Annotated in this window: 61 protein-coding genes, 2 pseudogenes and 1 riboswitch (1 of these 64 cut by a window edge); of the genes and pseudogenes, 34 read left to right on the forward strand and 29 right to left on the reverse strand. The window is 71.4% G+C overall.

The window, feature by feature from the left end; translation table 11 throughout:
* Positions 1-24: 24 nt before the first annotated feature.
* Positions 25-1,251, reverse strand: coding sequence for an acyl-CoA dehydrogenase family protein (locus tag JKV81_RS03605; RefSeq protein ID WP_099172051.1), 1,227 nt, complete (start codon positions 1,249-1,251; stop codon positions 25-27).
* A gap of 173 nt (positions 1,252-1,424) precedes the next feature.
* On the opposite strand from JKV81_RS03605, the gene JKV81_RS03610 reads away from it, so the two are divergent.
* Entirely contained in the window at positions 1,425-2,075 is a 651-nt protein-coding gene (locus JKV81_RS03610; protein ID WP_099172052.1) for a TetR/AcrR family transcriptional regulator, read from the forward strand.
* A 39-nt stretch (positions 2,076-2,114) separates the two neighbouring features.
* On the opposite strand, the gene def is transcribed toward JKV81_RS03610, so the two are convergent.
* Positions 2,115-2,669 (reverse strand): peptide deformylase, encoded by a 555-nt coding sequence (gene def, locus JKV81_RS03615; protein ID WP_124278330.1) that lies wholly within the window; start codon positions 2,667-2,669, stop codon positions 2,115-2,117.
* Positions 2,670-2,783: 114 nt separating this feature from the next.
* Between def and JKV81_RS03620 the strand changes: the two genes are divergently transcribed.
* The 5 genes from JKV81_RS03620 (at position 2,784) to JKV81_RS03640 (ending at position 7,288) form a co-directional block, all read left to right on the forward strand.
* The gene (locus JKV81_RS03620; protein ID WP_099172054.1) at positions 2,784-4,022 is read left to right on the forward strand and encodes a Mur ligase family protein; all 1,239 of its coding nucleotides are present in this window, start codon (positions 2,784-2,786) and stop codon (positions 4,020-4,022) included.
* Positions 4,023-4,056: 34 nt separating this feature from the next.
* Positions 4,057-4,785, forward strand: coding sequence for a type 1 glutamine amidotransferase (locus tag JKV81_RS03625; RefSeq protein WP_099172055.1), 729 nt, complete (start codon positions 4,057-4,059; stop codon positions 4,783-4,785).
* A gap of 189 nt (positions 4,786-4,974) precedes the next feature.
* On the forward strand, positions 4,975-6,000 hold the full coding sequence (locus JKV81_RS03630) for a 6-phosphofructokinase (RefSeq protein WP_124278329.1): 1,026 nt from the start codon (positions 4,975-4,977) through the stop codon (positions 5,998-6,000).
* Between the two features lie 111 nt (positions 6,001-6,111).
* Positions 6,112-7,062, forward strand: a complete 951-nt coding sequence (locus tag JKV81_RS03635; RefSeq protein ID WP_129260967.1) for a cytochrome c oxidase assembly protein — start codon at positions 6,112-6,114, stop codon at positions 7,060-7,062.
* Between the two features lie 67 nt (positions 7,063-7,129).
* Entirely contained in the window at positions 7,130-7,288 is a 159-nt protein-coding gene (locus JKV81_RS03640; RefSeq protein ID WP_164992661.1) for a hypothetical protein, read from the forward strand.
* A gap of 97 nt (positions 7,289-7,385) precedes the next feature.
* Here the strand turns inward: JKV81_RS03640 and JKV81_RS03645 are convergent, their stop codons facing one another.
* Together JKV81_RS03645 and JKV81_RS03650 are read right to left on the reverse strand one after the other, a co-directional pair.
* Positions 7,386-8,396, reverse strand: coding sequence for a MerR family transcriptional regulator (locus tag JKV81_RS03645; protein ID WP_202074893.1), 1,011 nt, complete (start codon positions 8,394-8,396; stop codon positions 7,386-7,388).
* A 3-nt stretch (positions 8,397-8,399) separates the two neighbouring features.
* Entirely contained in the window at positions 8,400-9,089 is a 690-nt protein-coding gene (locus tag JKV81_RS03650) for a HEAT repeat domain-containing protein (RefSeq protein ID WP_129260971.1), read from the reverse strand.
* A gap of 140 nt (positions 9,090-9,229) precedes the next feature.
* On the opposite strand from JKV81_RS03650, the gene JKV81_RS03655 reads away from it, so the two are divergent.
* The gene (locus JKV81_RS03655) at positions 9,230-9,574 is read left to right on the forward strand and encodes a hypothetical protein (RefSeq protein ID WP_124278325.1); all 345 of its coding nucleotides are present in this window, start codon (positions 9,230-9,232) and stop codon (positions 9,572-9,574) included.
* A gap of 63 nt (positions 9,575-9,637) precedes the next feature.
* Here the strand turns inward: JKV81_RS03655 and JKV81_RS03660 are convergent, their stop codons facing one another.
* From JKV81_RS03660 to JKV81_RS03670, 3 genes are all read right to left on the reverse strand, one after another.
* Positions 9,638-10,315 (reverse strand): Lsr2 family DNA-binding protein, encoded by a 678-nt coding sequence (locus JKV81_RS03660; protein WP_236055173.1) that lies wholly within the window; start codon positions 10,313-10,315, stop codon positions 9,638-9,640.
* 115 nt (positions 10,316-10,430) lie between these two features.
* Complete coding sequence (locus tag JKV81_RS03665) at positions 10,431-11,381, reverse strand: DUF4862 family protein (protein ID WP_202074894.1); 951 nt, start codon at positions 11,379-11,381, stop codon at positions 10,431-10,433.
* A 17-nt stretch (positions 11,382-11,398) separates the two neighbouring features.
* Positions 11,399-12,148, reverse strand: coding sequence for a FadR/GntR family transcriptional regulator (locus tag JKV81_RS03670; RefSeq protein ID WP_129260975.1), 750 nt, complete (start codon positions 12,146-12,148; stop codon positions 11,399-11,401).
* A gap of 269 nt (positions 12,149-12,417) precedes the next feature.
* Here JKV81_RS03670 and JKV81_RS03675 point away from each other — a divergent pair, with 269 nt between their 5' ends.
* Positions 12,418-13,128: a lysophospholipid acyltransferase family protein gene (locus tag JKV81_RS03675; protein ID WP_129260977.1), complete on the forward strand. Its 711-nt coding sequence runs from the start codon at positions 12,418-12,420 to the stop codon at positions 13,126-13,128.
* A gap of 65 nt (positions 13,129-13,193) precedes the next feature.
* Positions 13,194-14,243, forward strand: coding sequence for an NAD-dependent epimerase/dehydratase family protein (locus JKV81_RS03680; RefSeq protein ID WP_202074895.1), 1,050 nt, complete (start codon positions 13,194-13,196; stop codon positions 14,241-14,243).
* A 101-nt stretch (positions 14,244-14,344) separates the two neighbouring features.
* Here JKV81_RS03680 and JKV81_RS03685 read toward each other — a convergent pair whose 3' ends face one another.
* From JKV81_RS03685 to JKV81_RS03720, 8 genes are all read right to left on the reverse strand, one after another.
* A complete protein-coding gene (locus JKV81_RS03685; protein ID WP_202074896.1) occupies positions 14,345-15,922 on the reverse strand; it encodes an alpha/beta hydrolase in 1,578 nt (525 codons plus the stop codon).
* Positions 15,923-16,075: 153 nt separating this feature from the next.
* Positions 16,076-16,861 (reverse strand): urease accessory protein UreD, encoded by a 786-nt coding sequence (locus JKV81_RS03690; RefSeq protein ID WP_202074897.1) that lies wholly within the window; start codon positions 16,859-16,861, stop codon positions 16,076-16,078.
* A complete protein-coding gene (gene ureG, locus JKV81_RS03695; RefSeq protein WP_202074898.1) occupies positions 16,858-17,535 on the reverse strand; it encodes an urease accessory protein UreG in 678 nt (225 codons plus the stop codon). Before ureG ends, JKV81_RS03690 begins: the two co-directional genes overlap by 4 nt.
* 41 nt (positions 17,536-17,576) lie before the next feature.
* Positions 17,577-18,242: an urease accessory protein UreF gene (locus JKV81_RS03700; protein WP_129260987.1), complete on the reverse strand. Its 666-nt coding sequence runs from the start codon at positions 18,240-18,242 to the stop codon at positions 17,577-17,579.
* A 17-nt stretch (positions 18,243-18,259) separates the two neighbouring features.
* On the reverse strand, positions 18,260-19,981 hold the full coding sequence (locus JKV81_RS03705) for an urease subunit alpha (protein ID WP_202074899.1): 1,722 nt from the start codon (positions 19,979-19,981) through the stop codon (positions 18,260-18,262).
* Positions 19,974-20,285 (reverse strand): urease subunit beta, encoded by a 312-nt coding sequence (locus JKV81_RS03710; RefSeq protein ID WP_129260990.1) that lies wholly within the window; start codon positions 20,283-20,285, stop codon positions 19,974-19,976. The genes JKV81_RS03705 and JKV81_RS03710 overlap by 8 nt, the downstream gene beginning before the upstream one ends.
* A gap of 14 nt (positions 20,286-20,299) precedes the next feature.
* Positions 20,300-20,602: an urease subunit gamma gene (locus tag JKV81_RS03715; protein WP_124278315.1), complete on the reverse strand. Its 303-nt coding sequence runs from the start codon at positions 20,600-20,602 to the stop codon at positions 20,300-20,302.
* A 139-nt stretch (positions 20,603-20,741) separates the two neighbouring features.
* Positions 20,742-21,362 carry a TetR/AcrR family transcriptional regulator gene (locus JKV81_RS03720; RefSeq protein WP_202074900.1) on the reverse strand — a complete coding sequence of 207 codons (621 nt, stop codon included), beginning with the start codon at positions 21,360-21,362 and terminating at the stop codon, positions 20,742-20,744.
* Positions 21,363-21,470: 108 nt separating this feature from the next.
* Here JKV81_RS03720 and JKV81_RS03725 point away from each other — a divergent pair, with 108 nt between their 5' ends.
* The gene (locus JKV81_RS03725) at positions 21,471-22,466 is read left to right on the forward strand and encodes an ABC transporter permease (protein WP_202074901.1); all 996 of its coding nucleotides are present in this window, start codon (positions 21,471-21,473) and stop codon (positions 22,464-22,466) included.
* Between the two features lie 105 nt (positions 22,467-22,571).
* Here JKV81_RS03725 and JKV81_RS03730 read toward each other — a convergent pair whose 3' ends face one another.
* Positions 22,572-22,901 (reverse strand): type II toxin-antitoxin system Phd/YefM family antitoxin, encoded by a 330-nt coding sequence (locus JKV81_RS03730; RefSeq protein ID WP_129260997.1) that lies wholly within the window; start codon positions 22,899-22,901, stop codon positions 22,572-22,574.
* 79 nt (positions 22,902-22,980) lie between these two features.
* Here JKV81_RS03730 and JKV81_RS03735 point away from each other — a divergent pair, with 79 nt between their 5' ends.
* The 3 genes from JKV81_RS03735 (at position 22,981) to JKV81_RS03745 (ending at position 24,926) form a co-directional block, all read left to right on the forward strand.
* The gene (locus JKV81_RS03735) at positions 22,981-23,604 is read left to right on the forward strand and encodes an ATP-dependent Clp protease proteolytic subunit (protein WP_202074902.1); all 624 of its coding nucleotides are present in this window, start codon (positions 22,981-22,983) and stop codon (positions 23,602-23,604) included.
* Between the two features lie 7 nt (positions 23,605-23,611).
* Complete coding sequence (locus JKV81_RS03740; protein ID WP_129261001.1) at positions 23,612-23,920, forward strand: hypothetical protein; 309 nt, start codon at positions 23,612-23,614, stop codon at positions 23,918-23,920.
* 359 nt (positions 23,921-24,279) lie between these two features.
* A riboswitch (cyclic di-AMP (ydaO/yuaA leader) is annotated at positions 24,280-24,452 on the forward strand.
* A gap of 3 nt (positions 24,453-24,455) precedes the next feature.
* On the forward strand, positions 24,456-24,926 hold the full coding sequence (locus tag JKV81_RS03745; RefSeq protein WP_129261003.1) for a C40 family peptidase: 471 nt from the start codon (positions 24,456-24,458) through the stop codon (positions 24,924-24,926).
* An 18-nt stretch (positions 24,927-24,944) separates the two neighbouring features.
* Here JKV81_RS03745 and JKV81_RS03750 read toward each other — a convergent pair whose 3' ends face one another.
* A complete protein-coding gene (locus tag JKV81_RS03750) occupies positions 24,945-25,595 on the reverse strand; it encodes a LysE family translocator (RefSeq protein ID WP_202074903.1) in 651 nt (216 codons plus the stop codon).
* 72 nt (positions 25,596-25,667) lie between these two features.
* On the opposite strand from JKV81_RS03750, the gene JKV81_RS03755 reads away from it, so the two are divergent.
* Complete coding sequence (locus JKV81_RS03755; protein WP_129261007.1) at positions 25,668-26,582, forward strand: LysR family transcriptional regulator; 915 nt, start codon at positions 25,668-25,670, stop codon at positions 26,580-26,582.
* 95 nt (positions 26,583-26,677) lie between these two features.
* Here the strand turns inward: JKV81_RS03755 and JKV81_RS03760 are convergent, their stop codons facing one another.
* On the reverse strand, positions 26,678-27,106 hold the full coding sequence (locus JKV81_RS03760; RefSeq protein WP_129261009.1) for an ATP-binding protein: 429 nt from the start codon (positions 27,104-27,106) through the stop codon (positions 26,678-26,680).
* A 230-nt stretch (positions 27,107-27,336) separates the two neighbouring features.
* Here JKV81_RS03760 and JKV81_RS03765 point away from each other — a divergent pair, with 230 nt between their 5' ends.
* The gene (locus JKV81_RS03765; protein WP_202074904.1) at positions 27,337-28,290 is read left to right on the forward strand and encodes a helix-turn-helix domain-containing protein; all 954 of its coding nucleotides are present in this window, start codon (positions 27,337-27,339) and stop codon (positions 28,288-28,290) included.
* Positions 28,227-28,433: a DUF397 domain-containing protein gene (locus tag JKV81_RS03770; protein ID WP_202074905.1), complete on the forward strand. Its 207-nt coding sequence runs from the start codon at positions 28,227-28,229 to the stop codon at positions 28,431-28,433. Before JKV81_RS03765 ends, JKV81_RS03770 begins: the two co-directional genes overlap by 64 nt.
* Here JKV81_RS03770 and JKV81_RS03775 read toward each other — a convergent pair.
* A complete protein-coding gene (locus JKV81_RS03775) occupies positions 28,426-29,574 on the reverse strand; it encodes an 8-amino-7-oxononanoate synthase (protein ID WP_202074906.1) in 1,149 nt (382 codons plus the stop codon). The genes JKV81_RS03770 and JKV81_RS03775 overlap by 8 nt on opposite strands.
* A gap of 144 nt (positions 29,575-29,718) precedes the next feature.
* Between JKV81_RS03775 and bioB the strand changes: the two genes are divergently transcribed.
* From bioB to JKV81_RS03795, 4 genes are all read left to right on the forward strand, one after another.
* Positions 29,719-30,906 carry a biotin synthase BioB gene (gene bioB / locus JKV81_RS03780; RefSeq protein ID WP_129261017.1) on the forward strand — a complete coding sequence of 396 codons (1,188 nt, stop codon included), beginning with the start codon at positions 29,719-29,721 and terminating at the stop codon, positions 30,904-30,906.
* Entirely contained in the window at positions 30,899-32,203 is a 1,305-nt protein-coding gene (locus JKV81_RS03785; RefSeq protein WP_202074907.1) for an adenosylmethionine--8-amino-7-oxononanoate transaminase, read from the forward strand. Before bioB ends, JKV81_RS03785 begins: the two co-directional genes overlap by 8 nt.
* Position 32,204: 1 nt before the next feature.
* Positions 32,205-32,894: a dethiobiotin synthase gene (gene bioD, locus JKV81_RS03790; protein ID WP_129261021.1), complete on the forward strand. Its 690-nt coding sequence runs from the start codon at positions 32,205-32,207 to the stop codon at positions 32,892-32,894.
* Positions 32,895-32,968: 74 nt separating this feature from the next.
* Positions 32,969-33,664, forward strand: a complete 696-nt coding sequence (locus tag JKV81_RS03795) for a class I SAM-dependent methyltransferase (RefSeq protein ID WP_202074908.1) — start codon at positions 32,969-32,971, stop codon at positions 33,662-33,664.
* 15 nt (positions 33,665-33,679) lie between these two features.
* On the opposite strand, the gene JKV81_RS03800 is transcribed toward JKV81_RS03795, so the two are convergent.
* Positions 33,680-34,051: a fic family toxin-antitoxin system, toxin component gene (locus tag JKV81_RS03800; protein ID WP_099172087.1), complete on the reverse strand. Its 372-nt coding sequence runs from the start codon at positions 34,049-34,051 to the stop codon at positions 33,680-33,682.
* A complete protein-coding gene (locus tag JKV81_RS03805) occupies positions 34,048-34,275 on the reverse strand; it encodes a hypothetical protein (protein ID WP_030125221.1) in 228 nt (75 codons plus the stop codon). The genes JKV81_RS03800 and JKV81_RS03805 overlap by 4 nt, the downstream gene beginning before the upstream one ends.
* Before the next feature lie 112 nt (positions 34,276-34,387).
* Here JKV81_RS03805 and JKV81_RS03810 point away from each other — a divergent pair, with 112 nt between their 5' ends.
* From JKV81_RS03810 to JKV81_RS03830, 5 genes are all read left to right on the forward strand, one after another.
* A complete protein-coding gene (locus JKV81_RS03810) occupies positions 34,388-34,807 on the forward strand; it encodes a GNAT family N-acetyltransferase (protein ID WP_202074909.1) in 420 nt (139 codons plus the stop codon).
* 208 nt (positions 34,808-35,015) lie between these two features.
* Positions 35,016-36,353 carry a hemolysin family protein gene (locus JKV81_RS03815; protein WP_099172090.1) on the forward strand — a complete coding sequence of 446 codons (1,338 nt, stop codon included), beginning with the start codon at positions 35,016-35,018 and terminating at the stop codon, positions 36,351-36,353.
* The gene (locus JKV81_RS03820) at positions 36,350-37,369 is read left to right on the forward strand and encodes a hemolysin family protein (RefSeq protein WP_099172091.1); all 1,020 of its coding nucleotides are present in this window, start codon (positions 36,350-36,352) and stop codon (positions 37,367-37,369) included. Before JKV81_RS03815 ends, JKV81_RS03820 begins: the two co-directional genes overlap by 4 nt.
* Positions 37,370-37,532: 163 nt before the next feature.
* Complete coding sequence (locus tag JKV81_RS03825) at positions 37,533-38,387, forward strand: SGNH/GDSL hydrolase family protein (RefSeq protein WP_202074910.1); 855 nt, start codon at positions 37,533-37,535, stop codon at positions 38,385-38,387.
* 217 nt (positions 38,388-38,604) lie between these two features.
* On the forward strand, positions 38,605-39,405 hold the full coding sequence (locus JKV81_RS03830; RefSeq protein ID WP_129261029.1) for an SAM-dependent methyltransferase: 801 nt from the start codon (positions 38,605-38,607) through the stop codon (positions 39,403-39,405).
* 85 nt (positions 39,406-39,490) lie between these two features.
* Here the strand turns inward: JKV81_RS03830 and JKV81_RS03835 are convergent, their stop codons facing one another.
* Complete coding sequence (locus tag JKV81_RS03835; protein WP_129261031.1) at positions 39,491-39,874, reverse strand: hypothetical protein; 384 nt, start codon at positions 39,872-39,874, stop codon at positions 39,491-39,493.
* A gap of 91 nt (positions 39,875-39,965) precedes the next feature.
* On the opposite strand from JKV81_RS03835, the gene JKV81_RS03840 reads away from it, so the two are divergent.
* The 3 genes from JKV81_RS03840 to mug all read left to right on the forward strand — a co-directional run bounded on the left by JKV81_RS03840 (position 39,966) and on the right by mug (position 42,764).
* Positions 39,966-40,523, forward strand: coding sequence for a TetR/AcrR family transcriptional regulator (locus JKV81_RS03840; protein ID WP_202074911.1), 558 nt, complete (start codon positions 39,966-39,968; stop codon positions 40,521-40,523).
* Positions 40,524-40,741: 218 nt separating this feature from the next.
* The gene (purB, locus tag JKV81_RS03845; protein ID WP_107489908.1) at positions 40,742-42,184 is read left to right on the forward strand and encodes an adenylosuccinate lyase; all 1,443 of its coding nucleotides are present in this window, start codon (positions 40,742-40,744) and stop codon (positions 42,182-42,184) included.
* Between the two features lie 19 nt (positions 42,185-42,203).
* The gene (mug, locus tag JKV81_RS03850) at positions 42,204-42,764 is read left to right on the forward strand and encodes a G/U mismatch-specific DNA glycosylase (RefSeq protein ID WP_129261033.1); all 561 of its coding nucleotides are present in this window, start codon (positions 42,204-42,206) and stop codon (positions 42,762-42,764) included.
* A gap of 247 nt (positions 42,765-43,011) precedes the next feature.
* On the opposite strand, the gene JKV81_RS03855 is transcribed toward mug, so the two are convergent.
* From JKV81_RS03855 to JKV81_RS03865, 3 genes are all read right to left on the reverse strand, one after another.
* Positions 43,012-43,455, reverse strand: coding sequence for a hypothetical protein (locus JKV81_RS03855; RefSeq protein ID WP_129261035.1), 444 nt, complete (start codon positions 43,453-43,455; stop codon positions 43,012-43,014).
* 62 nt (positions 43,456-43,517) lie between these two features.
* A complete protein-coding gene (locus JKV81_RS03860) occupies positions 43,518-44,261 on the reverse strand; it encodes an ABC transporter permease (RefSeq protein WP_129261037.1) in 744 nt (247 codons plus the stop codon).
* 5 nt (positions 44,262-44,266) lie between these two features.
* Positions 44,267-45,202: an ABC transporter ATP-binding protein gene (locus JKV81_RS03865; RefSeq protein WP_202074912.1), complete on the reverse strand. Its 936-nt coding sequence runs from the start codon at positions 45,200-45,202 to the stop codon at positions 44,267-44,269.
* A 107-nt stretch (positions 45,203-45,309) separates the two neighbouring features.
* On the opposite strand from JKV81_RS03865, the gene JKV81_RS03870 reads away from it, so the two are divergent.
* Together JKV81_RS03870 and JKV81_RS03875 are read left to right on the forward strand one after the other, a co-directional pair.
* Positions 45,310-46,491, forward strand: a complete 1,182-nt coding sequence (locus tag JKV81_RS03870) for a sensor histidine kinase (RefSeq protein ID WP_129261041.1) — start codon at positions 45,310-45,312, stop codon at positions 46,489-46,491.
* A gap of 4 nt (positions 46,492-46,495) precedes the next feature.
* Positions 46,496-47,146 carry a response regulator transcription factor gene (locus JKV81_RS03875; protein ID WP_129261043.1) on the forward strand — a complete coding sequence of 217 codons (651 nt, stop codon included), beginning with the start codon at positions 46,496-46,498 and terminating at the stop codon, positions 47,144-47,146.
* Positions 47,147-47,205: 59 nt separating this feature from the next.
* Here JKV81_RS03875 and JKV81_RS03880 read toward each other — a convergent pair.
* Positions 47,206-47,691, reverse strand: a pseudogene (locus JKV81_RS03880) (helix-turn-helix domain-containing protein); the annotation flags it as partial.
* Between the two features lie 74 nt (positions 47,692-47,765).
* Here JKV81_RS03880 and JKV81_RS03885 point away from each other — a divergent pair.
* Positions 47,766-48,143, forward strand: coding sequence for a hypothetical protein (locus JKV81_RS03885; RefSeq protein WP_129261045.1), 378 nt, complete (start codon positions 47,766-47,768; stop codon positions 48,141-48,143).
* A gap of 271 nt (positions 48,144-48,414) precedes the next feature.
* The gene (locus tag JKV81_RS03890; RefSeq protein WP_129261047.1) at positions 48,415-49,572 is read left to right on the forward strand and encodes an ROK family transcriptional regulator; all 1,158 of its coding nucleotides are present in this window, start codon (positions 48,415-48,417) and stop codon (positions 49,570-49,572) included.
* A gap of 122 nt (positions 49,573-49,694) precedes the next feature.
* On the opposite strand, the gene JKV81_RS03895 is transcribed toward JKV81_RS03890, so the two are convergent.
* Positions 49,695-50,462, reverse strand: coding sequence for a GntR family transcriptional regulator (locus JKV81_RS03895; RefSeq protein WP_129261049.1), 768 nt, complete (start codon positions 50,460-50,462; stop codon positions 49,695-49,697).
* A 272-nt stretch (positions 50,463-50,734) separates the two neighbouring features.
* A complete protein-coding gene (gene sigJ, locus JKV81_RS03900; protein ID WP_129261051.1) occupies positions 50,735-51,619 on the reverse strand; it encodes an RNA polymerase sigma factor SigJ in 885 nt (294 codons plus the stop codon).
* Positions 51,620-51,840: 221 nt separating this feature from the next.
* On the opposite strand from sigJ, the gene JKV81_RS03905 reads away from it, so the two are divergent.
* A complete protein-coding gene (locus JKV81_RS03905) occupies positions 51,841-52,707 on the forward strand; it encodes an alpha/beta fold hydrolase (RefSeq protein ID WP_129261053.1) in 867 nt (288 codons plus the stop codon).
* A 15-nt stretch (positions 52,708-52,722) separates the two neighbouring features.
* On the opposite strand, the pseudogene JKV81_RS03910 reads toward JKV81_RS03905, so the two are convergent.
* Positions 52,723-53,568 (reverse strand): annotated as a pseudogene (locus tag JKV81_RS03910) (DMT family transporter); the annotation flags it as partial.
* Positions 53,569-53,615: 47 nt separating this feature from the next.
* Between JKV81_RS03910 and pdxR the strand changes: the two are divergent.
* Positions 53,616-53,800, forward strand: partial view of a MocR-like pyridoxine biosynthesis transcription factor PdxR gene (gene pdxR / locus JKV81_RS03915; protein WP_236055174.1) — the 5' end (the start) only. 1,375 nt of this gene lie beyond the right edge of the window; 185 of the gene's 1,560 nt are visible here — the first part of the coding sequence; it begins with the start codon at positions 53,616-53,618; its stop codon lies beyond the right edge, outside the window.

Raw genomic sequence — 53,800 nt, forward strand, 5'->3', positions numbered from 1 at the left:
ACGGTCCGGCCCCGCCGCCCGTGGTCAGCGGATCGGCATCCCCGACAGGGTGCGGGCGATCACCAGGCGCTGGATCTCGCTCGTGCCCTCGAAGATGGTGTAGATCGCGGCGTCCCGGTGCATGCGCTCGACCGGGTACTCACGGGTGAAGCCGTTGCCGCCGAGGATCTGCACGGCCTGGGCGGTGACCGACTTGGCCGTCTCGCTCGCGTAGAGCTTCGACATCGAGCCCTCGGCCGCGGTGAACGGCTTGCCGGCGCTCGCCATCCAGGAGGCACGCCAGACGAGCAGCCGCGCGGCGTCGATCTGCGTACGCATGTCGGCGAGCTGGAAGGCGATGCCCTGGTTGTCGATGATCGGGCGGCCGAACTGGGTACGCGTCTTCGCGTAGTCGAGGGCGACCTCGTAGGCGGCGCGGGCGGTGCCGACCGCCATGGCGCCGACGGCGGGGCGGGAGGCCTCGAAGGTCGCCATGGCCGCGTTCTTCACGCGCTCGCCGCCGGACCTGGCGCGCTCGCGGGCCCGGGCGAGGCGCTCGTCGAGCTTCTCCTTGCCGCCGAGCAGGCAGTGGCCGGGGATACGGACGTCCTCCAGGACGACCTCGGCCGTGTGCGAGGCGCGGATGCCGTGCTTCTTGAACTTCTGCCCCTGCGAGAGGCCGGGTGTGGCCGGCGGGACGATGAAGGAGGCGTGGCCCTTCGAGCCCAGCTCCGGGTCGACGACGGCGACGACCACGTGGACGTTGGCGATGCCGCCGTTGGTCGCCCAGGTCTTGGTGCCGTTGAGCACCCACTCGTCCTTGGCCTCGTCGTACACCGCGCGGGTGCGCATCGAGGCGACGTCGGATCCGGCGTCCGGCTCGGAGGAGCAGAAGGCGGCGACCTTCACGTCGTCGGCGTCCCCGTACATCTGGGGGATCCAGGTGCCGATCTGCTCCTCGGTGCCGTTGGCGAGGACGCCGACGGCCGCCAGGCCCGTACCGACGATCGACAGGGCGATGCCCGCGTCGCCCCAGAAGAGCTCCTCCATGGCCATGGGGATGCCCAGGCCCGTGGGGTCGAAGAACTGCTGGGCGTAGAAGTCGAGGGAGTAGATCCCGACCTTGGCCGCCTCCTGGATGACGGGCCAGGGCGTTTCCTCACGCTCGTCCCACTCCGAAGCGGCCGGCCTGATCACCTCGGCGGCGAATCCGTGCAGCCAGTCACGGACCTGCTTCTGGTCGTCGTTGAGCTCGAGCGTGAACTCGGCCATGTTCCCTCCATGCACTTCCGGAAAACCCGTTACTAGCGGTAACAACAGTCTGTTACCAGCAAGTAGCCTCTGTCAACCGCCCGGTCGCCTCTCCGCGCCGCACGGACCAGGGTGTTACGTTGCCCGGGCGTGACGAGATCGCAGGACAGCTGGGTGGGGCGGGAGAGAACGACATGGAGACCACAAGAGGGGCCGAACGGCAGCGGACAGCGGCCGAGCGGCGCCGCCGGGAGCTGCTCGAAGCCGCGGACCGGGTGGTGCTCAGGGACGGGCCGAAGGCGTCGATGAACGCGATCGCCGCGGAGGCCGGGATCACCAAGCCCATCCTCTACCGGCACTTCGGCGACAAGGGCGGCCTCTACCGGGCGCTCGCCAAACGCCACACCGACGCCCTGCTGAGCGCCCTGCGGGCCGCGCTCGACGCCCCCTCCGAGCGGCGCGAACGGGTCGAGGCGACGCTGGACACCTACCTCGCCGCGATCGAGGCACGCCCGCAGGTCTACCGCTTCCTGATGCACCCCTCCGACGACGCGGCCCCCGCCCCCGAACAGGGCTTCGACGTCGGCCGGCACTCCGCGCCGCTGCTGCGCCGCCTCGGCGAGGAGCTGGGCAAGGTCATCGCGGAGCGGGTCGATCTGGGGCCGGACAGCGAGCAGATGGCCCGCATCTGGGGGCACGGCATCGTCGGGATGATGCACGCGGCGGGCGACTGGTGGCTGGGTGACCGGCCGTGCTCGCGCGAGCAGCTCGTCCGGAGCCTCGCCGACCTGCTGTGGGGCAGGCTGGCCGAGGCCGGCGACCTGCCCGGCGGCCAGGGGTTCTGAGCACCCCGCCGCACCCTCCGGCCGGTCCGTGGGCCCGGGTCAGCCGTCCGCTGCCGTACGTCCCCACGGCGCCCTGCGGGCCGCGCGCAGCGCCCTGGCGCGGCGCAGTCCCGTCAGCCGGTCGGTGTAGACCAGGCCGTCGAGGTGGTCGCACTCGTGCTGCAGGCAGCGGGCGAACCAGCCGGTGCCGGTGATCCGGAGGGGCTCCCCCGTCATGGTCCGGCCCTCGACCACCGCGTGGTCGAAGCGCGGGGTGCCCGCTTCGAGGCCCGGGAGCGAGAGGCAGCCCTCCGCCCCGCGTACGGTGATGCCGTCGGCCTCGACGAGGACCGGGTTGACGAGATGGCCCAGGTGCCGGACCTCGTCGTCGTCCGGACAGTCGAAGACGAACACCCTGAGGGGGACGCCGATCTGGTTCGCGGCGAGCCCCACACCGTTCGCGGCGTACATCGTGGCGAACATGTCCTCCACGAGGCGGGCGAGCGACGGGCCGAAGTCGGTGACGTCGTCGCACGGGCTGTGGAGAACCGGGGCTCCGAGCAGACTCATGGCACGAACGCGTCCGGAACTGCCGGGGATCGGGCGGTTTCGCATGGGGAGAAGCGTACGTTCCACGTGACCTCCACGTTCCCCGTGGTGCCGAGGTGCGGTCGCCCCGCCGGACATCGATAGGCTGGGCGCGGACTTACGCAAGGAGGATCTAGGACGATGGCAGGCAACACGGAACCGTTGTCGCCGCGGGCCAAGCTCGCCGTGACGGCGGGCAAGGCCGCGGCGGCGGTGTCGCGCGCTGCGGGGCGCGGCAGCGGATCGGTGATCGGCGGCCGGGTGGCGCTCAAGCTCGACCCCGACCTGCTCGGGCGGCTGGCGCAGCACCTGGACGTGATCCTCGTGTCCGCGACGAACGGCAAGACGACCACGACCCGGCTGATCGCGGAGGCACTCAGGGCCGCGGGGCCCGTCGTGTCGAACGCGCTCGGGGCCAACATGCCCGCGGGGATCACCTCCGCGCTGGCGGGCGGCTCGGACGCACGGTACGGCGTGATCGAGGTCGACGAGAAGTACCTGGCGGGTGTGGCGCGCGACACCACGCCGAAGGTGATCGCGCTGCTCAACCTCTCCCGCGACCAGCTGGACCGCGCGGCGGAGACCCGGATGCTGGCCGAGAAGTGGCGTGAGGGCCTGTCGGGCTCCAAGGCCGTGATCGTGGCCAACGCCGACGACCCGCTGATCGTGTGGGCCGCTTCCTCCTCCCCCAACGTGGTGTGGGTCGCGGCGGGACAGGCGTGGAAGGACGACGCCTGGTCCTGCCCGTCCTGCGGCGGTGTGATGCAGCGCCCCGGTGACGACTGGTTCTGCGGTGAGTGCGGCTTCCGCCGGCCCGCACCCAGCTGGGCGCTGAACGGCGACTACGTCCTGGACCCGCACGGTTCCGCGTGGCCGATCCACCTCCAGCTGCCGGGCCGGGCCAACAAGGCGAACGCCACGAGCTCCGCCGCCGTGGCCGCGGTCTTCGGCGTGCCGCCGCAGGTCGCCCTGGAGCGCATGTACCAGGTGCAGGCGGTGGCGGGCCGCTACGACGTGGTCACCTTCCTCGGCCGTGAGCTCCGGCTCCTGCTGGCGAAGAACCCGGCGGGCTGGCTCGAAACGTTTTCCCTGATCGATCCGCCGCCCACCCCGGTGATCCTCTCGGTGAACGCCCGCGGCGCCGACGGCACCGACACCTCCTGGCTGTGGGACGTCGACTACACCCAGCTCTACGGTCACCCGATCTTCGTGCTCGGTGACCGCAAGCTGGACCTCGCGGTCCGGCTTGAGGTGGCCGGACTGGACTTCCGTGTCTGCGAGACCCTGGACGAGGCCGTCCAGATGGCCCCGCCCGGCCGCATCGAGGTCATCGCCAACTACACCGCCTTCCAGGATCTGCGCCGTCGTGTCGGCAACTGACCCCCGCGCGGGCAACCCCCGGAGAGGACGAAGCATGAGCAACAACAGCCTGCGGCTGGTGTGGGTCTACCCCGACCTCCTCAGCACCTACGGCGACCAGGGCAACGCCCTGGTGGTGGAGCGCCGGGCCCGCCAGCGCGGTCTCGACGTGTCGCGCGTGGACGTGCGCAGCGACCAGCCCATCCCGACGTCGGGCGACATCTACCTGATCGGCGGCGGTGAGGACCGGCCGCAGCGTCTGGCCGCCGAGCGGCTGCGCCGTGACGGCGGGCTGAGCCGGGCCGCGGCGAACGGCGCGATCATCTTCTCGGTCTGCGCGGGCTACCAGATCCTCGGCCACGAGTTCATCAACGACCTCGGCGAGCGCGAGCCCGGCCTCGGGCTGCTCGACGTCGTCTCGACCCGGGGCGAGGGCGCCCGGTGCGTCGGCGACGTACTCGGCGACATCGACCCGAACCTGGGGCTGCCGCCGCTGACCGGGTTCGAGAACCACCAGGGCGTCACCCATCTCGGGCCCTCGGCCCGCCCGTTCGCCCGGGTGCGTCTCGGCCGGGGCAACGGCACGGGTGACGGCACGGAGGGCGCGTACAACGACACGGTCTTCGGCACGTACATGCACGGGCCCGTCCTGGCACGTAACCCGCTGATCGCGGACCTGCTGCTGAAGCTGGCGCTGGACGTCAACGCGCTGCCGCCGAGCGACGACCGGTGGTACGAGGCGCTGCGCGCCGAGCGGATCGCCGCGGCGACCCAGCCCGCCTGACGTATCCCTCCCGTACGGACCGGCCTCAGCGAGGAGCCGGTCCGTACGTGTGCGGCGGGTGTACATCCGGTGGACGTCCAGCAGTCGGACAGTGGGTTCGGTCCGGACACCCCGCGCCGGTAGGGTGGCGGGGATCCAACCGGACGACGTGGTCCGGCGTCGGCCCACGTTGCAAAGGTTTCCCGGGCAATGCGAATTGGTGTGCTCACCTCCGGCGGCGACTGCCCCGGCCTCAACGCCGTCATCCGTTCCGTCGTGCACCGCGCGGTGGTCGACCACGGCGACGAGGTCATCGGCTTCCACGACGGCTGGAAGGGCCTCCTCGAGTGCGACTACCGCAAGCTCGATCTCGACGCGGTCGGCGGCATCCTCGCCCGTGGCGGCACCATCCTCGGCTCCTCCCGGGTCCAGCCCGCGCATCTGCGTGACGGCGTGGAGCGGGCCAGGGGCCATGTCGCGGATCTGGGCCTGGACGCGATCATCCCGATCGGCGGCGAGGGCACGCTGAAGGCCGCCAATCTGCTCTCCGAGGCGGGTCTGCCCATCGTCGGTGTGCCCAAGACCATCGACAACGACATCGCCTCCACCGATGTGACCTTCGGCTTCGACACGGCCGTCGGCGTCGCGACGGAGGCGCTGGACCGGCTGAAGACGACGGCCGAGTCCCACCAGCGGGTGCTGATCGTCGAGGTCATGGGCCGGCACACCGGCTGGATCGCGCTGCACTCGGGCATGGCCGCCGGTGCGCACGCCATCGTCGTACCGGAGCGCCCCTTCGACATCGACGAGCTGACCGCGCTGGTCGGCAAGCGCTTCTCGGACGGCAAGAAGTTCGCGATCGTCGTCGTGGCGGAGGGCGCCAAGCCCCGCGAGGGCTCCATGGAGTTCAACCAGGGCACGAAGGACATCTACGGCCATGAGCGCTTCGCCGGGGTGGCGACGCAGCTCTCCGGCGAGCTGGAGCAGCGCCTCGGCAAGGAGGCCCGCCCGGTGATCCTCGGCCATGTGCAGCGCGGCGGCACCCCGACCGCGTACGACCGCGTCCTGGCCACCCGCTTCGGCTGGCACGCCGTGGAGGCCGCCCACCGCGGTGAGTTCGGCATGATGACGGCGCTGCGCGGCACGGACATCACGATGGTTCCGCTGGCGGCGGCCGTGGAGACCCTGAAGACGGTCCCTGCCGAGCGCTACGCCGAGGCGCAGGTCGTGCTCTGACCCGTCGCGACATTCCCGGACCGCCCCCGGCCGCACCCGCGGCCGGGGGCGGTTCTAGTCTGGACCGGACAACCGGCACGAAACGGGGACGACCCCAGCGGGAGTGAAGAGATGGATCACGGCGGGCACGGCATGAACATGGATCTGCCGCCGTTCACGCTGGGGCGCGGGCTGGAGTTCTCCGCGGACCCGTTCTTCCTGATCGGCTGCGCGGTCGCACTCGCCCTGTACGGGTACGGGGTCGTGCGGCTGCGCCGGAGGGGCGACGGCTGGCCGGTGAACCGGATCGTGCTCTTCGTCATCGGGGTGCTGTCCATCGCCCTGGTGATGTGCACGGGACTCAACGACTACGGCATGGTCATGTTCAGCGTGCACATGGTGCAGCACATGGTGATCAGCATGGTGTCGCCGATCCTGCTGCTCCTGGGCGCCCCGGTGACCCTGGCCCTGCGGGCGCTGCCCGTGGCGGGGCGGGGCCGTACGGGCCCGCGCGAGCTGCTGCTCAAGCTGCTGCACAGCCGCTACATGAAGGTCGTCACGCATCCGGTCTTCACGATCCCGCTGTTCATCGCGAGCCTGTACGGGCTCTACTTCACCCCGCTGTTCGACTTCCTCATGGAGTCGAAGACGGGCCACATCGCGATGATGGTGCACTTCCTGGCGGTCGGCCTGGTGTTCTTCTGGCCGATCATGGGCGTCGACCCCGGGCCTCACCGGCCCGGTTACGTGATGCGGATGCTGGAGCTCTTCGCGGGCATGCCGTTCCACGCGTTCTTCGGGATCGCCCTGATGATGGCGAGCCAGCCCATGGTGAAGGCGTACGAGAATCCCCCGGCCTCGCTCGGCATCGATGCCCTGGGCGACCAGTCGGCGGCCGGCGGCATCGCCTGGGCGTTCAGCGAGATCCCGTCCGTGCTGGTGCTGATCGCCCTGGTCTTCCAGTGGTACCGGTCCGACCAGCGCACGGCCAAGCGCTCGGACCGTGCCGCCGACCGGGACGGCGACCAGGAGCTGAAGGCGTACAACGCCTATCTCGCCTCATTGCAGGCGCGCGGGCAGTAGCGCCGGGCACGCCCGAGGGGTGACCATGGCTTCACCGGCCGTGCGGCCGGGTGAGGAGCGTGCGCTCATGCCTGGATCCACGAAAACCATGGGAGTGCTCACCGTCGGGGCGCTGGTCGCGGTGACGATGTACACGGTGGCGCTGGGGAGCAACGGCTGGCTCTGGTTCGGCTGGGTGGTGCTCGGGCTGGCCACCCTGGGGATGGTCGCCACCCGCGACACCTGAGACGCCACGGAACGCTCCGGCCCCCGGCCTCGACCGCGGCCGCTGCGGCACGCCTCGGCCTTCCGGGTCGAGGCGGGTGTGAGCGTGTCCCGAACGGTCAGCCGTCCATTCCGCGGGCGCGCCTGCCGAGCAGGTACGCCGCGGTGACCGCGACCCCGCGGTCCTCGTCGTGCGCCAGCTCCTCCAGGGCGCGTTCCGTGGTGGCGCCCGGGATGTCGGCGAGCGCCTGGGTGAGCCGTCGGCGTACGGCGGGGCCGGCGGCCGGGCGGGCGAGGCGGTGGACGAGGCCGTCCGCGATCCGGTCCGCCAGGTCCGGCGTGCCGGCCAGCGCGCTCAGCGCGTCGGCCGCGTCGACGTCACTCATCTCCTCGACGATCATGTCGAGGAGCACCGGCACCGCTTCGGCCTCCCCGCGCGCCCCGAGCTCCAGGGCCGCGTACCCGCGGACGGCGGGGTCCTCGCTCGCGAGAGCGCCCCGCAGCAGGACGGTCACCTCGGGCCCCGGGATCTCGGCGAGGGCCTGCACGGCGCGCCTTCGTACGTCGGCGACCGGCGAGGCGAGACCTTCCGCGAGCAACCGCGGCCCGTCCTCTCCCGCTTGGGCCAGGGCCCACCGGAACGCGCCGGCCACATGCGGGTCCGCCTCGTTCAGCGCCGCCTCGACCAGCGCTTCCACCGGCACCGCCTCGTCGACCGAGGACAGCGCGGCGCGCTGGCGGCGCCCCGCGCTCTCCGACGTGAGGCCCTGGAGGAGGGCGACGGTCCGCAGGACGTCCTCCCAGCCGGCGGGCCGGGAGGCACCGATCCTGCCGAGCCGTGTGAGCAGCTCCGTCTCCTGGGCGATGCGCTCCCTGGTCCCGCGGATCAGGTCCTCGACGAGCGCGGACGGCGTGAAGCCGGGATCGTCCAGCGCGCGGCCGACCTCCCGCAGGGACATCCCGAGCGACCGCAGGCTCTCGATGTGGAAGATCCGGGCGATGTCCTCGTCCGTGTACTCGCGATAGCCGCCCCCGGTCCGCCCCGTCGGCCGCAGCAGTCCGAGCGATTCGTAGTGCCGGAGCATGCGGGCGCTGACCCCGGAGCGCCGCGCCACCTCACCGATCAACACGCTCTAGTCCCCCTCCTCTCCACCCGTGCCGAGGGCCGCATCCGGACCGAGGGCCACCATGCGCTTGGCCTCCTCGATCGCGAACCCGAACCCGGCGTCCGGGTCCCGCAGCAGCGCTTCCGTGGCGAGCGCGTGCGCGCGTACGCCGGGGTCGGGGCCCGCTGCCGCCGCGTGCAGGGCGGGCAGGATCACCTCACCGAGGGCGATCAGCGCCCGGCTGAGGCTCAGCTGCATCTCCCGTCCGCCACGCCCGAGTTGTGTCGCCAGGGCATCCGCGAGCTCGTTCTCCTCGCCGGACGGCACCAGGACGACGGCCGCCCGCCAGGCGCTCCGCGCCACCTCGTCCTCGGCGTCGGACAGCAGAGCCCGCGTGATCACCGGCCATGCCTGCCGGTCCCCGATCTTCGAGAGCGTGTGCAGGGCCTGGCTCCGCGCCTGGTCACGCTCCGAGCGGACCTCGCCGATCAGCGCCGGGACCGTCACGGCGGCCGGGTGGCGGGTCAGCGCCCAGGTGAGCATCTCGCGCACCTGGAAGTCGGGTTCGGCCGCGCAGCGTTCGAGGAGCTTTCCGACGAACCGGGGGTCGGGCGTCGTACCGGCCGCCATCGCCGCCCGCAGCCGTACCGCCGAGCGGTCGGCCTCCAGCGCCCGGAGGGCGTGCGTCACATCCGTGTCCTGCGTCGGCAGGGTCATCGGTACCACCTCCTCGGCCCCACTGAAGACCTTGCCACGGTGACAAGGTCAAGTTTCGGACGTGTGTACGGTAAGTCGGGGGCATCGCGTCACGGCGGGGGCGCGGACGTCCGGTTCCGGATCCGGCGCGAGGGAGTTCCGTGAAGCACAGCGTGGTCCTTGTGATCCTGTTCGTCGTGCCGGGCCTCTGGGGAGCGGCCACCCTGGGAAGCGCGCTGACGGCGTCGACGGACATCGTGTGCCCCGGGGAGAACGTGAAGGAGGACGGGGAGGAGCACCCGGGCCCCATGCGGCCCGGGGACACCGGGTGCGCGGTGCTCGACGGGAGCGTCTCCGTCGGGACGCGTACCTATGAACAGCAGCGGCGGGTCCAGTCCTTGGAGCGGCGCGAGGACGCGATGACCGGCGCCCTGCTCCTCGCGTACGGCACGGCGGGCGGCCTCCTCGTGTGGCGCGCCCGGCGCCCGGAGTCCGACCGGGACTGATCCCGCACCGGGGCCTGGCACGCCACGGTCCAGGCGTGCCACGGCGCGGATGCCGTCCGGGCGTCAGCCCTTGGGGGTCCTGCGCTCCCACGCCTCCCGGACCTCCAGCGGAATCCGCCCCCGTGACGGTACGTCGTAACCGCGGGCCCGTGCCCAGGAGCGGATCGTCCCGGTGTCGACGGGCCGGTGACCGGGGAGGGGGCCGGGCTGCCGGGGAACGGGGCGGGCGGGTGCGAACCCGGCGGGGGCCTCGCCGAGGGAGACCGGGAACAGGGGGACCTCGATCCGCCCGCCGAGGACGGCGGTGAGGAACGCGGTCAGGGTTCCGTCGTAGGTGAACCAGTCCGGGCCCCGGGCCTGGTTGACCGCGATGCGCCAGCGGTCGGGGTCCCCTGCGGGGTCCGTGATCCAGAAGAGGTACGCGCCGTTGTCGGTCACGGCGCAGGCGAAGAGCGTCTCCGGATCGTACGGAACGGGGTGCGTGCCCTGTTCACGGTCCTTGCTCAGCCGGGCCCGGAGCCGGCCGGGCACGGGGCCCGTGAGGTCGGCGTGCTCCGTCGCACCGTGCGGGTGGTAGACGTGGACGAAGCCGTTGAACACCCCGGGCCCGTAACGGTCGGCGAGCTCCTTGTAGTCCTGCGGCAGCGGCATGCCGAGGGTCGCCTCGACGGTCTCCCAGTGGATGTGCGAGGTCGGGCCCGGGGGCGGGCAGAGCGTGGTGAGAGCGGTCATTGCGGCCATCGGTCTCCTGAGGCTCCGGTCCTGGATCGTGATCATCCGGCCGGCGGCGGCGTCGGGGCGTCGGATCCTGGGCCCAGTGTGGCGGAAGAACGGGACAGGTCGCACGAAATGGGGGCTACGAACCCCGTACGGGCGCCGGGGCGCTCCCACGTTCGGACAGGAGCCGCATGACGTGACCCACCGCCGTGAGCCTCTCGTCGACCGTGGCGTCGCCGGGGACCTGGATCTTCGCCCCCGCGTAGGAGAGCCCGCCCCCGGCCGCACGGAGACAGCGGCGTACCTCCTCGGCGTCCATGAGGGAGGTGGGCTCGTCCTCGGTGAGGGGCAGGTGTGCGTCCGCCCAGGGTCCCCCGTACCGGTTCGCCGTCGGGCCGGCGCCGGAGAACACGACACCCTCCAGCAGGTCCTCGGAGGCGAGCCGGATGATCTGGGCGAGCGGCCGGGACCGGTCCTGCGCCTCGATCGCCGAGCGGCCCCAGTTGACGGTGATGCCGATCCCGGCCTCGTGCGCGAGGGGGATCTCCTCCTCCAGCGGCAGGAACCGCTTCTCTCCCGGGACGGCCGGCGAGTACGCGTCGCAGTGCTCCAGGACGAGCCGGGTGGACCAGTCGCCCTCGGTGGGTGCGGTCGCCGTGAGCTCTTCGAGGGACCGGGCGAACATCTCTCCGACGGCGGTCGTCGAGGGGGCGGTGTGGATGTGGAGGGCGGAGACCGACTGCTCACCGGTGAGCTGGTTCAACTCCTCGGCGGCGACGCGGGCCTCACGGACGAACGCGAGCGCCGCCTGCCGGCCGTCGTGGTCCCCGGAGGCCAGCCCGAAGGTGCCCGAGGCTCCGACGCGCATCATCGTGCCGGGGATCAGGGTGATCACCGAGCGGGTGAACCGGCCGCGCATCCGGGCGGCCAGCCACCGTACGTCCTCACCGAGGCCGTCGCGGAACGGGAGTTCCAGTCCGTCGGCCATCCCCCGGTCGGCGAGCCCCTCGTAGAAGTGCTCCTGGTCGGCGCGCTGCGAAGGCAGCGCCGCGTAGGCACCCACGAGGGCGACGGGCTGTGCTGTGTTCATGGTGCCGGTTCTCCGGTTCATGGCGTCGTCACGCCGAGCGCTTTGCCGATGGGGTCGTAGTGCGACGTGACCGCCGCGTGGAAGGCGCGGGCGTCGCCCGCCTCGGCCGCGTCGAGCATCAGCCCGTGCGCGCGAGCCGTCTGGTCCATGTCGGCCGCGACGGAGAGCCCCAGGGTGGGCACCACCACGGTGTGCACCTCCCAGAACGCACTGACGAGCTGCCCGACCAGGGCGTTGTCCAGCCGCGCCAGCAGCCCGGTGTGGAACGCGCGGTCCTGCTGCGGGAAGGCCCGGCCCTCGGCGGCCTCGGCGACCATCTCGTCCACCAGCGCGTGCAGACCGGGGTTGGAGGTGCCCGCAAGGCTCGCCACGATGCGCTCGGCCATGCCGTGGTCGAGCACCTGACGGATCTCGACCACGTCACGCAGTGCGCGCAGGTCGTCGCCGGGGCTCAGCACCCCGCGGAAGACGAGCATCTCGACGAGCGCGTCGAGCGACATGGCGCCCACATACGTGCCGTGGCCGTGGCGTACGTCGACGATGCCGAGCGTCGACAGGGTGCGGACGGCCTCCCGCACGCTGGAGCGGGAGACCCCGAGACGTTCGCAGAGCTCGGTCTCGGTGGGCAGCAGGTCGCCGGGGCGCAGGCCCTCGGCCAGGATGAAGTCCTTGATCTGGCCGGTCGTGGTGGCCCGCCGCGAGGCGCCCGCCCCGCGCGGCACCTCGGGCGTGGGCGCCCCGTAACTGCTCCGTATCTCTGCGGCCATTCCGCCCCCTGGGTTCACGGTCCTGGGGGTGACCCTACCTAAGATCAGACGTCTGATGTTATGGATCGGCGTACATCACGCGACCTGCCCGTGGTCCGAGGAGGAACTCCACCGGCCGACGGGCCCGGCTCCCCACGCCCACGGCCTCCCGGAGACACCCGTAACACGGCTACGATCGATCACCTGAGAGAGCCGACGAGTTCATCACGCTGTGTGCGACCTGGCAGAACGCGGCCAACAGCCCGGTCCGGAAGGCTAGGAGAGAAGCTGTGTTCTATTACGTCCTGAAGTACGCCGTGCTGGGTCCTCTGCTCCGGCTGCTGTTCCGCCCCCGTATCGAAGGACTGGAACACATCCCCGACGACGGCGCCGCCATCGTCGCCGGCAACCATCTCTCCTTCTCCGACCACTTCCTGATGCCGGCGATCCTCAAGCGCCGCATCACGTTCCTCGCGAAGGCCGAGTACTTCACCGGCCCCGGGATCAAGGGGAAGCTGACCGCGGCGTTCTTCCACAGCATCGGGCAGATCCCCGTGGACCGGTCGGGCAAGGAGGCCGGGCAGGCGGCCATCCGCGAGGGCCTGGGCGTGCTGGACAAGGGCGAGCTGCTGGGCATCTATCCGGAGGGCACCCGTTCGCACGACGGGCGGCTGTACAAGGGCAAGGTGGGGGTCGCCGTGATGGCGATCAGGGCGGGCGTCCCGGTCATCCCCTGCGCGATGGTCGGCACGTTCGAGATCCAGCCGCCCGGCCAGAAGGTGCCGAAGATCAAGCGGGTCACGATCAGGTTCGGGGAGCCGCTGGACTTCTCCCGTTACGCCGGCCTGGAGAACCAGAAGGCGGCGATCCGGGCGGTCACGGACGAGATCATGTACGCCATCCTCAATCTCTCCGGGCAGGAGTACGTCGACGAGTACGCGGCCAAGGCGAAGGCCGCACAGGCCGAGGAGTCCAGGAAGTTCCCGCGGCGGCCACGCTGAGCGGGGAATCTGCTGAGGGCCGATCACCCTGGTCCGGCCGGTGAGGCCGCCGTAGCGTCTTCCGTATGAGCAGAGGACGAGCTTTCGTACTGGGCGCCACGGGACAGATGGGCCGGCCCGCCGTGCGGGCCCTGGCCGAGGACGGCTGGGAGGTGACCGCGGCCTCGCGCGGCGGTGGCCGGGACGCCGGCTGGGACGCGGGGGTCCGCTCCCTCGCGGTCGACCGCGAGGAGAAGGGGGCGTTGGAGGAGGCGCTGGGCGACGGCTGTGACGTCCTCGTCGACATGGTCGCCTTCGGCCGGGACCACGCCGCGCAGCTCACCGGGCTCGCGGGCCGGGTCGGTTCCGCCGTGGTCATCTCCAGCGGCGCGGTGTACGAGGACGGGCGGGGCCGGAGTTTCGACACCCAGGACGAGCCGGACGGCTTCCCGGAGTACCCGGTGCCGATACGGGAGTCCCAGCGCACGGTCGCCCCCGGGGACGCGACGTACGGGACGCGGAAGGTCGCGCTGGAGCAGGAGTTGCTCGCGGCGGGCGACGCACTGCCGGTGACGCTGCTCCGGGCGGGGGCGGTGCACGGACCGCACTGCCGGACCCCGCGCGAGCTGTACTTCGTCAAGCGCCTGCTGGACGGCCGCCGCAGGAGGGTCCTGGCGTACGGCGGGGAGAGCCGCTTCCACCCGGTCCATGTGTCCAACATGGCCGAGCTGATCCGCCTCGCCGCCCTGCGGCCGGCCTCCCGCGTGCTCAACGCGGGGGATCCGCAGGTGCCGACCGTCGCCGAGATCGGCGCCGCTGTGGACGCCGTGCTGGGCGTGGAGACCGGCACGGTGCTGGTGGAGGGGCCCCCGCCCGAGGGAGGCATCGGGGAGACGCCGTGGGGCGGCGCGCACCCCGTCGTCCAAGACATGTCGGCCGCCGAACGGGAGTTGGGCTACCGCCCGGTGACGGGGTACGCCGAGTCGCTGCCGTCGACGGTCGAGTGGCTCGCCGCGCGGCTCGAAGGGCGCGACTGGCGGGAGGCCTTCCCCAAGATGCTGCGGAGCTACGGCGAGGGCCTCTTCGACTACGCGGCGGAGGACGCCTGGCTGGAGCGGTACGACAGGAAGGCCTGAGCGCTTCGTCGCACGGGCCCGGCCCGGGGTGAACGGGGCTGAGCGGGGGTGAACGGGCGGCCGCCGGACTTCATCGGCCGCCCGCTCACGTCAGGTGGTGATCACGGCGTCGGCGTGGCGTGCGGGGTGCACGTCACATCGCGCCGGTCGGTCTTCCCGGTGAGCAGGTAGGTGTCCACCCGCTCGTTGATGCAGGGGTTGACCAGGCCGGTGACACCGTGCGATCCGGCGCCCTTCTCGGTGATGAGACGGGAGCCCTTGAACCGCTTGTGCAGCTCGACGGCGCCCTCGTACGGGGTGGCGGCGTCGCGCGTGGACTGCACGATCAGCACCGGCGGCAGGCCCTTGCCGGTACGGACGTCCAGCGGGGTCTGCTGCTTGGCCGGCCAGGTCGCACACGGCAGGTTCATCCAGGCGTTGGCCCACGTCATGAACGGGTTGTCCCGGTGCAGCCGTGTGTTGTCGCGGTCCCACTTCTTCCAGCTGGTGGGCCACTTGGCGTCCGTGCACTCGACGGCCGTGTAGACGGCGTTGCCGTTCTCCGCGCTGATGTTGCCCGCGGTGTCCGACAGGTCGGGTGCCGCGGCGTCGATCAGCGCCTGGGTGTCGCCGCCCAGGTAGTCGCTCCAGGTCTGGGCGGTGGGCGCCCAGGCGGAGTCGTAGTACGGCGCGCTCTGGAAGAAGCCGATGAGCTCGGCCGGGCCGAGGACCCCGCCGATCGGCTTCTTCTTGGCCGCGGCACGCAGCGTCAGCCACGCCTGCTCGACCTTCTCGGGCGTGTCGCCGATGTGGTAGGCAGCGTCGTTCTTGGCGACCCATGCCTTCCAGTCGTTCCAGCGGGTCTGGAAGGCGATGTCCTGGTTGAGGTTGGCCTCGTACCAGATGTTGCTCTTCGCCGGGTTGACCACGCTGTCGACGATCATGCGGCGTACGTGCGTCGGGAAGAGCGTGCCGTAGACCGCGCCCAGGTACGTGCCGTAGGAGACGCCCAGGAAGTTGAGCTTCTTCTCACCGAGCGCGGCGCGGATGACGTCCAGGTCGCGTGCGGTGTTGGGCGTGGTCATGTGCGGCAGCATGTCGCCGCTGCGTTCGGCGCACCCGTCGGCGTACTCCGCCGCGAGCTTGCGCTGGGCCCGCTTGTCGGCCTCGCTGTCCGGCACCGGATCGGCCTTCGGAGCCTTCACGAACTCCTGGGGGTCGATGCAGGAGATCGGCGCGGAGTGGCCGACACCGCGCGGGTCGAAGCCCACGAAGTCGTACGCCTTCGCGGCCTTCGTCCAGAGCGGGTTCTTGGTGACGATGCGCTTGGGGAACGCCATCCCCGAGCCGCCGGGGCCGCCGGGGTTGTAGACGAGCGCGCCCTGGCGCTCACTCTTCGTGCCCGTGCTGACGTGCCGGTCGACCGCGAGCTTGACCTGCTTGCCGTTCGGCTTGGCGTAGTCGAGCGGAACGCTCACCCATCCGCACTGGATGGGTGCGGCGATCGCCCAGTCCGCCGGGCAGTCCGCCCAGTCGATCCCGGTCTTCGCGGCCCGGGCGGCGGCGATCTGGACCCCACGCGCCTCCTGGTCGCCGTGGTGCCTGCTGTCGGCACCGGCGGCCGGTGCGGCTATCGCCCCTGCTATGAGCGTGCCCGCTATCAGAGTGCCGGCCGAACCGAGCACCGCTGTGCGTCTCAAGTGGAACCTCCCCCTGCGTGATGCGCCGCCCGTGGCGGCGCGTTGGTTCATGAGTCAGGGGGATCCTTTCGTCTGTGAGGTTGCTGAGAACAGGGCGTACACGTGTTTCTTTACCGAACCAATAACCGGTGCCCTCTGTCCCGCTGAGCGGACTCACGCTTCCTGGAGGGCCGTTGTCTCCTTCAGCAGGCCCTCCAGCGCCTCGTCGAGCACCGCGCGCAGCAGCCGTGCGTCGGCGGCGAGCGCGGTCACCAGGACGGCGGGCCCGGCCAGCGGGGTGAGCGCCGCGCAGGGGCCGAGCAGCCTCGGTGGGGGGAGGGCGTCCTCGAAGGCGGGGTCGACGACGAGCAGTTGCCCGACGGCACGGTGACCGCCCAGGACGGCCGCACCGTCCCAGCCCCCGGGTGCTCCCGGCCCGTACGCCAGCTGCTGGTCGAGCAGCGGCCGTCCGGCCCTGCGGACGGTCAGGCGGGTGGAGAGCCGGCCGGTGCGTTCGCCGTGCCGGCCCAGGACCTGTTCCTCGCGCAGCACCAGCCGTGCGGTGGCGGCGAGGTCGGCCCGGGTGGTCAGGTCGAGTTCGCTGCCGTACGCGGAGACGATCTGTTCGGGGAGCCAGTGGAGTTCGGCCCCCTCCCCCACCCGGAGCCGTACGTCGTAGGAGGCGGGTACGGCGTCCGGGCCGGCTCCCGGCAGCGCCACGGTGGCGGCCGCGGAGTCCACCGTCAGGCGTGCGCCGTCCCCGGCCAGGACCTCGACGGCGAGCCGGTCGCCGCCCAGGGGCGCGCTCATCGCGCCGACCACGGTGACGCGTGTGTACGCGGGGTCCGGTGACCTGGTCCGGCGCAGCGCGAGCGGGCCCTCGCTCTCCAGGACCGGGAGGGCGGTGGATCCCCGTCCGTCGGCCACGGCCGTGATCCGGGCGGTGGCCGTGACGCTCATGCGGTCCAGTCCGCGAGCCGTTCCCGCACCCAGTCGGCGACCGGTGCGACACCGTCGGCACCGGTCAGGGAGGTGAACACCACGGGGAGGTCACCGCGCTGTGCGGCGGCGTCGCGTGCCATCCGGCCCAGGTCGGAGCCGACGTAGGGGGCGAGGTCGGTCTTGTTGACGACGAGCAGGTCTGCGGTGGTGACACCGGGGCCGCCCTTGCGGGGGATGTCGTCGCCGCCGGCGACGTCGATCACGAAGACCTGCGCGTCGACGAGCCCCTTGGAGAAGGTCGCTGTGAGGTTGTCACCGCCCGACTCGACGAGGATGAGGTCGAGGGGCCCCACGGAGTCCTCCAGGTCCTCGACCGCTTCGAGGTTGGCGGAGATGTCGTCGCGGATCGCGGTGTGGGGGCAGGCGCCGGTCTCGACGGCCTGGATGCGCTCGGGCGGCAGGACGGCGTTGCGGAGCAGGAAGGCGGCGTCCTCGCGGGTGTAGATGTCGTTGGTGACGACGGCGATGGCGATCCGGTCGCGCAGGGCGCGGCAGAGGGCGGCGACGGTGGCCGTCTTGCCCGATCCGACCGGTCCTCCCAGGCCGATCCGCAGCGCGCGGCGGGTCCCGTCGGGGCGTGCGGAGTCGGCGCTGACGGCGGCCGGTCCGGTGTGCGTGTGGTCGAGGTGCATGGGGCGGCTCCTGGTGAGAACGATGGGCTGGGTACGCGGCTTCAGGACGCGAACAGGCGGACCGGCCAGGCCGCGTGGGCCTCGGCCGAGATGTCGAGCAGCGGGGCGGAGGCGGCGGGCAGCGCGTCGATGCCGTGGCGTGCGGCTTCGGCGGCCTGCCCGGCGACCCGGTCGAGGGCGGGGGCGAGCCGGGCGAGGACGGCGCTGGCCTCGAACGGGTCGAGGGACAGCAGGCGGACCACCGCGGTGGCGGGGCCGCTGACCGTTTCGTAGACGACGCAGTGTGCGGCGTCGGCGGGTTCCAGGCCGGCGGAGCGTGCCGTGAGCCCGAGGACGACGGGCTGGTGGGCGCCGCGCGGCCGGGCTTCGGCGAGCGCGGCCAGTTCGGGGCTCGGCCAGGTGGCCCGGGCCGCTCTCATCAGCTGCCGGCCGAGTCTGCGGGCGGCGTTCCTGAGGGCGGGTGAGGGGGTCCGGGCGTCGGCCGCCTCGTCGAGGGCGAGCGGGTCGAGGCCCTGGGCCGCGGCGGCGGCCAGGGCGGCGGAGGTGAGGCCCGTGGTGTGGAGCCGGCCCAGGCAGAACTCCTCCAGGTCCCGGGCGTCACGGATGCGTCCCGCCTTGACGGCCGGTTCGGCGCCACCGGAGTGGGCGTGGCCACCGGCGGGGAACCGGCCGTCGGCGAGGACGAGCAGGGCTGCGCGCGTGGTCATGAGGTGCTGTCCTGCCCTCAGAAGAGGAAGTAGCGCTGGGCCATGGGGAGTTCCGCGGCGGGTGCGGGTTCGACCGGGTCGCCGTCGATGGTGACGGCGAAGCTGTCGGGGTCGACCTGGACCCGGGGCAGGGCGTCGTTCTCCCGCATGTCCGCCTTGGTGACGCCCCGGGTGCTGGTGATCGGCACGAACGCCTTGCCGAGCCCCAGGCGCTCCGGGAGCCCCGCCTCGACGGCCGCCGAGGAGACGAAGTTGAGAGAGTTGGACGCGGGGGCACGGCCCACGGCTCCGAACATCGGGCGGGGCATGACCGGCTGGGGGGTGGGGATGGAGGCGTTGGCGTCGCCCATCTGCGCGTACGCGATCTGGCCGCCCTTGATGACGGTCTGCGGCTTGACCCCGAAGAACGCCGGGTCCCACAGCACGAGGTCGGCGAGCTTGCCGGTCTCGACGGAGCCGATCTCCCGGTCCAGCCCCTGGGCCACCGCCGGGTTGATGGTGTATTTGGCGACATAGCGACGTGCCCGGTGGTTGTCGGCGGGGCCGTCGCCCGGCAGCGCGCCGCGTCGCCGCTTCATCACGTGGGCGGTCTGCCAGGTCCGCAGGATCACCTCGCCGATACGGCCCATCGCCTGGGAGTCCGAGGAGATGATCGAGATGGCTCCGAGGTCGTGGAGGATGTCCTCGGCCGCGATGGTGGACGGCCGGATCCGGGACTCGGCGAAGGCGAGGTCCTCCGGCACGGTGGGGTTGAGGTGGTGGCAGACCATCAGCATGTCGAGGTGTTCCTCGATGGTGTTGACGGTGTGCGGCCGGGTCGGGTTGGTGGAGCTGGGCAGGACGTAGGGCTCCGAGACCACACTGATGATGTCGGGAGCGTGCCCGCCGCCCGCGCCCTCCGTGTGGTAGGCGTGGATGGAGCGACCGGCGATGGCGGCCAGGGTGTCGGCGACGAACCCGGCCTCGTTGAGCGTGTCCGTGTGGATGGCGAGCTGGGCGCCGGTCTCCTCGCACACGCTCAGGCAGGCGTCGATGACGGCGGGGGTGGCACCCCAGTCCTCATGGATCTTGAATCCCAGTGCTCCGGCGCGCAGTTGGGAGTGCATGGCCTCGCGGGACATGGTGTTGCCCTTGCCGAGCAGACCGATGTTGACCGGGTAGCCCTCGAGCGCCTCGAACATCCGGGCGAGGTGCCAGGGGCCCGGGGTGATCGTGGTGGCTTTGGTCCCTTCCGCCGGCCCCGTGCCACCGCCGACGAGTGTGGTGATCCCGGAGGAGAGCGCCTGGTCGACGAGGGTCGGCGAGATGAAGTGGACGTGGGCATCGATGGCTCCGGCGGTGATGAACTTGCCGTTGCCCGCGATGATCTCGGTCTCGGGCCCGATGACCAGCTCGGGGTGGACACCGTCCATCGTGTCGGGGTTGCCGGCCTTCCCGATGCCGGTGATCTGGCCCTCACGGATGCCGATGTCCGCCTTGACGACGCCCCAGTGGTCGATGATGACGGCGCCGGTGACGACGGTGTCGGGGGCACCCTCGGCGCGGGTGGTCCGCGCCTGGCCCATCGACTCACGGATCACCTTGCCGCCGCCGAACACGGCTTCGTCACCGGCCCGCCCGGGGCCGCCGGAACGGTCCTCCTCGATCTCCACGACGAGGTCGGTGTCGGCGAGCCGGATGCGGTCACCGGTGGTGGGCCCGAACAGATCGGCGTACACGGGACGGCTGAGCTCAGGCATCGAGGGGACCTCCGGTGGCGCCGCGCAGTCCGGGGACGGTACGCAGACCTGCGAGCGGGACGAGTTCGACGTCGACGGGGATGCCGGGCTCGAAGCGCACAGCGGTCCCGGCGGCGATGTTCAGCCGCAGCCCGTGGGCCGCGCGGCGGTCGAAGTCCAGGCCGGGGTTGGCCTCGGCGAAGTGGTAGTGCGAGCCGACCTGGACGGGCCGGTCGGCGGCGTTGAGGACGGTGAGGCGGGTGACGGGGCGCCCCTCGTTGAGCGCGATCCGCCCCTCGGCGAACAGGATCTCTCCGGGAATCATCGGCCGTTCCCCCGTCAGACGATCGGTTCGTGGACGGTGACCAGCTTGGTGCCGTCCGGGAAGGTGGCCTCGACCTGGACGTCGTGGATCATCTCCGGGATGCCGTCCATGACGTCGTCGCGGGTGAGGACCTTCCGGCCGGAGGCCATGAGTTCGGCCACGGTCCGGCCGTCGCGCGCGCCTTCCAGCAGGTGCGACGTGATCAGCGCGACCGCCTCGGGGTGGTTCAGCCGCAGCCCGCGCGCCCTGCGCTTCTCCGCGACGTCGGCGGCCACATGGATGAGCAGGCGTTCCTGTTCGTGCGGAGTCAGTTGCACGCTTCCACCCTCTTCGTCTTCCGCCCGGTACCTGCCCCGGGCGCAGCGGGACCTTATCCCGCCTTCAACACTCTGTTGAACGGCGAAGAGGGCTCCGCGACCAGGTATGGCACGTTAGGGCGGAAGTTTTTCCGGCGCGTTAACTGATCCTTGACGGATCCATGGACATCAGGCCGCGCAGCCCGTTCTCCAGGACGTCGGGCTCGACCCCGCCGAACAGCGCTTCCTGCGCGAGGAATCCCTGGGCGGTGGCGATCAGGGTGCGGGCCACGTCGTCGGCCGGGACGTCGGCGCGCATCAGCCCGGCCGCCCGGTATGCGTCCACCAGCTTCGCCCACGCCGCGCGCATGCCGGCGTAGCCGTCGTGGAGGGTCTTCGCCAGCCGCTCGTTGCGCATGGTCTCGGCCCACACCTGGACGATGAGCGCGGCAGACGCGCGGCGCTCCATCACGTACATCTGGTCCTCGAAGACCCCGCGCACCACCCTGCCCAGCAGGACGTCGGGGGTGGGCGGCGGGGTGAGCTCCCCGGCCTCCTCGAAGGCCCGGCGGATGTTGACGAACGCCTCGTCGGCGATGGCGGCGATCAGGTCCTCCTTGCCCGCGAAGTAGCGGTAGACGGCCCCTGCGGACAGACCGACCTCCTTCAGCACGTCCTGCATCGAGGTGCCGTGGAAGCCGTTACGGGCGAAGCAGTGCGCGGCACCGGCGAGGATCTGCCGGCGGCGGGCGTCGAGGTGCTCCTGGGATACGCGTGCCATGGCAGCCAATCTAAAACGAACGTTCCTTCTTGACAAGCGTCCGGACCGGGGAGACAGTGGCCGCATCCTAAAACGAACGATCCTTCTCTTTGAATTGAGGCAGTCGTCATGCCTGCTGCGCCCAACCGCCGCGCGGTCGCGGTCATCCTCCTCGTCCCGCTGATCGTGACACTCAGCCTCTGGGCGTTCTCCTGGCCCGCGGCCCGGATCGCCCCGCGCGACCTGCCCGTGGGCGTCGCGGGCGCCGCCCCGGCGGCCGACCAGCTGCAGAGCCGGTTCGAACAGCGCGAGGGCGCCTTCGAGATCCACCGTTACGCCGACGAGGCTGCGGCCCGCGCCGCGATCGAGGACCGGGTCGTATACGGCGCCGTCGTCGTCACCGGGAAGGGCCCGCAGCTGCTCACCGCCTCCGCGGCGAGCCCCGTCGTCGCCCAGCTGCTGACCGAGGCCGTCAAGGCGTCGGCCCCCGCGGGCACGGCGATACCGGTCACCGATGTCGTCGCGGCACCCGAGGCCGATCCGCGCGGCGCCGCCCTCGGCGCGAGCATCCTCCCGCTGGCCCTGGCCGGTGTCGCCGCCGGCGCACTGGTGACCGTCATGGGGCTGCGCGGCGCCAGGGCGGCTGTGACCCTCGCCGGGGCGTCGGCCCTGGTCGGCATCGCGGCCACCGCGATCGCCCACAGCTGGCTGGGGGTGGTGACGGGTGACTGGTGGACGGAGGCCGGCGCCATCGGGCTCACCGTGCTGGCCATCGCCTCGGCCGTCGGAGGGCTCGCCGCCCTGGTGGGCCCGAAGGGCATCGGTGTGGGCGCGCTGCTGATGGTGCTGCTCGGCAACTCCTTCTCGGGTGTCACGAGCGCCCCTCAGCTGCTGCCCGAACCGGTCGGCCTGATCGGTCAGTGGCTCCCGCCGGATGCGGGCGGCTCACTGCTGCGGTCGGTCGCGTTCTTCGACGGCGCTGCGGCGGGCGGCGCGGCGCTGACCCTGGCGGTGTGGTCGGCCGTCGGCCTGGCGGCCGTGCTGGCCGGCGCCCGTCGCCGGCCGGAACCGAATGCCCCGGCCGCACCCTCCGCCGAGCACCGCGAACCGGCTCTCACCAGCTGACGGGACTCCACCCGGACGAGCCGCGCCCCCGCCGGACAGGCGGGGGCGCGGCTTTTCGCTGTTCCTGATCGGCCAAGGACCGGAGAGGCTGCGGCACGAGCGGCGTCAGCGGTCCCGGTCCTCATGGCCGCGCGGCTCGTGACCCCGGTGTTCGTGGCCCTGGTACTCGGCGGCAATCCCGAAGCGGTGGCGTTCGCCCGGAGCGGACTCCACGGAACGGAACGAGGACAGCGAGCTGATCACCTGCTCCTCGGCTGCCACCTCCTGCGCCGCGGCTTCCCCGTCCTCCAGTCGTTGCAGGTCAGCGGCGGACACGAGAGCCACAAGAGGCTTCCCGTGGCGCGTGACCACCACCCGTTCGCCCCCGTAGACGACACGGTTGATCAGTTCGGCGAGCTCCGCCCGGGCTTGCGTCACCGGAATCTCGTAGGCCATGCCCCCATCTTAGCCTCCTGTACGTCCTGTACATTTTTCACGTACTCCGATTCGCCGTGGTCCGAGGAGAGGCACTGTCATGTTCCGTCCCGCCGCCCGCTACGTCCTGCCCGAGTTCACCGAACGCACCGCCAACGGATCCCGGAGCATGGACCCGTACTCGAAGCTGCTGTCCGAGCGGATCGTCTTTCTCGGCACGCCCGTCGACGAGACCGCGGCGAGCGACCTGATCGCCCAGTTCATGTACCTGGAGCACGCGGATCCCGACCGGCCGGTGTCCCTCTACATCAACTCGCCGGGTGGCTCCTTCAACGCCATGACCGCGGTCTACGACACCATGAACTTCCTCGCCTGCGACGTGGAGACCTTCTGCCTCGGCCAGGCGGGTTCGAGCGCCGCGGTGCTGCTCGCGGCCGGCGCGCCCGGCCACCGACATGCCCTGCCAGGCGCCCGGGTAGTCATCCAGCAACCCGCCCTGGAGGAGCCGGTGCGGGGCCAGCCCTCCGATCTCGAGATCCAGGCCCGCGAGTTGATGCGCGAGCGCGAGATGCTCACGGCCATGCTGGCCCGTCACACGGGGCGCTCCCCGCAGGAGATCAGCGCCGACATCGAACGGGACACCATCCTCGACGCCCCGGCCGCCCAGGCGTTCGGGCTGGTGGACCACGTCATGGAGAACCGCACGCCGCACCCCACGAGATGAACGCCCGATGCTCCCACCGCAGTTCCCGCCGCTCCCCGCCCTGACCCGCGCCGAGGCCGAGTTCATCGACCGCTATCTGGAGGCGCTCGACCAGCTCGGCCGCATCAACCCCGCCCGCGGCAGCGACACGTACGGGGCGCTCCGGGCGGCCCAGGCCCTCGCGTCCCGGGCAGCCGCCCTGCGCGACGCGCTCGTGTTGATGCACGAGCGGGGTGAATCTCAGATCCACGCGGAGACCTTGACCAGGGCGCTGCGGCTGCTGGACGGCGAGCGCCGTGCCGCACGGGTCGCCGTGCCTCCCGCGCCGTCGAGTTGAACGCCTCGCCGCCCGGCCGCCGGACCCGCCTTTCGGTGTCTGTTTTCGACACGCCCGGCGGGCCGATGAGTTTTGCTCGCTCGATCGGCGTAGAAGGTCCCCCGCCCGAGGGACAGCTCAACTTGCGCAACGGGCGCGGACGCTGAGCGGAATCTGTTGTTCCGCCGCTGGTACGCGGCTGGTCCGGCGCAGCCGTCGCGGCTCCGGGGCGGCCGCGTCCACCCGATCGGATCAGTCGTGACGACTCTCACATATCGCTACTTCAACGAGGAAATCCGGCAGTGCGTGCGTAAAGATCCCTGGGACGACAAGCCCCCGCCACCGCGGCGGGGCGGTCCGGGCGGACGCCGAGTCCTGCCGCCGTCCGGATGCCTGGTCGACAGGAGTGGATCGGCAGGAGTGGAGGACCCGAGCACAACGGGCCGACCGGGCAACCGGACGGCCCTCGGGGTGAAGCCGCATCACGCGGCCGGGCAACTTCGCCAGCCCGAACCCGACAGGTCATCCTTCACAGGCGGCTGACGAAGGGTTGCGCATGACTGCGCAGGTTCATGTCCCGTCTCTGTTCGCCCGGGTCGGTACGGCCTCGGTTCTGACGTTCGCCGTAGGCACCACCATGATGGCCCCCGGTTTCGTGAACGACGCCGAGGCCGCCGCCCATTCGACGAAGGCACTCAAGATCGCCGCCTCGAAGAAGGGGTCGCCCTACAGATGGGGCGCCACCGGCCCCCATCGGTTCGACTGCTCCGGCCTCACGCTCTACTCGTTCAAGAAGGCCGGCAGGAAACTCCCCCGTACGGCTCAGCAGCAGTACAACAAGACCCGCCATATCTCCAGGTCGCAGCGGAAACGCGGCGACCTGGTCTTTTTCCATGCGGGCAGCAGTGTGTACCACGTCGGCATCTACGCCGGCAGCGGCAAGATCTGGCACTCACCGAAGACAGGCGCCGTGGTCCGGCTGGAGAAGATCTGGTCCGGCAACGTCTGGTACGGGAGGGTCGCCTGACACCCTCCCCCGTCCGGTTCAGCGCAGCAGCGGGCCCGTCACCAGCACGAGCCCCAACGCGGTGAGCGCCGTGCCGCTGCCCCCCTCGATCGCACGGGAGGCACGCGGCCGGCGCAGCCACCGCCCCAGCCGGTCCACCAGCAGGGCCACCGCCGGGAACCAGACGAGCGCGAGCACGACGACCACCGAGGCCAGCAGCAGGGTCCTGGGCAGCGCCGACCGCCCCTCGGGGACGAACTGGGGCAGCAGGCTGAGGAAGAGCACGGGCGCCTTCGGGTTGAGGGCGTTGGTCAGGAAGCCCTGGCGCAGCGAGCGCGCGAGCCCCGGCCGCGGCCTGGCCGCGTCCTCCTCCTCGGCTCGGGTGCCTGTGCCGCTCGTGGCCGCCCGTCGCCACATCGCGTACAGGCCGCTGAGCCCGAGGTAGAGCACGTACGCGCCGCCGAGCAGCTGCACGGTGCGGAACAGGACGGGCATCGTCACGAGGACGGCGGCGAGTCCGGCGGCGGCCAGCGCGGTGTGCACCAGCAGCCCTCCGGCGACCCCTACGGCGGTGGCGAGCCCGGACCGCCGGGATGCGAGGGCGTTGCGTACGACGACGGTGAAGTCGGCGCCGGGGAGGGCGACCATTCCCGCGGCGACGACGACGAAGGCGAGCAGTTGTGCGTCCATGGGTCCACCTTGGCCGCTCAGGCCCTTTAGCATGTACTTGCAATCTTCTGGGTCTGCCAAAAGGAACGCTTAATGTACGACCCGACGCGGCTGGCCGCGCTGGTGGCGGTGTCCGAGGCCGGCTCGATCACGCGCGCGGCTGCGCGGCTGGGGTACACCGCCCCCGCGCTCTCGCAGCAGCTGGCCAAGCTGGAGCGGGAGGCCGGGGCCGCGCTCCTCGTCCGCCATCACCGCGGGGCCCGTCTGACGGCGGCGGGTGAGCTGCTGGCGGGTCGGGCCAGACGGGTGCTGGACGAGATGGACCAGGCGCGGCACGAGCTGGCCGGGCTCGCGGGACTGTCGGGCGGCCGGCTGCGGGTCGGTACGTTCGTGACGGCCGGGATCCATCTGCTGCCGCCCGTGCTCACCGCGTTCCGGCGCGCGCACCCCGACGTGGAGCTGGCCGTCACGGACTACGAGCCGCCCGCCGGGGTCACCGCGGTGGCGGCGGGTGACGTGGACCTGGCGCTGACCCACGCGTACGAACCCGCTGTGCCGCATCCGCTGCCGGCCGGGCTGTCCGCCGAGCCGCTGCTCGTCGAGGAGCTGGTGCTGGTCACCGCGCTCGGGCAGATGCTGTCCGAGGGCAGCGGCCCGCTGCCGGTGGCCGAACTCGCGGGCCGCCCGCTGATCAGCAGCGCCCCCGACCATCCGCCTCGGCGCGGGGTGGAACGGGCGCTGGCCGATGCGGGGGCCACCCCCGCGGTGGTGTGCGAGTCGCCCGGCTACGCCCTGGTGTGCGCCCTGGTCAGTGCGGGGATCGGGGTGGCCGTGGTGCCGGAGATGGTGGCCGCGATGTCCCCGGCGCCGCTCGCCGTCCGGCGCCTGGAACCCGCCGCTTTCCGGCGGACGATCTCCGTGGTGCACCGGGGGGACCGGAACACCCCGGCGGCGACGACGCTGATGGCACTGCTGCGCAGCGGCTTCGGCCGGGCCTCCGCCGGCTGAGGACCGGCCGGTCCCACGAGGGCGGCACGCCGCCTGAAGACGGCGCGCCCCTTGCGGGCGTCGTGCCCCGTGCGGGCCGCACACCCCGGGACGCGTCAGGCCTGTGCGGGGACCGGCCAGGGAAGGGCCACCGACACGGTCTTGCCCCCGTCGGCGGTGGGGCTGACACCGAGCCGGCCGCCGTGCTCCTTCGTCAGGGCCCGGATGATCACCATGCCGCGCCCGTTGTCCTGGCGGACGGCGGCGGGCAGCCGCTGGGGCCAGCGCGGGTGGCTGTCCGTCACACCGAGGTAGAGCTCCTCGTCCCGGTCGAGGCGGAGGTCCACCGTGAAGGTGGGTGACTGGCCGAAGGTGTGCTGGACGGCGTTGGTGGCGAGTTCGGAGACGATCAGCCGGACGGTGTCGGCGGTGTCGTCGTCGGCGAGGCCCCATTCGGTGAGCACCCGGGCCACATGTCTCCGGGCCGCGGAGACCGAGGCCGGATCGCTCGGCAGAGTGACGGATGCTTCCTGATGGTCTGCCATGGCGACGCCGTCCCTTTCCCGGCCCGACCGACCGGTGGTCGGCCTGGATTGTGCTTCGCGCCAGACTGCCACCGATGCCGCCCCCGATGACGGCGATCCACCAAGATATGCATATATCTGTCGCTCATTACGGTGAACCGCGTCCCCTCGGCCGTGCACCGGCGTCACACTGGCCCCTTTCCGAGCCGGACCCGCCCGGGGCGGCTCTCCGTCAACGGGAGGAGGCCTCGATGCGAAACGGCCCAGTGGTGCGCCGCCGCAAACTTGGGGAGGAGCTGCGCGGTCTGCGCACCACCTCGGGACTCACCAGCCGGGAAGCCGCCGCGATGCTGGGCTGGCACCAGTCGAAGGTGAGCCGGATCGAGACGGGTGCGAGCGGGGTGACGCCCGGTGATGTGACCCGGCTGCTGGACGCCTACGGCGTGGACGACCGCCAGTTACGCTCGCTGCTCCAGGCTCTCGCCGGGTCGGCCGGCGGGGGCGGGAGCGGGTGGTGGCACGCCTATCGCGGGCTCATCCCGCCCCAGTACCGCGACTTCATCAGTCTGGAGTCCCAGGCCGACGCCGCCCGGACGCTGGAGACCTCGGTGGTCCCGGGGCTGCTGCAGACCGCCGACTACGCGCGGGCGGTGACCCGGTCCTCGCTGGACGGACTGCCGCCCGCGCAGCTCGACTCCCTGGTGGAGGTCAGACTCGCGCGGCAGAGCGTCCTGCACCCGCCCCGGCCGCTGCGGCTCAGCGCCGTGCTCGACGAGGCCGTGATCCGGCGGGAGGTCGGCGGACCCCGGGTCATGGGGGAACAGCTGCGCCATCTGGCGCGGGTGGCGCAACTCCCGCACGTGACACTCCAGTTACTGCCGTTCGAGGCCGGGAGCTATGTCGGCCTCAGCGGCCCTTTCGTAATCTTCTCTTTTCCGAACACTTCTGATCTGGATGTGGTCGTTCTTGACCACTTGACGAGTAGCCTCTATCTGGAGCGGAAAGAAGACCTCGAGGCGTACAGCTCGGCCTTCCGCACGATGCAGGCCCACGCGCTGTCGCCGGAGCGATCGCTGGACCTCATCGCCGCGCTGGCCCGCGGTGATCAGGCGGAACCTTCAGACTGCCCGAGGGGGGCACGATGTCCGACCGTCCCGCACAGCCCGCACCCCGTTGGCGGCGCAGCAGCCGCAGCACCGGGATGAACAACTGCGTGGAAACCGCGCCGCTCGACGACGATCAGCTCGCCGTACGCGACTCCAAGGACACGGGCCTGCCGCAGCTCCGCTTCTCGGCGACGGCGTGGACCTCCTTCGTGGCCGCACTGCACGGCGGCCCGGTCAGCTGACGGGCAGTGGCGCCGTCGCGACGACCGTGCCCACGGCGGCCGTGATCTGATCCTGCGTCAGGTCGGCGCGGGCAGTCAGCCGCAGCCGGGAGATCCCGTCCGGCACCGACGGCGGCCGGAAGCATCCCACCGCGAGACCCGCGGCGCGGCAGTCGGCGGCCCAGCGCACCGCCGACTCCGCGGAAGGGGCGCGGACCGACACCACGGCGGCGTCGGGGCGTACCGCTGTCAGTCCGGCCGCGGTGAGCCGGCCGTGCAGCTCGGCGGCGACCGCACCGGCCCTCGCCGCGCGGTCCGGTTCACGGCGCAGCAGACGCAGCGCGCCCAGCGCCGCGCCGACGGCGGCGGGCGCGAGTCCGGTGTCGAAGATGAACGTACGGGCCGTGTTGACCAGATGCTGGATGACCCGGGCAGGGCCGAGCACCGCTCCGCCCTGGCTGCCGAGGGACTTGGAGAGGGTGAGCGTGGCGACGACGCCCTCGCCGCCCGCCAGCCCGGCCGCCGCGAGGGCGCCGCGCCCGCCCTCGCCCAGGACGCCCAGCCCGTGGGCGTCGTCGACGAGGAGGGCCGCGCCCGCCGCGCGGCAGGCGTCGGCGAGTGCGGCCAGGGGGGCCGCGTCGCCGTCCACCGAGAAGACGGAGTCGGTCACCACCAGCGCCCGTCCGCCGTGGGTGTGGAGCGCCTTGCGCACGGCCTCGGGGTCCGCGTGCGGCACGACGGCGGTGGCGGCCCGGGAGAGCCGGCAGCCGTCCACGATCGAGGCGTGGTTGCCGGCGTCGGACACGATCAGCGAGTCGTGTGCGGTGAGCGCCGTGAGCGCGGCGAGGTTGGCCGCGTAACCGGAGGAGAAGACCAGCGCCGCCTCGAATCCGCAGAACGCGGCGAGTTCCCGCTCCAGTTCGGCGTGGAGCGCGGTGGAGCCGGTGACGAGCCGTGAGCCGGTGGACCCGGCGCCCCAGGTCCGTGCCGCCTCGGCGGCCGCGGCGGTGACCTCGGGGTTCCGGCTCAGCCCCAGGTAGTCGTTGCTCGCGAGGTCCAGGAGCTCCGTCCCGGCGGGCCGGGGACGCAGCGTCCGCACGAGTCCGGCGTCGGCGCGGCGCCGGGCCTCGTCGTCGATCCAGTCGAACGGGGCGTAGGGCATGAGCGGGTCCCTTTTTGTAGGCAGCTCACAGACCCTAACCGGGTGCGCAACAGGCCAGGGTGTGGCAATACCCACAGCATCAGCCGCCTTAACTGTCCGGTTCCTCCTTGGCCGAAGGCGGTGCCGTACGTCAGGATCAACGCCATGGACCTGCTGAATACGCTGGTGGACAAGGGGCTGCGGCGCGAACTGCCGACCCGTGACGAAGCGCTCGCCGTGCTGGCGACCTCCGACGACGAACTGCTCGACGTGGTGGCGGCTGCCGGAAAGGTACGCCGCCAATGGTTCGGGCGACGCGTGAAGCTGAACTATCTGGTGAACCTGAAGTCCGGGCTCTGCCCGGAGGACTGCTCGTACTGTTCGCAGCGGCTCGGTTCCGAGGCGGGCATCCTCAAGTACACCTGGCTGAAGCCGGACGAGGCGACGAAGGCCGCCGCCGCCGGGGTGGCCGGCGGCGCCAAGCGCGTCTGTCTGGTGGCGAGCGGCCGGGGGCCGACGGACCGGGACGTCGACCGGGTGTCGCGGACCATCGAGGCGATCAAGGGGGAGCACGAGGACGTCGAGGTGTGCGCCTGCCTCGGGCTGCTCTCGCAGGGCCAGGCCGACCGGCTGCGGTCCGCGGGCGCCGACGCGTACAACCACAACCTCAACACCTCGGAGGGGACGTACGGGGAGATCACGACCACCCACACGTACGCCGACCGGGTGGACACCGTGCAGCAGGCCCAGGCCGCCGGGCTCTCGGCGTGCTCGGGGCTGATCGCGGGGATGGGTGAGACCGACGCCGACCTGGTGGACGTCGTGTTCTCGCTGCGCGCGCTGGACCCCGACTCGGTGCCGGTGAACTTCCTGATCCCGATCGAGGGCACCCCGCTCGCCAAGGAGTGGCATCTCACCCCCCAGCGGTGCCTGCGCATCCTGGCGATGGTCCGGTTCGTCTGCCCGGACGTCGAGGTGCGGCTCGCGGGCGGGCGCGAGGTCCATCTGCGCTCGATGCAGCCGCTCGCCCTGAACCTGGCCAACTCGATCTTCCTGGGCGACTATCTGACCACCGAGGGCCAGTCGGGCCAGTCCGACCTCGACATGATCAAGGACGCCGGCTTCGAGGTGGAGGGGGCGGACACCACGACGCTCCCCGAGCACCGTGCCCAGGCGGGCGGCGGCTGCGGTTCGCACGAGGGCTCCTGCGGACCGTGCGGCGAAGCCCCCGAGGCGGCGCCCGAGGCCACTGCGGTGGCCGCCGCGGAGCCGTCGGAGGCCCTGACGGCGCGTACGGATCTGGTGGCGGTCCGCCGTCGCGGTGCCGGGACGGACCTCGCGCCCAATGCCTGATCCGCTCAGCCCCGCCGAACTCCGCGCCCTGGACAGGGCCCACGTCTGGCACCCCTACGGCCCGATGCCGGGCCGGCAGGAGCCGCTGGTCGTGGAGTCCGCGTCCGGGGTGCGTCTCCGGCTCGCCGAACCCGCCCATGGACAGCGCGAGTTGGTGGACGGCATGTCGTCCTGGTGGTCGGCGGTCCACGGCTACAACCATCCGGTGCTCAACGAGGCCGCCCGCGGCCAGCTGGACCGGATGAGCCATGTGATGTTCGGCGGGCTCACCCATGAGCCCGCCGTCCGGCTGGCGACCCGGCTGGTGGAGATCACGCCGGAGCCGCTGCGACACGTCTTCCTCGCCGACTCGGGGTCCGTCTCCGTCGAGGTCGCGGTGAAGATGTGCCTGCAGTACTGGCGTTCGGCTGGGCGGCCCGCCAAGCAGAGGCTGCTGACCTGGCGCGGCGGGTACCACGGGGACACCTGGCAGCCGATGTCGGTGTGCGACCCCGAGGGCGGGATGCACGAGCTGTGGTCGGGCTCGCTCCCCCGGCAGGTCTTCGCGGACGCCCCTCCGGACGGCTTCGACGCCGAGCCGGACGACGCGTACGCACGCCATCTGCGCGAGCTGGTGGCCGCCCACGCCGATGAGCTGGCGGCCGTGATCGTGGAGCCCGTGGTGCAGGGGGCGGGCGGGATGCGCTTCCACTCCCCCGCGTATCTGCGGGTGCTCCGCGAGGCGTGCGACGCGCACGACGTGCTGCTGGTGTTCGACGAGATCGCGACGGGTTTCGGCCGCACCGGGCAGTTGTTCGCGGCCGGCCACGCCGGGGTGTCACCCGATGTCATGTGTGTCGGCAAGGCGCTGACCGGTGGCTATCTGACGCTGGCGGCCACCCTGTGCACCTCGCGGGTGGCGGAGGGCATCTCCAGCGGGGACGTCCCGGTGCTCGCGCACGGGCCGACGTTCATGGGCAATCCGCTCGCCGCCGCGGTGGCCTGCGCCTCGGTGGACCTCCTGCTGGGCCAGGACTGGGAGCTGGAGGTGAAGCGGATCGGCACGGGCCTGCGCCAGGGCCTGGCGGAGGCGGCCGGTCTGCCGGGCGTACGGGATGTCCGGGTGCTGGGTGCGATCGGCGTCGTACAGCTCGATCACGACGTGGACATGGAGGCCGCGACCCGGGCCGCGGTCCGCGAGGGTGTGTGGCTGCGCCCGTTCCGCGATCTCGTGTACACGATGCCGCCGTACGTGACAGGGGACGACGATGTGGCACGGATCTGCCGGGCCGTGTGCGCCGCGGCGAAGGAGGGATGAGATGACGGTCCTCGTGGTGACCGGTACGGGCACCGAGATCGGCAAGACGATCGTGACCGCGGCGGTGGCGGCGGCTCACCGGGACCTCAGGGTCGCGGTCCTGAAACCCGCCCAGACCGGCCTCGCACCGGGTGAGCCAGGTGACGCCGCCGAGGTGGCGCGGCTGGCCGGCGCCCATGTGACGGCGGTCGAACTGGCCCGTTTCCCGGAACCGTTGGCCCCTGAGACGGCGGCACGCCGGGCGGGCCTCGCCCCCGTACGCCCGTACGAGATCGCCGAGGCGGCGCAGAAGCTGGCGACCGAGCACGACCTGGTGCTGGTCGAGGGCGCGGGCGGGCTGCTCGTGCGCTACGACGGGCAGGGGGCCACGCTCGCGGACGCCGCGCGGCTGATGGCGGCGCCCGTGCTCGTGGTGGCTCCGGCCGGCCTGGGCACGCTCAACGCCACGGCGCTGACGACCGAGGCGCTGCGTGCGCGCGGTCTCACGTGTCCCGGCGTGGTGGTGGGGAGCATGCCCGCCGAGCCGGACCTGGCCTCACGCTGCAACGTCGATGACCTTCCGGTCTCCGCGGGCGTCCCGCTGCTCGGCGCCGTGCCGGCCGGTGCGGGGGCATTGGAGCCGGCCGACTTCCGGGCCCGGGCCGCGGGTTGGCTGGCGCCTGAGCTCGGCGGGAATCGGACCGCCGGTTGAGCGGCTGAGCGGGGCCCGTACGGGGGAGAATTGAAGGAGAGCCGTATTCACGTGCCCTCCGAGGAGGTCCGATCATGCTTCGGCGCAGCGCACCCGTCCCCCGGGACGCGGTGCACCACCCGGTCTTCGCCCGCTTCTACGCCCGGCTGAGCGTGGCGGCCGACCTCAAGGGGGGTGTGGCGGACCGTCGGGACGAGCTTCTCTCCGGTCTCTCCGGCCGGGTCATCGAGGTCGGCGCGGGCAACGGTCTCAACTTCGCGCACTATCCCGGGGCCGTGTCGGAGGTGGTGGCGATCGAGCCGGAACGCAGCCTGCGGCAGATGGCGGCCGGTGCGGGGCTCCGCGCGGAGGTGCCGGTCGACGTGGTGCCGGGCACGGCCGAGGCGCTGCCGGTCAAGAGCGAGGCGTTCGACGCGGCGGTGGCCTCGCTGGTCCTGTGCACCGTGCGGGACCTGCCGCGGGCGCTGGCGGAGATCAAGCGGGTGCTGAGGCCCGGCGGTGAGCTGCGCTTCTTCGAGCACACCCTGGCTCCGGGCCGGGCGCTGGCGACGGCGCAGCGTGCGGTGGACCGCACCGTGTGGCCGCTGCTGTTCGGGGGCTGTCACACCGCGCGGGACACGCTCGCGGCGATCGAGGGGGCCGGCTTCGAGCTGGGGGTGTACCGCCGGTTCTCCATCCCGGACCGGGGTGTGCGGCTGCCGAGCTCCCCGTGCGTGATCGGTGTGGCCCGCCGGTCCGCCGTGGTGGACCGCGCGGCGGAGACCGGTTGAGGCACGCCGGTCAGGTCACAGGCTCCATCGGCGCAGCTCGTCCGCAATGGCCCGGACGTCGGCCTTGCCCTCCTTCACGAGCCGGGCGAGGTCGCGCACCTGCTCGGGAGAGGTGATCACCTTCAGCCCGGAGGCGACGAGGTAGCCGTAGGCGACGGCGGAGGCGAACATCGCGTTGGAGTGTTCCAGCGCGGGCACATGGAGGAGCAGCTGCAACAGGGCGGCCGCCCGCGCGTGCGGGTCGCTGTAGACGGGGCTGCCGAAGATCTCCGCCTCGTGCCGGCTGACGGCGGCGACGAGCGCGCCCCAGTCGACGACCTGCGGATCACCGGGCGTCTTGTGCTCGGCGACCATGAGCAGCCAGGAAAGGTCGATCTGCAGGTTCAACGGGTGCCTTCGCGCTCCGGGCCGAACTCCTCGGCGAACACCGACTCGTACTGCTTCATGAAGTCGGCCGCGGCCTCGACGAAGGTGTGTCCCACCTCGCCCGCATCCCGTTTGACGAGCTCCTCTATGTAGCGGTTCACGCTCATCCCCCGCTGCAGGGCGCGCTGTCGCGCCGCCTCGGCGGTGGCCTCGTCCACTCGAACGTTCAGCTGAGTCTTGGGCACGTCATCACGCTAGCGCGTGTGCGCTAGCACCCGCAAGGGGAGCGGGACGGTGCGGGAGCACCGGGGCGAAAGGGGTTCGCCGTCCCCCGGGGCGCTCTGGTTGGCTCGGGACATGAACGATCTCGACATCCGCCACGCCACGCTCTCCGACATCGACGCCGTGCTGCGCTTCTGGCGTCAGGCCGCGGAGGGCACCAGCATCACCGATGACCACGACGGAGTGGCCCGGCTGATCTCGCGGGACCCCGAGGCCCTGATCCTCGCGGAGCGCGACGGCCTGATCGCCGGCACCGTCATAGCCGGATTCGACGGGTGGCGGTGCTCTGCGTACCGGCTCGCCGTGCACCCCGACCGCCGGCGGCAGGGCGTCGCGACCGCACTCCTGGAAGCGGCGGAACAGCGGTTCCTGGCGCTCGGCGGGCGGCGGGTCGACGCCATGGCCCTGGAGTCCAACGAGCGGGCCCACCACGCATGGGGCGCGGCTGGCTACCATCGCGAGGACCACTGGCGGCGCTGGGTCAAGTCCCTGTGACCGCCTCCAGGACCGCCGTGAGACCGTGACGATCCGCAAACACTGCGCCACACAGGGCATTTTGCCGATCCTTTACTATGGATCCTCGACCGTCCGACCCTTCCGAAAGGTGTGAGCGTCCGCCCATGGGCGAGCCCCCCAGTAGTCGATACCGCCGACATCGCGCGATCCTCCTGCCCCTGCCCGATCATGGGACGGAGGTGAACCGATGACCGAAGTGCTCCTGCTCCTCGTGGCGCTCCTGCTTGCGCTCGCCTGCGGTGCATTCGTCGCGGCCGAGTTCTCTCTGACCACCGTGGAGCGCGGCGACCTCGAACGGGCCGTGGAGCGGGGGGACCGTGGCGCGGCGGGCGCCCTCAAGGCCGTACGCAGCCTCACCTACCAGCTCTCCGGCGCCCAGCTCGGCATCACCGTCACCAACCTGGTCGTGGGCATGCTCTCCGAGCCGTCCATCTCCAAGCTGATCCGGGGCCCGGTGGAGGCGACCGGGCTGTCGCCCGGCGTGTCCTCCTCGCTGGCCCTCGTGATCGGTACCGCGCTGTCCACCGTGGTCCTGATGGTCGTCGGTGAGCTCGTCCCCAAGAACTGGGCGATCTCCTCCCCGCTGGCCGTGGCCCGGACGGTCGCCGCGCCGCAGCGCGCGTTCACCGCCGTCTTCCGGCCCTTCATCAGCCACCTCAACAACACCGCCAACCGGATCGTGCGCCGCTTCGGGCTGGAGCCGGCCGAGGAGCTGGCCTCCGCGCGCAGCCCGCAGGAGCTGGTCGCCCTGGCGCGCCACTCCGCCAAGGAGGGGGCGCTCGAGGCGGACACCGCCGAGCTCTTCGTCCGCACGCTCAACCTGTCCGAACTGACCGCGGAGAACGTGATGACCCCCCGTGTCCAGGTCACCGCGCTCGACGTGCAGGCGACCGCCGAGGACGTCGCGAACGCCACCCGGGCCACCGGACTCTCCCGGTTCCCCGTCTACCGGGGCAGCCTGGACACGGTCGTCGGCGTCGCGCACATCAAGGACGTACTGGCGATCCCCGCCGACCAGCGGCCCCGTAAGCGGGTGTCGGACATGCTGCGCGAGCCGCTGCTCGTGCCGGAGACGCTGACCGTGGACCGCCTGCTGGACAGGCTCTCCGGAAAGCTGGCCATGGCCGTCGTCATCGACGAGTACGGCGGCACGGCGGGAGTCGTGACGCTGGAGGACATCGTGGAGGAAGTCGTCGGCGAGGTGCGGGACGAGCACGACCCGCACGAGACGCCCGACCTGGCGGCGGCGGGCGAGGACGCGGACGGCCGCACCCTGTGGTCCGCCGACGGGGCGGCCCGCACGGACCAGCTCCGCACCATCGGACTGCGGGTGCCTGACGGGCCGTACGAGACACTGGCCGGCCTGATCGCCACGGAGGTCGGCCGCATTCCGGTGGTCGGCGACACCGTCGAGCTCACCGGTTGGCGCATCGACGTGGTCGACGCCTCGGGGCACCGCGCCGCGCGTGCCCTGCTGCACGCGCCGCTTCCCGGCAGCGACGAGCCGGCGGAGGACGAACGATGATCGCCGTCCAGCTCTTCATCGGCCTGCTGACCCTGGTCGTCAACGCGTTCTTCGTCGGCGCGGAGTTCGCGCTGATCTCCGTACGCCGCAGTCAGATCGAGCCCGAGGCCGAAGCCGGAAACCGGCGGGCCCGCAGCGTCATCTGGGGCCTCGAACACGTCTCGGCGCTCCTAGCGGCGGCGCAGCTGGGCATCACGCTCTGCACGCTGGTGCTGGGTATCGTCGCCGAGCCCGCCATCGCCCATCTGCTGGAGCCCGTCTTCGACGGGGTGGGGGTGCCGCACGGACTGGTGCACCCGATCTCCTTCGTCATCGCCCTGACCGTGGCCACGTACCTGCACATGCTGCTGGGCGAGATGGTGCCGAAGAACATCGCGCTGGCCGAGCCCGCCCGCACCGCCCTGCTGCTCGGGCCGCCCCTGGTGACCCTCGCCAGGGCGCTGAAGCCGGTGATCTTCGCGATCAACGCCTTCGCGAACACGCTGCTCAAGCTGTTGCGGGTGGAGACCAAGGACGAGGTCTCCGCGACCTTCTCCGACGACGAACTCGCACGCCTCGTCAAGGACGCCGAGGACTCGGGGCTCGTCGACGACCGCTCGGCCGACCGTCTGCGCCACGCACTGGAGCTGGGCCGCCGCCCGGTCCAGGACGTGCTCCTTCCGGTCGACCGGGTGCTGTACACCCGGGTCGGCACGACCCCGGAGGAGCTGGAGCGGCTCTCGCACGAGTCCGGCTTCTCGCGGTTCCCGGTGATGGACAGCGAGCAGCGCATCATCGGCTACCTCCATGTGAAGGACGCCCTGGACGCCATGCCGCGCGATGTGCCGTTCCCGGTGACGGCCCTGCGGCCGATCGCCCGGGTGCGGGCGGCGACGCCGCTGGACGACGTGCTGACGGCGCTGCGGCGCAGCCGTACGCACCTGGCGGCCGTACTCGACGACGACGGCCGGCTGGCGGGCATGATCACGATGGAGGACGTCCTGCGTGAGCTCGTGGGCAGGCCGCAGGCCCGCTGACGCACGCTCCCGGTGACGGGACGGGACGGGCACGAAAGGGAGGGGCGCGGCCTGGGGCCGCGCCCCTCCTTCGTGCCCCGCCTCCGTGCCTCTCCTTCGTGCCCCTCCGTCGCGCTCCGGGGCCCCTGCGGGCGGGGCGTGTCGCGGTACGATCAGCAGCGTCATGGAATTGAATGCCTCCTACACCAGTTTCGTCGCGGTCGGCGACTCGTTCACCGAGGGCATGTCGGACCTGCTGCCCGACGGGTCCTACCGCGGCTGGGCCGACGTCCTCGCCGCCCGCCTCGCAGCCCGTACGCAGGGTGCGCCCGGTGCGCCCGGCTTCCGGTACGCCAATCTCGCCGTACGGGGAAAGCTCATCGGCCAGATCGTGGACGAGCAGGTGCCGATCGCGGCCGCACTGCAGCCGGATGTGATCACGCTCGTGGGCGGGCTCAACGACACCCTGCGGCCGAAGTGCGACATGGGCATGGTCCGCGGCCGGCTGGAGGAGGCGGTGGAGCGCCTCGCGCCGTCCTGCAAGACCCTGGTGCTGATGCGCAGCCCCGGCCGGAACGGCCCGGTGATGGAACGCTTCCGTCCGCGCATGGAGGAGCTGTTCTCGCTGGTCGGCGAGCTGGCCGAGCGCCATGGCGCGGTGGTGACCGACCTGTACGGCGCTGCGTCGCTGGGAGACCCGCGGATGTGGGACGTGGACCGGCTGCACCTGACGGCCGAGGGGCATCGCAGGGTCGCGGAGGCGGTCTGGCAGACGCTGGGGCTGCCCGCGGAGAGCGACTGGCAGAAGCCGATGCCGGAGTCGGCACCGGCGCGGTGGGCACAGCGGCGGATCGACGACGCCCGGTTCGCGCGGCAGCATCTGCTGCCGTGGATCGGCCGCCGCCTGACCGGGCGGTCGTCCGGTGACGGCCGGGCCGGCGCGCAGTTCGACGCGGGGCTGGGGAAGGCGTGCTGGATCACACCGGAGGACGCGGCGGATCCTGGCCCGGTGACCGGGTGGCGCCGACTGGACGGCTGACGGGCCGGACCTGTATTCCGTGGACGGGCCGTCAGGCTGACCGCCGACCAGCTGACCGGCTGACCGGCTGACCGGCCTGCGTCGGCCGGGTGCCCGCAGTCGATACCGCCTGCGAGTTGGCGCGAGTTGACAGAATCGCACTCTCGGACGCGGGCCGATGCGACAGGATGGGTGTCCTCGCGCAGGGACACCCTGGGCACCGGAACGGGGAGTTCCCATGAGCGGCGCACCTGACGTCCACGCATCGGCGGAGACGTTCGACACCAGCACACCCCACTCGGCGCGGGTCTGGAACTACTGGCTGGGCGGCAGGGACAACTACGAGGCGGACCGCCTGCTGGGCGCGACGATGGCGGAGCTCTATCCGCAGATCATCGACATCGCCCGCGCCTCCCGCCGCTTCCAGGCCAGAGCGGTGCGCTACCTGGCCGGGGAGGCCGGGATCCGGCAGTTCCTCGATCTCGGCACCGGCCTGCCGACCGCGGACGCGACGCATGAGGTCGCGCAGGCCGCCGCACCCACGGCCCGCGTCGTCTACGTGGACCACGACCCGATCGTGCTGGCCCACGCCCGCGCCCTGCTGACCAGCAGCCCCGAAGGCGCCACGGACTACGTCCACGCGGATCTGCGGGACACGGAAACCGTGCTCCGGGCGGCAGCCTCGACGCTGGACCTCGATCAGCCCGTGGCGGTGATGGTGCTCTCCACCCTGGGCCATGTCGCCGACGACGGAGAGGCCGCCGCCCTTCTGCGCGGCTACCTCGACGCGGTCCCCGCCGGGAGCTACCTCATGCTGTGCGACACCATCGAGACCGAGGAGACCGCGGCGGCTTCCGACGAGTACGCCGACGGTGGCGCGATGCCCTACATCTCGCGGCCCCGGCAGACCGTGCGCTCCTTCGCGGACGGCCTCGATCTCGTCGAACCGGGATTCGGGTCGATCAGCCTGTGGCGCCCCGAGGAGCCGGTGACGGGCGAGCCCGTGGACCAGTGGGGCTTCGTGGCCGCGAAGCGCTGAGGAATGGGGCCTGCCCCCTCGTGAACCCTGGAGTCCGGCTGGGGCCCGCCTTGTCGCGGGCCCCGGGGCCTGGCCTGGGCCTGAGTCACCGGCTCCGCGCCCAGGCGTGTGCCGCCTCCGCGTCCTGGGTGGCCGTCGTCGGACAGCCCCAGAGTGCGTCGCTGCTGTGGATGGCCTTGGCCCGTTCTTCCGGGATGTCGGCAGGTGCCACGAAAGCGAGGCCATGGCAGTGGGCCGTCAGGCCGGGGCGGAGCTCCTTGAGGGCGCGGATGCGGTCGGTGGCGGGGGCGCCGGTGGGGCGTTCTTCCGGTGCGGGCATCACGAGGACGGCGACGAAGGGCGCGGCCCGTTCGGTGAGGGCGCGCAGTTCACGCAGGATCAGGTCCTGGGCCTCCGGTGTGGGCAGCCCGGCCACGTCGATCTCGTGAACCTCTGTCTCGTGCGTCTCTCGTGACTCCCGTGCGTCCATGGGCCGAGTGTACGGCTATTAGCGACCAGTGGTCACTAATATCGGGACACTCCAACCCGGCGGCTCCCCCTGCTGGCATAGCCTTGCCGCGATGACCACGAAGGTGAAGAACACGACCGGAAACCGGCCCGGACGGCCCGCGCGCCTCAGTCGCGAGCTGATCGTCGAGGCCGCGCTGCGGGCTGACGTGGAGACGCTCACCATGCGGGAGTTGGCGTCCCGTCTCGGGGTGTCGCACTCGTCGCTGTACCGGTGGGTGCCCGATCGGGACGGCGTGCTCGACCTGGTGAGTGAGGTCATGGTCGAGCGGCTGCTGCCCGATGAGGAGCCGGGGCCCGATGACTGGCGGGAGTGGCTGGCGCGGCTCGCCTGTTCGATGCGGGACGAGTTTCTGGCCGTACCCGGGTACGCCGCTCATGTCGCCCGCCCGCACCGGCACCACCCGGAGTCGTTCGGGCGACTGCGGGAGCGGGTCGTCGCGGCGTTCCGGGCGGCCGGTGCGGGTGAAGCCGACGCCGAGCTGAGCTGGCAGGTGTTCGGGTTCGGGGTGGTGCGATGGCTGGGGGCGGCCGGGGACGGGCCCGACGAGCCGCCGTTCGAGGTGTTTCTCGAGACCCTGCTGCGCGGGCTTCCGGTCCGGTCCGGCTAGAGGCTGTCAGCCGGGTCAGTCATAGCTGTCAGCAGGGTCGGTCTCATACCGGCAGCCGACACATACGGGTGGCCCGCGCCGCCCTGTGCTGATGCGCATGCCGGACCGCGCCCACCACAAGATCCTTCGGGCCGCCCCCGATCCTCCCCTGACCTGGAGGTTCCTACAGTCCATGGACGGTTCGGAACCCGTATGGACGCCCGGTAAACTCGGGCCACGTGACTGCTGTGTCTGCGAAGCCTCGCATCCCCAATGTCCTGGCCGGCCGCTATGCCTCTACGGAGCTGGCCGTCCTCTGGTCCCCCGAGCAGAAGGTGAAGCTGGAACGTCAGCTGTGGCTGGCGGTGCTGCGCGCTCAGAAGGACCTCGGGATCGAGGTGCCCGACGCTGCGCCGGCCGACTACGAGCGTGTGATCGACCAGGTCGACCTCGCCTCGATCGCCGAGCGCGAGAAGGTCACCCGGCACGATGTGAAGGCCCGGATCGAGGAGTTCAACGCTCTCGCCGGCCATGAGCAGGTCCACAAGGGCATGACTTCCCGGGACCTCACCGAGAACGTCGAGCAGCTGCAGATCCGGCTCTCGCTGGAGCTGATGCGCGACCGCACGGTGGCGGTTCTGGCGCGGCTCGGCAAGCTGGCCGGGGAGTACGGCGAGCTGGTCATGGCGGGCCGTTCGCACAACGTCGCCGCGCAGGCGACGACGCTGGGCAAGCGCTTCGCGACCGCCGCGGACGAGCTGCTCGTGGCGTACGGGCGGCTGGAGGACCTGCTGGGCCGCTACCCGCTGCGTGGCATCAAGGGTCCCGTCGGCACGGCCCAGGACATGCTGGACCTGCTCGGCGGCGACGCGGACAAGCTCGCCGACCTGGAGCAGCGTGTCGCCTCGCACCTCGGCTTCGCGCACGCCTTCACCTCCGTCGGCCAGGTCTACCCCCGTTCCCTCGACTACGACGTCGTCACCGCGCTGGTCCAGCTGGCCGCCGCGCCCTCGTCGGTCGCCAAGACGATCCGCCTGATGGCCGGGCACGAGCTGGTGACCGAAGGTTTCAAGCCGGGCCAGGTCGGCTCGTCGGCGATGCCGCACAAGATGAACACGCGTTCCTGCGAGCGGGTCAACGGCCTGATGGTGATCCTGCGCGGCTACGCGTCGATGACGGGCGAGCTGGCCGGTGACCAGTGGAACGAGGGCGACGTGTCCTGCTCCGTGGTCCGCCGGGTGGCGCTGCCGGACGCCTTCTTCGCGTTCGACGGTCTGCTGGAGACCTTCCTCACCGTGCTCGACGAGTTCGGCGCGTTCCCCGCGGTCGTGGCGCGTGAGCTGGACCGCTACCTCCCCTTCCTCGCCACGACCAAGGTGCTGATGGGCGCGGTACGGGCCGGGGTCGGCCGCGAGGTCGCGCACGAGGCCATCAAGGAGAACGCCGTCGCCTCGGCGCTCGCCATGCGGGAGCAGGGCGCCGAGCGCAACGAGCTGCTGGACAAGCTGGCCGCCGACGAGCGCATCCCGCTCGACCGGGCCGAGCTCGATGCCCTGATGGCGGACAAGCTCTCGTTCACCGGGGCGGCGGGCGACCAGATCGCCGTACTGGTGTCCAGGATCGAAGAGATCGCCAAGCAGCACCCGGAAGCCGCGGCGTACGCCCCCGGCTCCATCCTCTGACGGCCGGCTCCCCCGTCGGATGAGCCCCGAAGAGCTACTGGCCGCCCGCGACCGCGTCGTACCCGACGTGGTCGCGGGCGGTCTGCGTGTGCTGTTCTGCGGAATCAACCCGAGCCTCATGACCGCCGCCACGGGGCACCATTTCGCCCATCCTGGCAACCGGTTCTGGCCGGTGCTGCACCGATCTGGCTTCACCTCGCGGCAGCTGAAACCGTCGGAACAAAATCAGCTCCTGGAACACGGCCTGGGCATCACCAATGTGGTGGCCAGAGCCACAGCACGGGCGGACGAGCTGGACGCGGAGGAATTCCGAGAAGGCGGAAGAGTGCTGGCGGCCAAGGTGGAGCAACTGGGCCCGCTCTGGCTGGCGGTCGTCGGAGTCACCGCCTACCGCACGGCCTTCGGCGACCGCCGTGCACAGATCGGACCGCAGGAGCGGACGATCGGCGGTGCCCGCGTCTGGGCGCTGCCCAACCCGAGCGGCCTGAACGCACACTGGACCGTGAGCACCATGGCGGAGGAGTACGCCCGTCTCTCGGCAGCGGTCGACGGGAGCGCCCCTCGACAGGCCCAGGCGTAGATCCTGGTCCGACACGTCGAAGACGAACTGACGAGCGGACGGTGTAGGGGCGACGTACTGGCGACCCACGGCCGACGGGCGCACGGGCGAAGCGCAGTACGGCGCGGCCCGCGGCCTGCGGGCGGAGTACGAACCTCCGCGGGCAAGATGACCATGCGGGCACGGGGAGGGCGGGCCCGAGGTGTGGGCGAGCCGGGCCAGACCGGCCGGCCTCCGCCCGGCATACGGTCGGCGTGCTGAGCGGCTCTCAGGGTGGGTCGATGACCGTGACCACCACGCCCAATTCGCAGCCCGGTCCGTCCTCCTCCAGGTAGAGCACTATTGCTATCCACCGGTCGTCCGCCCGCCAGAGCTGAAGATGCTCACAGCTCGCGACAGGCTCCGCCCAGGGTTCGTCGATCACCTCCCCCGCCATCATCCGTTCCTGGGCGCTCCACAGGCTTACCAGCTGCGGTTCTCCCCAGCGCAAGGTAAGCAGCGTGAGCAGAGCATCGTGCTCCGCCAGCCGTTGAGCCCGAAGTTCGAGGCGATCCGCTTCGTCCCCGTCCGCGTGGTCGTGGTCGTCCTCGCCGAGGAGGAGTGCCGTGTGGTAGCCAGGTCCGCTGATTCCCGAGCCCGACGGACCGCGCTCCGAGGGGAAGTCCTCGGTGCGCATCCCGTCGATGAGGCGGAGGTGATGTGCGGTGGTCATACCGTCAGTAAACCTCCCCGCACTGACACATGGAGTCTCGGCGGGTCTACCCCTCCTTCAACTCAGGCATCCCTTGTCCGGAGGGCCCACCAGCCGGCGAGCAGTGCGGCCCCGGCCCACGCGGCGGTCACCGCAAGGCCCGTCCACGGTCCGAGGCCCCCGGCCGGATTCTGATGGAGCACCGCTTGGCCTGCCTGGTCGGGCAGATACCTGGCGATGTCTCCGGCTACGTCCCCGACGACGAAGGAAACGATCAGCAGGAAGGGTATGAGTGTGCTGAGCACGGCAACGGCACTGCGCAGCACTGCCGTCAGACCTGCGGCGAACAAGGCGATGAGCGCGAGGTAGACACCGCCACCGAACGAGGCGCGGAGCGCCCCGGGGTCCCCCAGGCCTATCGCGTACTCCCCCATGAACATCTGCCCCACCAGGAAGGTGGCGAAGCTGGTGATCAGCCCCATGACGAGGGCGAGTCCGCCGACCACCGACACCTTCGCACCGTAGAGGAGGCCGCGTCGAGGAACCGCCGAGAGAGAGATGCGCAGAGCGCCGTTCAGGAACTCCGAGGACAGCGCTGTGGCCCCGAAGCATATGGCCGCGATCTGACCGAAATTCAGCGCGTAGAAGGCGGAGAACAAGGGCTCGTAGCCGGGGCTGTCGGCCTCCGCCTGCCCCACGGTGGCGAAGGCGAGCACCGTGACGGCGAGTGTGGCGGCGAATATCGCCATCAGTGAGAACGACACGGATCGTACTGATCTGATCTTGATCCATTCGGAGTGCAGTACCGCCGTCGTCGACGTGTTCACGAGGGTCAGGCCTCCTGGTGTGCGGTGGGCGATGAAGCGGCTGCGAACTGCGCTTCGTCCGTGGTGAGAGCGAGATACGCCTCTTCCAAGGTGGTGTGCAGCTCGGTGAGTTCGAGCAGGGGGATGCCTGACACAGCGGCTGCGGCGCCGACCTCTTCTGCCGTGGCCCCGTCGACGGTCCAGCGCCCGTCCTCCTCCTGCACCGGCAGGAACCCCCTGCGGATCAAGGCCTCGCGGAGCCGGGCAGCCTCGGTGGTACGGAACCGGACGCCGGGCCGGGTGCGGGAGTCGAGGAATTCCTGCATGGGCAGATCGGCGAGGAGCCGTCCCCTGCCGAGGACGATCAGGTGGTCGGCGAACGAGGAGGTCTCGTTCATCAAGTGGCTGGAGACCAGGACGGTGCGGCCCTCTCGTGCCATGCGGCGCATCAGCTCACGGATCCAGATGATGCCTTCCGGATCCAGCCCGTTCGACGGCTCGTCCAGCATCACCACATCCGGCTCGCCGAGCAGCGCCGCCGCGATTCCGAGACGTTGCCGCATGCCGAGGGAGAACGTCTTGATCCTCCGTCTCGCGACCGCAGCGAGCCCCGTGTCCTCCAGGACCTCGTCCGCCCTGGTGCCGGCTATACCGTTGCTCACCGCAAGCGCGAGCAAGTGGTCACGCGCGGTGCGTGCGCCGTGAGCTGCCTGGGCGTCGAGCAGGGCACCGACCCGACGCAGCGGATTCTCCAGCGAGGCGTACGGCACTCCGCCGAGGGTGGCACTGCCGGCTGTGGGCCGGTCCAGGCCGAGCACGAGCCGCATGGTGGTGGACTTGCCCGCGCCGTTGGGGCCGAGAAAGCCTGTCACGCGGCCGGGCCTCACACTGAACGTGAGCTGGTCGACGGCGCGTGTGGCCCCGTAGTCCTTGGTGAGTCCGTGGACGTCGATACTGGTCATGGGCCAAGCCTGGCTCCCGGCAACTGCCTGTGGCCTCCCCCGGCAGAGTGGTTGGTCTCCCTCGCTCGGGGGAGCCGCCCTTCGCCCCACGCTGAGACGATGACGGCATGCGCCACTTCCTCCGGCCGCTGGCCGCCCCCGTCACATACAGCCGCTGGCTGCATCTGCTCATCCCGGCGGCGGTCTTCAGCGTGTGGATGTTCATCGCCATCGACACTCCGTGGGTACCGATGCCCTTCGTCTTCGCTGTGCCGGCCGGGCTGCTGCCCTCGATCCGGCTCATGGAAGGGGTGCAGGCGCAGCTTCTCCTGACCCCCGGGGAGCGCGGCCGGGCGGACCCCTCGATCTCCGCCGCCCCCGCGGGCACATGGGCCGACCGCTGGCGCACCGTGGCCTGGTTGGAGGTCAGGCTGCTGCTCACCGCGGCGGCGGGCTTCGCCACCGTGTGGCTGCCGACCACGACGTTCGACCTCATCAGCGTCGCGGCCGGTGCGGATCCGGGCGTGAACTGGCTGACGGACTTTGTCGGTGTGCGGTGGCTGTGCGCGCTGCTCGCGCCTCTACCGATCCTGATATTGCTCGGATGGGTCATCCTCTGCGGTGAGGTGGCCACGGCTGCCGCGCGCGGGCTCCTGGGGCCGTCACCCACCGAGCGGTTGACCACCCTGGAAGAGCGCACCGAACAACTGCTGGAGCGCAATCGGATAGCGCGCGAGCTCCATGACTCGATCGGCCACGCGCTCACGATCGCGGTCATGCAGGCGGGCGCCGCCAGGACAGCGGGCAACCCGGAGTTCACGGCCCGCGCCCTGGCCGCCATCGAGGAGACGGGGCGCACCGCACTGGAGGATCTGGAGCGTGTCCTGAGCGTGCTGAGGGAATCGCCCGACCTTCCCGTCGGTGCGCGCCCCACGCTGGTGGAAGCCGACCGGCTGCTGGATTCCGCCCGCGGCTCCGGCGTGAAGATAGAGGTCGAAATGACCGGGCCACTGGACCTGGTCCCCGGCCCGGTCTCCCGCGAGGGCTACCGGATCCTCCAGGAGTCGCTCACCAATGTGCTGCGTCACGCCGGCGCCGTTCCCGTACGGGTGAGGATCGCCGTGGCGCAGGAAAGACTGGAGCTTGAAGTGACCAACCCCCTTGAGGCGTCCTCGCGTGGCCCGGGAAGCGGCAGCGGGCTGAGGGGTGTGCGGGAGCGGGCCGCCCTGCTGGGCGGGAGAGCCAGAACCGGCCCCCACGAAGGGGAATGGATCGTGTCAGCGACCCTCCCGCTCGACCACATACGCTGACCGGATGCCGGTTACCGTACTTCTGGTCGACGACGAACCTCTGGTGCGCGCAGGGCTCCGCGCGGTCCTGGAAGCGCAGGACGACATCGAGGTGGTGGGCGAGGCCGCCGACGGTGCGGCAGTCATCCCTCTGGTCCGCAGCCTCCGGCCCGATGTCGTGGCCATGGATGTGCGTATGCCGCTGATGGACGGCATCGAGGCGACCAGGGTGGTGCTGCGCACCGTTGCCGATCCGCCGAAGATCCTGGTGGTCACCACGTTCGAGAACGACGAGTACGTGTACGAGGCGCTGCGGGCCGGGGCGGACGGTTTTCTGCTCAAGCGGGCCCGGCCCGCGGAGATCGTCCATGCGGTGCGGCTGGTGGCGGAGGGTGAGTCACTGCTGTTCCCCGCCGCGGTCCGGCAACTCGCCGCGAACTACGGGACGAGCAAAGCGCGGGATGCAATGGAGCGGGCGGCGCTCACCGACCGCGAAGCGGCGGTACTCCGCCTGATGGCCCGGGGCCGTTCCAACGCGGAGATCGCCGCCGAGCTCGTCGTGGGGGTGGAGACCGTGAAGACACATGTCAGCGCGGTTCTCGCGAAGTTGGGGGCCAGGGATCGCACACAGGCGGTGATCGCGGCCTATGAGTCCGGCTTCGTCGCTCCCCGCTGACCGGGACCGCTCACCGGAAACGGAACTGGCTGAGCTGCCTTTCGCTCCGCGCTCAAATCCTCTTCCCATGCCTTGCAGTCGTCTCGGTTGCCGGGCAGGGGCCGGCCGACCACGACGACGAGGCGGGTGTCGGCGACGATGACGACCTGGTGGTTGGTGGAGTACCGGTAGTTCTTCGACTGCTCGGAGACGGCGTGGTCTCGGGTGCGCACCAGGGCGCCGTCCACGATCAGCACCGTGTCCTTCGCGAACCGCTTGCGAGGCTGGAAAGCGAGTATGGGGCCGAGGTGATCGACGATCCGGTCCGCCGTCGACTGGGAAACGCCGCATACAGGCGCCAGTTGGCGCATGGTCAGGTTAGTTCGCCCGTAGACCGCGACCTACAGCGCCCGGTCCTCCAGCAGCAGGCTCCACGGTCGGCCCCTTCGGGCCGCCTCCGCACCCTCGCGCCGCAGAACCGTCACAAGGTTCCCGAACTGCCGCGGATTCAGTCCGGTGGACGGGGCTGTCCACGAGGACTTCGACGCCGTGAGCACACCAGCCATGCGACAGATCATTTCAGTTGCCGACACGTCTCCCGCAACTGATCCTGGGCACCGGGCAAGCAAGGAGGAACAGGATGGGGCTCATGCTCTCCCCTCGAGACGACGACGTGACCAGTCCAGATGTCTCCTGGTCCTACACCGGCTTCAACATGTTCAGGGAGTGGCTGGCCGAGGCAGAGGGCTTCGCCCTTGCGGAGATGAACGGATTCGGTGGAAGCCGCATGTGGGGCAGCGTCGCCACCACGCTGACACCGCTACTCGACCATCCAGACGATGAAGGGGCTCTCACGCCTGCTCAATGCGCGGCCATGTTGCCCAGGCTCGAGGCAATCACATACGAGCCCCACGAGGAGGGAGACCCCGTCCACGAGCGGCGCGTCGACGATGTGCGCCAACTGGTCGCCGTCATGAAGTACTGCTTGGAGAAGGATGTCGAGCTCGTCTTCTGCTGACCACCGCCGCGGGCGCCACGGGCTGACTGCTGTCGGAGATGCCAGCAGTTACGGGACAGCGCTTAGGCCGCCCCTGCGCCGAAAACGGTTCCTGACCTAGGCTGCCCTCCACTCCGGAAAGGGTCGTGACCAAGACCGGAGACAGGGCCTGAGCGCAGCCCGGCGCCCCTCCGGAACCGGTTCCGGTTACCGCTCTCCGGGTGCTGGTCGCCGAGGTCGGGGCCAGCGAGTACCATCCGGCAGACATGGGCACGACCTGGGAGGACACACGGTGGGCCGGCTGACCGGTGGGGACCCGTCTCTGCTGCGGAGGATCAATTCCGCGGTGGTGCTGCACGCCCTGCGAGGGGCGGATCTGCCCACGCTCACGGACCTGACCCGGATCACCGGTCTGTCGCGTCCCACGGTCGAAGGTGTCGTGGAGGGACTCATCGGGGCGGGCCTGGTGGTGGAGGCTCAGCCCGACGACAGCGGGGCCCGGCGCCAGGGACGGCCGGCCCGGAGGTTCAGGTTCCGCGCGGAGGCCGGGTACCTGCTGGGCATCGAGATCGGACCGCACCGGGTCTCGGCCCTGCTGTCCGGGCTGGACGGCCGCATCGTCGGAGCAGGTTCACGGGATGTCTCCGAGACCGCGTGCGCGGATGACAGGCTCGACCAGGTCAGAGGCATGATCGCCGATGTGCTGCGGCGCGCCGGGGTGCAGCGGAGCAGCCTGCGGGCGGTCGGGGTCGGCAGCCCCGGCATCGTGGAGGCCGACGGCACGGTGCGGCTGGGCACGGCGCTGCCGGACTGGACCGGCCTCGCGCTCGGCGAAAGGCTCCGGCGCTCCTTCCGGTGCCCCGTCCTGGTGGAGAACGACGCCAACGCCGCTGCGGTCGCGGAACATTGGAAGGGCGCCGCGACCGACTCCGATGACATCGTCTTCGTCCTGGCGGGCCTGAGCCCAGGTGCCGGGTCGCTGATCGGCGGCCGTCTGCACCGCGGGTTCGGCGGCGCCGCCGGGGAGATCGGCGCGCTGCATCTCCTCGGCCGCGATGTCACACCGGAACACCTGCTCTCCACGACGGACACCCCGCTGGACCCTCTGGACGAGCACGCCGTCGCCGCGGTCTTCGCCAAGGCCAAGCATGGCGACGCCGGGGCGCAGGCAGCCGTCGCCCGGTTCATACAGCGGCTCGTGCACGATGTCGCGGCCCTGGTGCTGGCGCTCGATCCCGAGCTCGTGGTGATCGGCGGATGGGCGGCCGGGCTGGACGGGGTCCTCGATCCGCTCCGCAGTGAGCTCGCCCGCTACTGTCTGCGGCCGCCCCGGGTGGCTCTGTCGCTCCTCGGAGAGGCGGCCGTCGCCACCGGCGCGCTGCGGCTGGCGCTGGACCACGTCGAGGAACAGCTCTTCGCCGTGGACGGCACGGTGACGGCCCGCCGCTGAGAGCGACGGGCCGTGAAGACCAGGCTGTGAAACACCAGGCGGTAATGCACCAAGCCGTAATGCCCCGGCCGTAAAGACCGGGAGACGGGGGTCTCAGGAGCTTGGAGACCTGCCTCGGGGGTTCAGGAGGCCTTGCGCTCCTGATCGTCGTGGCTGATCTCCAGCGCGCCGGAATCCCCGAAGGTGAGCCGGCAGGTGTCGGCCCTGTATGTGGCGATGGAGACCGCCGCGGTGCCGGCGGTGGCGAGGTACCGGGTGGTGACCACGAGGACAGGGGCCCCGGGGAGCCGGTCGAGTTCCTTCGCGTCGTCCGCGCGGGCCGAGCCGAGTTCGACCGAGCGGTCCTGACCGTCCAGGTCGAGACGGTGCAGTTCCCGCAGGACACTGCGCGCCCGCGCGGGTCCGGACGACGCCTCGATGGCGGAGAGTTCGGGCACGGACGACGTCGGGACGTACAGGAGTTCAGCCGCGACAGCCTGGCCCTGGGCAACACGGATGCGGCGCACCACGTGCACGGACTCGCCGGTCTCCGTGCCGAGCAGCGCGGTGACCGCGGCCGGAGCGGTGTCGACGGTGCACTCGACGGGCTGCCATGCCTGGTCGGTGTCGCCTCCCACCCAGCCGTGCTGTGCGGTGGCGACGGCCACGCCCACCCGGGGCGGGGCGACGGTCGTGCCCACGCCACGGCGTCGCTGGAGCCGTCCTTCGAGTTCGAGCTGCTCCAGCGCCTGGCGGAGCGTGGCCCGGGCGACACCGAAGCGCGCAGCGAGGTCCCGCTCGTTGGGCAGAACCTCTCCGACCGCGAAGTCCGAGTCGAGTGCCTCACTGAGCACGGTCTTGAGGTGCCAGTACTTCGGCTCCTGCACCGATTCCAGCTGCGTGGTCCCCACCCTGTCCTCCGCATCCGCCGGTGGCTTGTTTTCCGCGACGTTATTTATTAAAGGTTCCTGCCTTATCGTTCAGACCTTAGGGCGGCGAACCACCTTGGTCAAGACCAATCCTCGTCCGTCACGCAGCGGAACGACGTCCTGCCGCAGAGCGTTCACGGGACGTTCGCGTGGCTGTGAGCCACGGCAACACGAAGCCCCACGGCCGGTGCCGACCGTGGGGCTCGAGGAGCGGAGAAGCGGGGAGTCGGGAGGCAGGGGCGGGCGGAGAGGCCCTAACCCACGTGCAGACCGGCCAGCTTGTCCGGGTTGCGGTGGATGTAGAGGCAGCGGATCACGCCGTCGCCGACCTCCGCCTGGAAGACCGCGTCCACCACGCCGTCCACGCTGAACACCAGGGCGGAGCCGCCGTTGAGCTCCGCGATCCTCACCTCCATACCGGGCGACCGCTCACCACTCACCGCGAGGAGGAAGCGGCCAACCTTGTCGGCGGTCTCGATGATCCGCCTCGGCGCCTTCGCCTTGCCCCCGCTGTCGCTGACGAGACGCACGTCGGGCGCCAGCAGGGCGAGCAGTTGCTCCAGGTCGCCGCCCGAAGCGGCCACCAGGAAGCGCTCGGTGAGATCGCGCTGCACCACCGGATCCACGTCGTACCGAGGCTTGCGCTCCTCCACATGACGCTTGGCCCGGCCGGCGAGCTGCCGTACCGCCGCCTCGGACCGGTCCAGGGCGGCGCCGATCTCCGCGTACGGGAAGCCGAAGGCCTCGCGCAGGACGAAGACGGCGCGCTCCAGCGGGGAGAGGGTTTCCAGGACGACCAGTACGGCGAGGGACACGGAGTCGGCGAGCACCGCGCGCTCCGCGGAGTCGGGGACGGCCGGGCCGAATTCGGTGACCACGGGTTCGGGCAGCCACGGTCCCACGTACGCCTCGCGCCGGGACTTCAGGTGGCGTAGCCGGTCGATGGCCAGACGGGTGGTGATCCGTACGAGAAAGGCCCGGGGCTCCCGCACGTCCTCGCGCTCCTCCGAAGACCAGCGCAGCCAGGCCTCCTGCACGACGTCCTCGGCGTCGGCGACGCGGCCGAGCATGCGGTAGGCGACCCCGGTGAGGACGGGCCGGTGTTCTTCGAAGAGATCGGTCACGGTGTCGGCAGTCACTTTTCCATCCCAGCCGACGCGCCTGAGGGTGTCCAGCCGGAATCGCGCTCGCCCCTCACCCCCCTTGAACAAGAGGCTACCCGGCGGTAATCATGGGTGCCTGGAGCTGACGGGGCTTGCCGAGGCGTCTCGTTCCGTCCCCGTCCGCCCCTCCGCCCGTCCGCCCGTCAGCCCGTCCGTCCGGCAGCCCGTCCGTCCGGCAGGACCGTCCGAGGAGCAGCATGGCCACCACGGTTTCGTTCGCAGTCGGCTCTCCCACCGGACCTCGTACGGTCGATGTGTCGTACGAGCGGACCGGTTCGGGCGAACCGCTGTTGCTGCTGCACGGCATAGGCCACCACCGTCAGGCCTGGGACCCGGTCCTGCGCATTCTGGCGCTCGAACGGGACGTCATAGCGGTGGACCTGCCCGGTTTCGGCGCGTCACCGGCGCTGCCGGAGGGGCTCACCCATGATCTGGGGACCATGGTTCCGGTGCTCGGCTCGTTCTTCGACGCGCTCGGCGTCGTACGGCCGCATGTGGCGGGCAACTCCCTGGGAGGCCTGCTGGCACTGGAGTTGGGACGTGAACGGCTCGTACGTTCGGTGACGGCGCTCTCCCCCGCCGGATTCTGGACACAGGGCGAACGCCGCTACGCCTTCGGGGTGCTGCGGGCGATGCGCGGAGCGGCGCTCTCGATGCCGATGCCGGTGATCGAACGGCTCTCACGGAGCGCACCGGGGCGGACGGCGCTGACCAGCACCATCTACGCGCGCCCCGGGCGCCGTTCACCCGGCGCGGTCGTGTCGGAGACGGTCGCCCTGCGCGAGGCCACCGGCTTCGGGGAGACTCTCCACGCGGGCCGAGCGGTGGAGTTCACCCACGACGTACCGGACGTCCCCGTCAGCATCGCCTGGGGCAGCAAGGACCGCCTGCTCCTGCCCCGGCAGGGCGTCAGGGCCAAGCGGGCGATACCGGGAGCGCGACTCGTCCGCCTTCCCGGCTGCGGCCATGTCCCGATGAACGACGACCCCGCCGCCGTTGCGCGCGTGATCCTGGACACGAGCCGCCGCCCCGCCGCTGCCTCGGCTACGGCGCAGTACGCCTGAGCCCAGTGCCACCCCCAGGCCGACCAGAAGGCTTCCCACGCCCTGGCTCACCCCGTACGTCCCCGTGCCGGCCAGTGGTGCGGTGAGCGCGGCCGATACGGGGATCAGCCCGGAGAAGAGGGTGGCGCGCTCGGCCCCGATGCGCCGCATCCCGCTGTACCAGCACACGAAGCCGATGACGGTGACCACGGCCGCCTGCCAGAGCAGCGCGAGGGTCTCCTCCGCTGTGGGCACCCGCAGGAAGCCGCCGCCGTCGAGCAGGACGCCGAGCAGCACGGATTCCGCGGAGGCCACGGCGCACACGGTCGCGGACAGCAGTTTCGGGCCGAGCGGGCGCAGCACCGGCACGGCGAGGACCGCGAAGCCGACCTCCCCGCCCAGCGCGCCCACCGAGTAGAGGACACCTGCAAGGTCGGTACGGCCCCAGCCCTGCACGGTGAACGCGCCGAGGGCCACGAGACCGGCCGCGTACAGGACGGCCCGGGTGGGGCGGCGCCCTTCCAGCGCGGGCACGAGGACGCCGACGACGATGGGGGCGCAGCCGACGAGCACGCCCGGTACCGCGGGTTCCGCCGTGCGTTCCGCGGCCAGGACCGCCAGGTTGAAGCCGACCATCCCGATGGCGGAGAGGGCGGCCAGGCGGCCCCACTGCCGCCGGGTGAGGGCCCTCAGAGCGGCGGCGGGCCGGGGGCCACCGGAGCGCAGGAGTGGCAGGAGGAGCAGGGCGGCCAGTCCGTACCGCAGGGCCTGGCCGCCCGCGTACGGGTAGTCGCCGAGGACACTGTTCGCCGTGAAGGAGGCGCCCACGAGGGTGCAGGCGAAGGCCGCGAGAAGGGCTCCGCGCAAGGGAGTTGCGTTCATGAGGGCGACGCTAGGCCGGTGACCGGTCCCGTTTAAGGTCCACTTCCATGACGTCTTCGGGGACCAATCCGACCGACCCGCCACCCGGGCCGCCGACCACCTCGCCACCCGGCCGAGCGCCCGGTCCGGCCTCGCGTGACGGCAGGGCTCACGGCAGCAGCGCTGACGACAGGGCTGACGACAGCGTTGACCGGAACGGCAACAGCACCGGGACCGCTTCCGCCGCCTGGGA

The organism is Streptomyces silvae, from assembly GCF_016745505.1.
In the GTDB taxonomy this organism is placed as follows: domain Bacteria; phylum Actinomycetota; class Actinomycetes; order Streptomycetales; family Streptomycetaceae; genus Streptomyces; species Streptomyces silvae.

Coding starts and splice junctions, on each gene's coding strand:
- JKV81_RS03605 (WP_099172051.1), bottom strand. CDS start 1,251: ATGGCCGAGTTCACGCTCGAGCTCAACGACGACCAGAAGCAGGTCCGT.
- JKV81_RS03610 (WP_099172052.1), top strand. CDS start 1,425: ATGGAGACCACAAGAGGGGCCGAACGGCAGCGGACAGCGGCCGAGCGG.
- def (WP_124278330.1), bottom strand. CDS start 2,669: ATGCGAAACCGCCCGATCCCCGGCAGTTCCGGACGCGTTCGTGCCATG.
- JKV81_RS03620 (WP_099172054.1), top strand. CDS start 2,784: ATGGCAGGCAACACGGAACCGTTGTCGCCGCGGGCCAAGCTCGCCGTG.
- JKV81_RS03625 (WP_099172055.1), top strand. CDS start 4,057: ATGAGCAACAACAGCCTGCGGCTGGTGTGGGTCTACCCCGACCTCCTC.
- JKV81_RS03630 (WP_124278329.1), top strand. CDS start 4,975: ATGCGAATTGGTGTGCTCACCTCCGGCGGCGACTGCCCCGGCCTCAAC.
- JKV81_RS03635 (WP_129260967.1), top strand. CDS start 6,112: ATGGATCACGGCGGGCACGGCATGAACATGGATCTGCCGCCGTTCACG.
- JKV81_RS03640 (WP_164992661.1), top strand. CDS start 7,130: ATGCCTGGATCCACGAAAACCATGGGAGTGCTCACCGTCGGGGCGCTG.
- JKV81_RS03650 (WP_129260971.1), bottom strand. CDS start 9,089: ATGACCCTGCCGACGCAGGACACGGATGTGACGCACGCCCTCCGGGCG.
- JKV81_RS03660 (WP_236055173.1), bottom strand. CDS start 10,315: ATGGCCGCAATGACCGCTCTCACCACGCTCTGCCCGCCCCCGGGCCCG.
- JKV81_RS03665 (WP_202074894.1), bottom strand. CDS start 11,381: ATGAACACAGCACAGCCCGTCGCCCTCGTGGGTGCCTACGCGGCGCTG.
- JKV81_RS03670 (WP_129260975.1), bottom strand. CDS start 12,148: ATGGCCGCAGAGATACGGAGCAGTTACGGGGCGCCCACGCCCGAGGTG.
- JKV81_RS03680 (WP_202074895.1), top strand. CDS start 13,194: ATGAGCAGAGGACGAGCTTTCGTACTGGGCGCCACGGGACAGATGGGC.
- JKV81_RS03690 (WP_202074897.1), bottom strand. CDS start 16,861: ATGAGCGTCACGGCCACCGCCCGGATCACGGCCGTGGCCGACGGACGG.
- ureG (WP_202074898.1), bottom strand. CDS start 17,535: ATGCACCTCGACCACACGCACACCGGACCGGCCGCCGTCAGCGCCGAC.
- JKV81_RS03700 (WP_129260987.1), bottom strand. CDS start 18,242: ATGACCACGCGCGCAGCCCTGCTCGTCCTCGCCGACGGCCGGTTCCCC.
- JKV81_RS03705 (WP_202074899.1), bottom strand. CDS start 19,981: ATGCCTGAGCTCAGCCGTCCCGTGTACGCCGATCTGTTCGGGCCCACC.
- JKV81_RS03710 (WP_129260990.1), bottom strand. CDS start 20,285: ATGATTCCCGGAGAGATCCTGTTCGCCGAGGGGCGGATCGCGCTCAAC.
- JKV81_RS03720 (WP_202074900.1), bottom strand. CDS start 21,362: ATGGCACGCGTATCCCAGGAGCACCTCGACGCCCGCCGCCGGCAGATC.
- JKV81_RS03725 (WP_202074901.1), top strand. CDS start 21,471: ATGCCTGCTGCGCCCAACCGCCGCGCGGTCGCGGTCATCCTCCTCGTC.
- JKV81_RS03730 (WP_129260997.1), bottom strand. CDS start 22,901: ATGGCCTACGAGATTCCGGTGACGCAAGCCCGGGCGGAGCTCGCCGAA.
- JKV81_RS03735 (WP_202074902.1), top strand. CDS start 22,981: ATGTTCCGTCCCGCCGCCCGCTACGTCCTGCCCGAGTTCACCGAACGC.
- JKV81_RS03740 (WP_129261001.1), top strand. CDS start 23,612: ATGCTCCCACCGCAGTTCCCGCCGCTCCCCGCCCTGACCCGCGCCGAG.
- JKV81_RS03745 (WP_129261003.1), top strand. CDS start 24,456: ATGACTGCGCAGGTTCATGTCCCGTCTCTGTTCGCCCGGGTCGGTACG.
- JKV81_RS03750 (WP_202074903.1), bottom strand. CDS start 25,595: ATGGACGCACAACTGCTCGCCTTCGTCGTCGTCGCCGCGGGAATGGTC.
- JKV81_RS03755 (WP_129261007.1), top strand. CDS start 25,668: ATGTACGACCCGACGCGGCTGGCCGCGCTGGTGGCGGTGTCCGAGGCC.
- JKV81_RS03760 (WP_129261009.1), bottom strand. CDS start 27,106: ATGGCAGACCATCAGGAAGCATCCGTCACTCTGCCGAGCGATCCGGCC.
- JKV81_RS03765 (WP_202074904.1), top strand. CDS start 27,337: ATGCGAAACGGCCCAGTGGTGCGCCGCCGCAAACTTGGGGAGGAGCTG.
- JKV81_RS03770 (WP_202074905.1), top strand. CDS start 28,227: ATGTCCGACCGTCCCGCACAGCCCGCACCCCGTTGGCGGCGCAGCAGC.
- JKV81_RS03775 (WP_202074906.1), bottom strand. CDS start 29,574: ATGCCCTACGCCCCGTTCGACTGGATCGACGACGAGGCCCGGCGCCGC.
- bioB (WP_129261017.1), top strand. CDS start 29,719: ATGGACCTGCTGAATACGCTGGTGGACAAGGGGCTGCGGCGCGAACTG.
- JKV81_RS03785 (WP_202074907.1), top strand. CDS start 30,899: ATGCCTGATCCGCTCAGCCCCGCCGAACTCCGCGCCCTGGACAGGGCC.
- bioD (WP_129261021.1), top strand. CDS start 32,205: ATGACGGTCCTCGTGGTGACCGGTACGGGCACCGAGATCGGCAAGACG.
- JKV81_RS03795 (WP_202074908.1), top strand. CDS start 32,969: ATGCTTCGGCGCAGCGCACCCGTCCCCCGGGACGCGGTGCACCACCCG.
- JKV81_RS03810 (WP_202074909.1), top strand. CDS start 34,388: ATGAACGATCTCGACATCCGCCACGCCACGCTCTCCGACATCGACGCC.
- JKV81_RS03815 (WP_099172090.1), top strand. CDS start 35,016: ATGACCGAAGTGCTCCTGCTCCTCGTGGCGCTCCTGCTTGCGCTCGCC.
- JKV81_RS03820 (WP_099172091.1), top strand. CDS start 36,350: ATGATCGCCGTCCAGCTCTTCATCGGCCTGCTGACCCTGGTCGTCAAC.
- JKV81_RS03825 (WP_202074910.1), top strand. CDS start 37,533: ATGGAATTGAATGCCTCCTACACCAGTTTCGTCGCGGTCGGCGACTCG.
- JKV81_RS03830 (WP_129261029.1), top strand. CDS start 38,605: ATGAGCGGCGCACCTGACGTCCACGCATCGGCGGAGACGTTCGACACC.
- JKV81_RS03835 (WP_129261031.1), bottom strand. CDS start 39,874: ATGGACGCACGGGAGTCACGAGAGACGCACGAGACAGAGGTTCACGAG.
- JKV81_RS03840 (WP_202074911.1), top strand. CDS start 39,966: ATGACCACGAAGGTGAAGAACACGACCGGAAACCGGCCCGGACGGCCC.
- mug (WP_129261033.1), top strand. CDS start 42,204: ATGAGCCCCGAAGAGCTACTGGCCGCCCGCGACCGCGTCGTACCCGAC.
- JKV81_RS03855 (WP_129261035.1), bottom strand. CDS start 43,455: ATGACCACCGCACATCACCTCCGCCTCATCGACGGGATGCGCACCGAG.
- JKV81_RS03865 (WP_202074912.1), bottom strand. CDS start 45,202: ATGACCAGTATCGACGTCCACGGACTCACCAAGGACTACGGGGCCACA.
- JKV81_RS03870 (WP_129261041.1), top strand. CDS start 45,310: ATGCGCCACTTCCTCCGGCCGCTGGCCGCCCCCGTCACATACAGCCGC.
- JKV81_RS03875 (WP_129261043.1), top strand. CDS start 46,496: ATGCCGGTTACCGTACTTCTGGTCGACGACGAACCTCTGGTGCGCGCA.
- JKV81_RS03885 (WP_129261045.1), top strand. CDS start 47,766: ATGGGGCTCATGCTCTCCCCTCGAGACGACGACGTGACCAGTCCAGAT.
- JKV81_RS03905 (WP_129261053.1), top strand. CDS start 51,841: ATGGCCACCACGGTTTCGTTCGCAGTCGGCTCTCCCACCGGACCTCGT.